General features: G+C 65.9%; 52 protein-coding genes (1 of these 52 running past the window's edge). 28 read left to right on the top strand and 24 right to left on the bottom strand.

Annotated elements, in window-relative coordinates; translation table 11 throughout:
- Window positions 1-493: the 3' portion of a M55 family metallopeptidase gene (locus tag ACEN9P_RS10710; protein ID WP_495621922.1), read on the top strand. The gene continues 326 nt to the left of window position 1, outside the view; only the last 493 of its 819 coding nucleotides appear in the window; the start codon falls outside the window, past its left edge; it ends in the stop codon at window positions 491-493.
- Here ACEN9P_RS10710 and ACEN9P_RS10715 read toward each other — a convergent pair.
- Entirely contained in the window at window positions 490-1,341 is an 852-nt protein-coding gene (locus ACEN9P_RS10715; RefSeq protein WP_495621923.1) for a M14 family zinc carboxypeptidase, read from the bottom strand. The genes ACEN9P_RS10710 and ACEN9P_RS10715 overlap by 4 nt on opposite strands.
- Before the next feature lie 173 nt (window positions 1,342-1,514).
- Here ACEN9P_RS10715 and ACEN9P_RS10720 point away from each other — a divergent pair, with 173 nt between their 5' ends.
- The 4 genes from ACEN9P_RS10720 to ACEN9P_RS10735 all read left to right on the top strand — a co-directional run bounded on the left by ACEN9P_RS10720 (window position 1,515) and on the right by ACEN9P_RS10735 (window position 5,114).
- Complete coding sequence (locus ACEN9P_RS10720) at window positions 1,515-1,958, top strand: flavin reductase family protein (RefSeq protein ID WP_495621924.1); 444 nt, start codon at window positions 1,515-1,517, stop codon at window positions 1,956-1,958.
- A 66-nt stretch (window positions 1,959-2,024) separates the two neighbouring features.
- Window positions 2,025-2,921 carry a DMT family transporter gene (locus ACEN9P_RS10725; RefSeq protein ID WP_495621925.1) on the top strand — a complete coding sequence of 299 codons (897 nt, stop codon included), beginning with the start codon at window positions 2,025-2,027 and terminating at the stop codon, window positions 2,919-2,921.
- 9 nt (window positions 2,922-2,930) lie between these two features.
- Window positions 2,931-4,124 carry a pyridoxal-phosphate-dependent aminotransferase family protein gene (locus ACEN9P_RS10730; RefSeq protein ID WP_495621926.1) on the top strand — a complete coding sequence of 398 codons (1,194 nt, stop codon included), beginning with the start codon at window positions 2,931-2,933 and terminating at the stop codon, window positions 4,122-4,124.
- Between the two features lie 285 nt (window positions 4,125-4,409).
- Window positions 4,410-5,114 (top strand): tetratricopeptide repeat protein, encoded by a 705-nt coding sequence (locus ACEN9P_RS10735; protein WP_495621927.1) that lies wholly within the window; start codon window positions 4,410-4,412, stop codon window positions 5,112-5,114.
- A gap of 81 nt (window positions 5,115-5,195) precedes the next feature.
- Here ACEN9P_RS10735 and ACEN9P_RS10740 read toward each other — a convergent pair whose 3' ends face one another.
- From ACEN9P_RS10740 to ACEN9P_RS10770, 7 genes are read right to left on the bottom strand one after another with little or no spacing between them, the layout of a single operon-like run.
- The gene (locus ACEN9P_RS10740) at window positions 5,196-6,005 is read right to left on the bottom strand and encodes an SDR family NAD(P)-dependent oxidoreductase (RefSeq protein WP_495621928.1); all 810 of its coding nucleotides are present in this window, start codon (window positions 6,003-6,005) and stop codon (window positions 5,196-5,198) included.
- A 50-nt stretch (window positions 6,006-6,055) separates the two neighbouring features.
- Complete coding sequence (locus tag ACEN9P_RS10745; protein WP_495621929.1) at window positions 6,056-6,799, bottom strand: SDR family NAD(P)-dependent oxidoreductase; 744 nt, start codon at window positions 6,797-6,799, stop codon at window positions 6,056-6,058.
- A gap of 41 nt (window positions 6,800-6,840) precedes the next feature.
- The gene (locus ACEN9P_RS10750) at window positions 6,841-7,770 is read right to left on the bottom strand and encodes a branched-chain amino acid ABC transporter permease (RefSeq protein ID WP_495621930.1); all 930 of its coding nucleotides are present in this window, start codon (window positions 7,768-7,770) and stop codon (window positions 6,841-6,843) included.
- A gap of 33 nt (window positions 7,771-7,803) precedes the next feature.
- On the bottom strand, window positions 7,804-9,156 hold the full coding sequence (locus ACEN9P_RS10755; protein ID WP_495621931.1) for an ABC transporter substrate-binding protein: 1,353 nt from the start codon (window positions 9,154-9,156) through the stop codon (window positions 7,804-7,806).
- Between the two features lie 31 nt (window positions 9,157-9,187).
- Window positions 9,188-10,090 carry an NAD(P)-dependent oxidoreductase gene (locus ACEN9P_RS10760; protein WP_495621932.1) on the bottom strand — a complete coding sequence of 301 codons (903 nt, stop codon included), beginning with the start codon at window positions 10,088-10,090 and terminating at the stop codon, window positions 9,188-9,190.
- Window positions 10,091-10,126: 36 nt separating this feature from the next.
- Window positions 10,127-12,070 carry a bifunctional 5-dehydro-2-deoxygluconokinase/5-dehydro-2-deoxyphosphogluconate aldolase gene (locus ACEN9P_RS10765; protein WP_495621933.1) on the bottom strand — a complete coding sequence of 648 codons (1,944 nt, stop codon included), beginning with the start codon at window positions 12,068-12,070 and terminating at the stop codon, window positions 10,127-10,129.
- Complete coding sequence (locus ACEN9P_RS10770; RefSeq protein ID WP_495621934.1) at window positions 12,067-12,948, bottom strand: MurR/RpiR family transcriptional regulator; 882 nt, start codon at window positions 12,946-12,948, stop codon at window positions 12,067-12,069. Before ACEN9P_RS10770 ends, ACEN9P_RS10765 begins: the two co-directional genes overlap by 4 nt.
- 179 nt (window positions 12,949-13,127) lie before the next feature.
- On the opposite strand from ACEN9P_RS10770, the gene ACEN9P_RS10775 reads away from it, so the two are divergent.
- The 4 genes from ACEN9P_RS10775 to ACEN9P_RS10790 are packed head-to-tail and all read left to right on the top strand — an operon-like array spanning window position 13,128 to window position 16,254.
- A complete protein-coding gene (locus tag ACEN9P_RS10775; RefSeq protein WP_495621935.1) occupies window positions 13,128-14,141 on the top strand; it encodes a branched-chain amino acid ABC transporter permease in 1,014 nt (337 codons plus the stop codon).
- The gene (locus ACEN9P_RS10780; RefSeq protein WP_413330093.1) at window positions 14,138-14,881 is read left to right on the top strand and encodes an ABC transporter ATP-binding protein; all 744 of its coding nucleotides are present in this window, start codon (window positions 14,138-14,140) and stop codon (window positions 14,879-14,881) included. Before ACEN9P_RS10775 ends, ACEN9P_RS10780 begins: the two co-directional genes overlap by 4 nt.
- On the top strand, window positions 14,878-15,624 hold the full coding sequence (locus ACEN9P_RS10785) for an ABC transporter ATP-binding protein (RefSeq protein WP_495621936.1): 747 nt from the start codon (window positions 14,878-14,880) through the stop codon (window positions 15,622-15,624). Before ACEN9P_RS10780 ends, ACEN9P_RS10785 begins: the two co-directional genes overlap by 4 nt.
- 6 nt (window positions 15,625-15,630) lie before the next feature.
- Window positions 15,631-16,254, top strand: a complete 624-nt coding sequence (locus ACEN9P_RS10790; RefSeq protein WP_495621937.1) for an ATP-binding cassette domain-containing protein — start codon at window positions 15,631-15,633, stop codon at window positions 16,252-16,254.
- Here the strand turns inward: ACEN9P_RS10790 and ACEN9P_RS10795 are convergent.
- On the bottom strand, window positions 16,251-18,053 hold the full coding sequence (locus tag ACEN9P_RS10795; protein WP_495621938.1) for a sigma 54-interacting transcriptional regulator: 1,803 nt from the start codon (window positions 18,051-18,053) through the stop codon (window positions 16,251-16,253). The genes ACEN9P_RS10790 and ACEN9P_RS10795 overlap by 4 nt on opposite strands.
- Window positions 18,054-18,311: 258 nt before the next feature.
- Between ACEN9P_RS10795 and ACEN9P_RS10800 the strand changes: the two genes are divergently transcribed.
- From ACEN9P_RS10800 to ACEN9P_RS10835, 8 genes are all read left to right on the top strand, one after another.
- Entirely contained in the window at window positions 18,312-19,766 is a 1,455-nt protein-coding gene (locus ACEN9P_RS10800) for a benzaldehyde dehydrogenase (protein WP_495621939.1), read from the top strand.
- A 79-nt stretch (window positions 19,767-19,845) separates the two neighbouring features.
- A complete protein-coding gene (locus ACEN9P_RS10805; RefSeq protein ID WP_495622165.1) occupies window positions 19,846-20,613 on the top strand; it encodes a coniferyl-alcohol dehydrogenase in 768 nt (255 codons plus the stop codon).
- A 79-nt stretch (window positions 20,614-20,692) separates the two neighbouring features.
- Window positions 20,693-22,369: a DUF1302 domain-containing protein gene (locus ACEN9P_RS10810; protein WP_495621940.1), complete on the top strand. Its 1,677-nt coding sequence runs from the start codon at window positions 20,693-20,695 to the stop codon at window positions 22,367-22,369.
- A gap of 38 nt (window positions 22,370-22,407) precedes the next feature.
- Entirely contained in the window at window positions 22,408-23,766 is a 1,359-nt protein-coding gene (locus ACEN9P_RS10815; protein WP_495621941.1) for a DUF1329 domain-containing protein, read from the top strand.
- On the top strand, window positions 23,766-24,824 hold the full coding sequence (locus ACEN9P_RS10820; protein ID WP_495621942.1) for a WD40/YVTN/BNR-like repeat-containing protein: 1,059 nt from the start codon (window positions 23,766-23,768) through the stop codon (window positions 24,822-24,824). Before ACEN9P_RS10815 ends, ACEN9P_RS10820 begins: the two co-directional genes overlap by 1 nt.
- Window positions 24,825-24,845: 21 nt before the next feature.
- Window positions 24,846-27,293, top strand: a complete 2,448-nt coding sequence (locus tag ACEN9P_RS10825; protein ID WP_495621943.1) for an efflux RND transporter permease subunit — start codon at window positions 24,846-24,848, stop codon at window positions 27,291-27,293.
- Entirely contained in the window at window positions 27,290-28,402 is a 1,113-nt protein-coding gene (locus ACEN9P_RS10830) for an ABC transporter substrate-binding protein (protein WP_495621944.1), read from the top strand. The genes ACEN9P_RS10825 and ACEN9P_RS10830 overlap by 4 nt, the downstream gene beginning before the upstream one ends.
- Before the next feature lie 109 nt (window positions 28,403-28,511).
- Window positions 28,512-29,471, top strand: coding sequence for an alpha/beta hydrolase (locus ACEN9P_RS10835; protein WP_495621945.1), 960 nt, complete (start codon window positions 28,512-28,514; stop codon window positions 29,469-29,471).
- A gap of 12 nt (window positions 29,472-29,483) precedes the next feature.
- On the opposite strand, the gene ACEN9P_RS10840 is transcribed toward ACEN9P_RS10835, so the two are convergent.
- Window positions 29,484-31,601 (bottom strand): acetoacetate--CoA ligase, encoded by a 2,118-nt coding sequence (locus ACEN9P_RS10840; RefSeq protein WP_495621946.1) that lies wholly within the window; start codon window positions 31,599-31,601, stop codon window positions 29,484-29,486.
- 105 nt (window positions 31,602-31,706) lie between these two features.
- Between ACEN9P_RS10840 and ACEN9P_RS10845 the strand changes: the two genes are divergently transcribed.
- The 5 genes from ACEN9P_RS10845 to ACEN9P_RS10865 all read left to right on the top strand — a co-directional run bounded on the left by ACEN9P_RS10845 (window position 31,707) and on the right by ACEN9P_RS10865 (window position 35,820).
- A complete protein-coding gene (locus tag ACEN9P_RS10845; RefSeq protein WP_495621947.1) occupies window positions 31,707-32,150 on the top strand; it encodes a ribonuclease HI family protein in 444 nt (147 codons plus the stop codon).
- 107 nt (window positions 32,151-32,257) lie between these two features.
- On the top strand, window positions 32,258-32,650 hold the full coding sequence (locus ACEN9P_RS10850; RefSeq protein ID WP_495621948.1) for a RidA family protein: 393 nt from the start codon (window positions 32,258-32,260) through the stop codon (window positions 32,648-32,650).
- 65 nt (window positions 32,651-32,715) lie between these two features.
- Complete coding sequence (locus ACEN9P_RS10855; protein ID WP_413330077.1) at window positions 32,716-33,336, top strand: TetR/AcrR family transcriptional regulator; 621 nt, start codon at window positions 32,716-32,718, stop codon at window positions 33,334-33,336.
- Between the two features lie 229 nt (window positions 33,337-33,565).
- The gene (locus ACEN9P_RS10860) at window positions 33,566-34,450 is read left to right on the top strand and encodes an alpha/beta hydrolase (protein ID WP_495621949.1); all 885 of its coding nucleotides are present in this window, start codon (window positions 33,566-33,568) and stop codon (window positions 34,448-34,450) included.
- 83 nt (window positions 34,451-34,533) lie between these two features.
- Window positions 34,534-35,820 carry a solute carrier family 23 protein gene (locus ACEN9P_RS10865; RefSeq protein ID WP_495622166.1) on the top strand — a complete coding sequence of 429 codons (1,287 nt, stop codon included), beginning with the start codon at window positions 34,534-34,536 and terminating at the stop codon, window positions 35,818-35,820.
- 70 nt (window positions 35,821-35,890) lie between these two features.
- On the opposite strand, the gene ACEN9P_RS10870 is transcribed toward ACEN9P_RS10865, so the two are convergent.
- The 3 genes from ACEN9P_RS10870 to ACEN9P_RS10880 all read right to left on the bottom strand — a co-directional run bounded on the left by ACEN9P_RS10870 (window position 35,891) and on the right by ACEN9P_RS10880 (window position 39,043).
- Entirely contained in the window at window positions 35,891-37,042 is a 1,152-nt protein-coding gene (locus tag ACEN9P_RS10870; RefSeq protein WP_477713966.1) for an ABC transporter substrate-binding protein, read from the bottom strand.
- Between the two features lie 204 nt (window positions 37,043-37,246).
- The gene (locus ACEN9P_RS10875; protein WP_477662628.1) at window positions 37,247-37,585 is read right to left on the bottom strand and encodes a hypothetical protein; all 339 of its coding nucleotides are present in this window, start codon (window positions 37,583-37,585) and stop codon (window positions 37,247-37,249) included.
- Window positions 37,586-37,750: 165 nt separating this feature from the next.
- On the bottom strand, window positions 37,751-39,043 hold the full coding sequence (locus tag ACEN9P_RS10880; protein ID WP_495621950.1) for an AsmA family protein: 1,293 nt from the start codon (window positions 39,041-39,043) through the stop codon (window positions 37,751-37,753).
- Window positions 39,044-39,165: 122 nt separating this feature from the next.
- Here ACEN9P_RS10880 and ACEN9P_RS10885 point away from each other — a divergent pair, with 122 nt between their 5' ends.
- The 4 genes from ACEN9P_RS10885 (at window position 39,166) to ACEN9P_RS10900 (ending at window position 42,424) form a co-directional block, all read left to right on the top strand.
- On the top strand, window positions 39,166-39,588 hold the full coding sequence (locus ACEN9P_RS10885) for a hotdog fold thioesterase (protein ID WP_477662630.1): 423 nt from the start codon (window positions 39,166-39,168) through the stop codon (window positions 39,586-39,588).
- A gap of 286 nt (window positions 39,589-39,874) precedes the next feature.
- On the top strand, window positions 39,875-40,987 hold the full coding sequence (locus ACEN9P_RS10890) for an ABC transporter substrate-binding protein (protein ID WP_495621951.1): 1,113 nt from the start codon (window positions 39,875-39,877) through the stop codon (window positions 40,985-40,987).
- 62 nt (window positions 40,988-41,049) lie between these two features.
- Window positions 41,050-41,367 (top strand): hypothetical protein, encoded by a 318-nt coding sequence (locus tag ACEN9P_RS10895; RefSeq protein ID WP_495621952.1) that lies wholly within the window; start codon window positions 41,050-41,052, stop codon window positions 41,365-41,367.
- 112 nt (window positions 41,368-41,479) lie between these two features.
- The gene (locus tag ACEN9P_RS10900; protein WP_074578479.1) at window positions 41,480-42,424 is read left to right on the top strand and encodes a CysB family HTH-type transcriptional regulator; all 945 of its coding nucleotides are present in this window, start codon (window positions 41,480-41,482) and stop codon (window positions 42,422-42,424) included.
- A gap of 102 nt (window positions 42,425-42,526) precedes the next feature.
- Here the strand turns inward: ACEN9P_RS10900 and ACEN9P_RS10905 are convergent, their stop codons facing one another.
- On the bottom strand, window positions 42,527-43,093 hold the full coding sequence (locus ACEN9P_RS10905) for a cob(I)yrinic acid a,c-diamide adenosyltransferase (RefSeq protein ID WP_495621953.1): 567 nt from the start codon (window positions 43,091-43,093) through the stop codon (window positions 42,527-42,529).
- A 207-nt stretch (window positions 43,094-43,300) separates the two neighbouring features.
- On the opposite strand from ACEN9P_RS10905, the gene ACEN9P_RS10910 reads away from it, so the two are divergent.
- Complete coding sequence (locus tag ACEN9P_RS10910) at window positions 43,301-43,696, top strand: EF-hand domain-containing protein (RefSeq protein ID WP_495621954.1); 396 nt, start codon at window positions 43,301-43,303, stop codon at window positions 43,694-43,696.
- Window positions 43,697-43,841: 145 nt separating this feature from the next.
- Complete coding sequence (locus ACEN9P_RS10915; RefSeq protein WP_495621955.1) at window positions 43,842-45,266, top strand: FAD-binding oxidoreductase; 1,425 nt, start codon at window positions 43,842-43,844, stop codon at window positions 45,264-45,266.
- Between the two features lie 12 nt (window positions 45,267-45,278).
- Here the strand turns inward: ACEN9P_RS10915 and ACEN9P_RS10920 are convergent, their stop codons facing one another.
- The 10 genes from ACEN9P_RS10920 to ACEN9P_RS10965 form a co-directional block, all read right to left on the bottom strand.
- On the bottom strand, window positions 45,279-47,159 hold the full coding sequence (locus ACEN9P_RS10920) for a sensor histidine kinase (RefSeq protein ID WP_495621956.1): 1,881 nt from the start codon (window positions 47,157-47,159) through the stop codon (window positions 45,279-45,281).
- 215 nt (window positions 47,160-47,374) lie between these two features.
- Complete coding sequence (locus ACEN9P_RS10925; protein ID WP_495621957.1) at window positions 47,375-48,313, bottom strand: ParB/RepB/Spo0J family partition protein; 939 nt, start codon at window positions 48,311-48,313, stop codon at window positions 47,375-47,377.
- 48 nt (window positions 48,314-48,361) lie between these two features.
- On the bottom strand, window positions 48,362-49,642 hold the full coding sequence (locus tag ACEN9P_RS10930; RefSeq protein ID WP_495621958.1) for a serine hydrolase domain-containing protein: 1,281 nt from the start codon (window positions 49,640-49,642) through the stop codon (window positions 48,362-48,364).
- A 50-nt stretch (window positions 49,643-49,692) separates the two neighbouring features.
- Window positions 49,693-50,259, bottom strand: coding sequence for an RBBP9/YdeN family alpha/beta hydrolase (locus tag ACEN9P_RS10935; RefSeq protein ID WP_495621959.1), 567 nt, complete (start codon window positions 50,257-50,259; stop codon window positions 49,693-49,695).
- 75 nt (window positions 50,260-50,334) lie between these two features.
- Window positions 50,335-51,105: a ParA family protein gene (locus ACEN9P_RS10940; protein WP_495621960.1), complete on the bottom strand. Its 771-nt coding sequence runs from the start codon at window positions 51,103-51,105 to the stop codon at window positions 50,335-50,337.
- A gap of 49 nt (window positions 51,106-51,154) precedes the next feature.
- Entirely contained in the window at window positions 51,155-51,781 is a 627-nt protein-coding gene (locus ACEN9P_RS10945; protein WP_495621961.1) for a LysE family transporter, read from the bottom strand.
- Window positions 51,782-51,956: 175 nt separating this feature from the next.
- Complete coding sequence (gene rsmG, locus ACEN9P_RS10950; RefSeq protein ID WP_495621962.1) at window positions 51,957-52,616, bottom strand: 16S rRNA (guanine(527)-N(7))-methyltransferase RsmG; 660 nt, start codon at window positions 52,614-52,616, stop codon at window positions 51,957-51,959.
- Window positions 52,616-54,601 carry a tRNA uridine-5-carboxymethylaminomethyl(34) synthesis enzyme MnmG gene (mnmG, locus tag ACEN9P_RS10955; protein ID WP_477662644.1) on the bottom strand — a complete coding sequence of 662 codons (1,986 nt, stop codon included), beginning with the start codon at window positions 54,599-54,601 and terminating at the stop codon, window positions 52,616-52,618. The genes rsmG and mnmG overlap by 1 nt, the downstream gene beginning before the upstream one ends.
- 35 nt (window positions 54,602-54,636) lie before the next feature.
- Window positions 54,637-55,131, bottom strand: coding sequence for a type II toxin-antitoxin system VapC family toxin (locus tag ACEN9P_RS10960; RefSeq protein WP_495621963.1), 495 nt, complete (start codon window positions 55,129-55,131; stop codon window positions 54,637-54,639).
- Window positions 55,125-55,370: a type II toxin-antitoxin system Phd/YefM family antitoxin gene (locus ACEN9P_RS10965; RefSeq protein WP_495621964.1), complete on the bottom strand. Its 246-nt coding sequence runs from the start codon at window positions 55,368-55,370 to the stop codon at window positions 55,125-55,127. Before ACEN9P_RS10965 ends, ACEN9P_RS10960 begins: the two co-directional genes overlap by 7 nt.
- Between the last annotated feature and the right edge of the window lie 94 nt (window positions 55,371-55,464).

Raw genomic sequence — 55,464 nt, forward strand, 5'->3', positions numbered from 1 at the left:
CCGGGGCATCCTGGCGCACACCATCAACAGCTTTGCCTTTGCGCGCGTGTATTTCAACGGCCTTGAACTGGGCGAAGCCGGCATTTACGGCGCGCTGGCCGGCGAGTACGGCGTGCCGGTGGTGATGGCCAGCGGCGACGACGTGTTCATCGAGGAGCACCGCCCGCTGTTTCCGCATGCCACCTTTGTGCAGACCAAGCGGGCCACCGGCCAGACCAGCGGCATCAGCCTGTCCCCGGCCCAGGCCTGCGCGGCCATACGCGTCGGCGTGGCCGCCGCGCTGGCGCAGCGCGGCCCGGCCCGCCCTTATGTGCTGGCGGGCCCCATCGCCGTGCGCATCCAGACCCAGTCGCCGGCGCTGGCCGACCTGTTTTGCCAGTGGCCGGCCCTGCGGCGCCTGGACGGGGACGAGGTCGGCTTTGAAGCGCCTACCGTGGAGGCCGCGGTGCGCATGGTCAACAGCCTGTCGGCCATGTCCAGCATGCTGCGCTAAGGCACACGCGGCGCGTGCTCCGCGCCCTGCCCTACTGCCCGTTCGCTCATCCAGCGCAGCAGGTCCAGCCACATCTGGCGCATTTCGGCATCGAGCGGCGTGCGTGTGGAATTGGGCAGTTCTATGGTCACCACCGGCACGCCCTTATGGATGCCGCCGTAGTTGCCCAGCGAACCCGGGAAAATGCCGACCTGGTCGAGGTAAAGCCGCCCCAGGCGCGAGGGCGGCACCGAAGGCCCGTCGAAGTCGAGCACGCCGTAAGGCGCATGGATGCTGACGATGAGCTGCGGCTTGAAGCTTTGCATCTGCTCATGCAGGAAACGCGACTCGGGCTCCGACAGCGGCTTGGGGCCGGGCCAGCGGCGCGGGTCCTTGCCCGTGCGCTTTTCCCAGTAGACCTTGGCGTCGCGCTCCCAGTTGGGCGTGGGGAAGTTGCGGTTCAGGTCCACGCCATGCGCGTTGACGCGGCGCGGCGGCGTGGACAGCACGCCATCGGGATTGAGCACCGGCACAAAACGCCAGTGGACCACCTGGGGCGCGTCCTGCGGCGGCTGCGCGGCCAGCTTGATCCAGTGCAGGGCCACCGCGCCCGAGGACAGCTCGTCGCCGTGGATGGCGCCCACCACCAGCACGCGCAGGCCGGCATTGTCGGGCTTGATGTCGCGCACCCAAATCGCCTGTCCGTTGACGGAGCGCGCGCCCGTGGGCTGCAGCTGCGCCGCCTCGCAAAGGTCCCGCTTGATGTTCGGCAGTTTAGCCGCGTAGTCGGCGCAAGGCGAATCAGCCCGGGCACCGTTCGCTATGAAATAGGTAGCAAGCAGGCAGAGGGCAAAGCGGTGAAACGGCATGCCCGCGAGTTTAACCGGCGCCGCCGCGGCCCCTGCCGCCCGCCCGCCTAAACCCTGACGCGAGTGGGCCGCGGCCGCATCAGTTAAATTAGCCGTCTATGCCGACCCCCGCCATACCTCGCCAAGCGAGCAGCCCCAGTTTTTCACAGCGGGAATTCCGGGCGTCTCTGGCCATGTTCGCCACCGGGGTCACCATCGTCACAGCGCGCACGCCGGCCGGCGTGCTGGTGGGCCTGACCGCCAACTCCTTCAATTCGGTGTCGCTGCAGCCGCCGCTGGTGCTCTGGAGCCTGGCGCGCGCGGCCGGCTCCATGGCCGCGCTGAGCGCCGGCTCGCACTACGCGATCAACATCCTCGCGGCCGACCAGAAAGAGCTGGCCGAGCGTTTCGCCAGCGGGCGCGCCGACCGCTGGGACGGCGTGGCCCACACCGAGGGCGCCAGCGGCGCGCCGCTGCTGGACGGCGCGGCCGCCCACTTTGAATGCTTTAACCGCAGCCGCTATGAAGAAGGCGACCACGTGATCTTCGTCGGCGAGGTCGAGCGCTGCGGCCACCGCGCGGGCGCCTCGCCGCTGCTGTTCCACGGCGGCAGGTTTTATACCGAGCATCCGCTGTAGATCACGAGAGGCGACGGCCGCGGCCGTCGCTTCCAGGTTCCCGCCAGTTTTCCCAGGTCCTTCACGATGACACGCAAGACCCATCTCGACACCCTCGCCATGTCCCTGCTGCTGGGCTGCTGCCTGTTCTGGGGCCTGCAACAGGTGCTGATCAAGGCCACCATCAGCGAGGTCCCGCCCATGTTCCAGGCCTCGCTGCGCCTGGTGGGCGCCACGGTCCTGCTGTGGCTGTGGTGCCTGTGGCGCAAGATCCCGCTGTTCAGCCGAGACGGCTCGCTCAAGGCCGGCCTGCTGGCCGGTGCCCTGTTCGGCGCGGAGTTCGCCTGCATTTATGTGGGCCTGCAATACACCAGCGCGTCCCGCCTCACGGTGTTTTTGTACACCTCGCCCTTCTGGGTCGCGGCGCTGGTGCCGCTGTGGGTCAAGTCCGAGAGGCTGCGCGGCCTGCAGTGGCTGGGCCTGCTGTGCGCATTTGCCGCCGTGGTGTTTGCGCTGCGCGAGGGTTTTACCGGCGACCATGCCTCAACCGCGCGCGGCGACCTGCTGGCGCTGGCCGCCGGCATGCTGTGGGGCCTGACCACGGTGGTGATACGCGCCACCCAACTGGTCAAAATCTCCGCCGAAAAACTGCTGTTCTACCAGCTGGCCGTCAGCGCCGCCGTGTTTCCCTTGCTGTCGCTTTACCTGGGCGAACAATGGTCCTGGCAGTTCAGCCCGTTCGCCATCACCTCGCTGCTGCTGCAGACGGTGATAGGTGCGTTCGCCAGCTACCTGGCCTGGATGTGGATGCTGGGGCGTTACCCGGCCACCAAGATTTCGGTGTTTGTGTTTTTCACGCCGCTGTTCGCGCTGCTGTTCGGCGCGCTGTGGCTCAAGGAAAGCGTGACCACCGGCCTGCTGGTGGCGCTGGCCACCGTGGCGGCCGGGATTGTGCTGGTCAACCGCAAGCCGGCAGGCGCATAATTTTTCGGCATGACAACCCACCCACGCATCCCCGGCCATCGATTCCTCCATTCACCGGGCCCGACGCGGGTGCCCGACGAGGTCATGGACGCCATGCGAAGGCAGCCCATGGACATGGGCGACCCGCGGCTGGAGCGTGTGATCCAGGCCTGCGAAACCGGGCTCAAGGCGCTGCTGCAAACCGACAAGGCCGACGTCTTTATGTATACCTGCAACGGCCACGGTGCCTGGGAAGCCGTGATCGCCAACCTGCTCGCGCCGGGGCGGCAGGTGCTGGTCGCCGGCACCGGGCATTTTTCCGAATCCTGGGCCGTGCAGGCCGAGGCCATGGGTGCCAAAGTGCTGCGCACTCCCTGGCGGGAGGGTTACCCGATTGATGTGCCCGCGATTGAAACCGCCCTGCGCGCAGACACCGCGCATGCCATCGTCGCCGTGTTTGTGGTGCATACCGACACCGCCAGCGGCATGACCAGCGAGCTCGCCAAAGTCCGGCAGGCGCTGGACGCCGCGGGCCATCCGGCGCTGCTGGTGGTGGATGTGGTGGCCTCGCTGGGCGCGGCGCCCTTTGCCATGGATGCGCTGGGCGCCAACGTCGTGCTGGGCGCCTCGCAAAAAGGATTGATGGTGCCGCCCGGCCTGGCCTTTGTCGCCGCCGATGCCGCCGCGATGAAGGTGGCCGCGGCCAACCCGACACCCCGGTTTTACTGGGACTGGGCGCGGCGGCAAAGCCCGCTGAGCTACCGCAAGTTCTGCGGCACGCCGCCGCAAACCCTGCTCTTCGGCCTGGAGGCCGCACTGGGGCTGATTTTTCACGAAGGCCTTGAAGAGGTCATTGCCCGCCACCGGCTGATCGCCGGCGCCGTGCATGCCGCCGTCCAGGCCTGGAGCGAAGGCGGCGCGCTGGGTTTTTTTGTGCGCGAACCGGCGGCGCGCTCGGTCTCCGTTACCACGGTTGCGGTGGCTGAGGGCATGGATCCCGAGGCCATGCGCACGGTCGCGCGCGAGCAGTTTCAGGTCGCGATTGCGGGCGGCCTGGGCCCGCTGGCGGGACGCACGTTTCGCATAGGCCACCTGGGTGACATGAACCCGGCCATGATCCTGGGCTGCCTGGCCGGCGTGGAAGCCGCCATGAAGGTGCAAGGCATTCCCTTCGGCAGCGGCGGCGTGCAGCATGCCGTCGCGGCGCTGGCGGGCCAACGCTGAGCCTTGGAACAGGGTCTCCAATTGTTGTGCCGGAAAACCCCAGGATGAAGCAACTTTTCTTTGGCGATAAAGCCGGCTTCGCAATTGCGCATCGAAAAGCCGCATCCGAAGATGCACCAAGCTATGGCCACTGCGCTTCGGCCGAGGGAAAGCGTTTGCAGAGGGTATGAAAAATTGAAACGCGAAACTGAAAAATGCGTACGATTTCTTGGTGGCAGCACCGGTAGATATTCGCTTTGGTCGGGTCTCTTCTGTATGGCCATTTCTATGTGGAGCTCCGTTGCCATGAGTCAAACCGCTACGGACGCGCCTACCTGCGATGCACTTTCTATTCGCTGGGACGAGAGCCCTGGGCTGGGTAGCCGTCTTGGGCGCGCCAAGGCATTGGAAGACCAAGGCAAATCCTGTATTGGCAAAGGTTTTTACGACCCAAGACTTGCCATTCTTTACATGGATGCCGGAGATCTCGCCAGTGCAGACCGCATAGCAAAGCAAGGCATACAGAAGGGCAGTCCTTACCAAGCCAATTTGCACCAGGTATTGGCGGAGACTACCTTGCGCAGAGGCAATGTAGATGCGGCTTACAAGATGGCGGAAGACATAGCGAAGAAGAATCCGGCGTATGTACCGATACTAGGATTTTTGGGTGAGATAGATTCCAAAAATCAGAACTGGGCTATGGCTCTGGCGCGATCGCAAAAGTGGAACTCTATTGACCATAGTGCACTGTCCTTGCTGGCAATGGCCGCGGCATTTCATCAGCTTGATCGCCATGAAGAATGCGTGGCTACGGTTTACAAAGCACTTGGCATTGATCCCGCCCGTATTGCAAAAATAGGCGGTATTAAAGAAGCCGTTTTCTCGTTGGGCATTTTGAAACGCAACGAAGAAGCGGCGGAATTGCTCAAGCGCCATATGCAGGCCAATCCAAATTGGGCGCTGGATCCGTCGATGGCGAATGCGGCAAAGGCACTCGGATTGGCGAAGTAAGGCTGCAACTTGTCCGAACCCGCGTGAATGGGAAAATTGGGCGCGGCGCTATCAATCTTTTTTACACCAGCTTGTTCGGGATTACTGCGAAGCGGTGATACCGCCGTCGAGATACAGCACCTGTCCGGTAACGAAGCGCGACGCGGGCGCCGCAAAAAACACCGCCGCACCCGCCACGTCCTGCGGGTCGGCCACGCGGCCCAGCGGAATGCGCGCCAGCACCTGTTGATGCGTCTCGGGATTTTCCAGCCAGTGGCGCGCCATCTCGGTCTGCACCACCGTGGGCGCAATGCCGTTGACGGTGATGCCGTGCGGCGCGAGTTCGCTCGCATGCTGGCGTATCAGCATGACCAGGCCGCCCTTGCTGCTGCTGTAGGCCGAATAACCGCGGCCGCGCAGCCCCAGTTGCGCGCGCACCGACAGCAGATGCACCTGCGCGCCGCCCTTGCCGCCTGCTATCTGTTGTTTGGCCGCGGCCTGCGCGAGAAACATCGCGGCCTTGAGGTTGACCTGCAGCACCTCGTCAAACGCTTCTTCGGTCACCTCGAGCAAGGCCTGCTCGCGCTGCATGCCGACACAGTTCACCAGGATGTCCAGGCCGCCCCACTGCTGGGCCACGGTGTCGACAGACGCCTGCATCTGCGGCACCGAATGCGCGTCCATGGCCAGGCCGACGGCTTCGTGTCCCGCCGCCCGCAGCGCCGAGGCCACGGCTTGCGCCTTGGCCTCATCGCGGCCCGACACCGCGACACGCGCGCCGGCGATGGCCAGGCCCCAGGCAATGGCCTCGCCTATGCCGCCGTAACCGCCGGGCACATAGGCGGTCTTGCCGCGCAGGTCAAACAGGCCTGCCAGCGCGGTGCTGAAATCAATCCGGGGTGTGATGCTCATGGATGGCGAAATTGTGGGCGCAAAGCGGGCGAGCGGCGAAAGGGTTTTCCTCAATCCATCAGCAGGCCACCATTGAGGTCAATGATCTCGCCCGTGATAAAGCCCGACAGCGGCGAGGCCAGGAAGCGCACCACATGGGCAAACTCCTCGGGTTCACAAAAGCGGCCGACCGGGATGTCTTTCAGCAGCTTCTGGCGCTGCTCTTCATTGAGCTGCTCGGTGATCATGGGCGTCTTGACGTAAGCCGGCGCGACGGCATTGGCCGTGACGCCAAAAGGCGCAAGTTCGCGCGCCAGTGAAAAGGTCAGCGAACTCATGGCGCCCTTGGACACCGAATAGGCCGTGCCGGCCGTCAGGCCGCCGGTCTTGGCCGCCAGCGAACTGGTGTTGATGATGCGGCCGAAGCGCCGTGCCTTCATGGCCGGCACTACCTGCTGCGCGAGGTAAAAAGCGCCGTCCAGGTTGGCCCCCAGCACGCGCCGCCATTCACCGGCCTCGGTGGCTTCCACCTTGTTGTTGGAGAGGATGCCGGCGTTGTTGACCAGGATGTCGACCGGCCCGAATGCCTTGACGATGAGTGCATGGCCGTCGCTGACGGCAGCCGCATCGCTGATGTCGAACGAGAACGACAAGGCACGCGAGCCCAGTTCATAGGCCAGCGCACGGTTGCGCTCGTGGTTCACATCGACCATCGCGACCTTGCAGCCGTCTTCGAGCAAGGCCTTGACGACGGCAAGGCCCATGGTGCCGGCCGCGCCTGTGACCAGCGCGACTTTGTCTTGAAGCGGTTTCATTCAAATGGCTTTCTGCGGCAGATATTGGCGGGGGGGGGGAATCAGGCATCGAGAACGCTTTTTTTGCCGAACAAACCGCGCGAACGGAAAGTCACGATGGCGATAAACAGCAAATACATGGACATCAGCGACCACTCCGAGGCATAGGAGCCGGTAAGCCCCACCACCATGCCGACCATGAGCCCGGCAATCACCGCTCCCCACAGCGAACCGACACCGCCCAGCACAATGATCAGAAAGGCCGGCACCACGGCATCGACGCCCACATGCGGACGTATACCCCAGATGGGCGCCATGACCACACCGGCAATGGCTGCCAGCGCCACGCCCAGGCCGAAGACAAACAGGCGCAGGCGTGAAAGGTTGATGCCCAGGGCGCGCACCATTTCGCTGTCGTGCGCGCCGGCCTTGATGATGGCGCCGTAGGGCGTCTTCTGTAAAAACACCCAGAGCAGCACAATCATCAGGATGGCAAAGCCGCTGGCAAAGAAGCGGTACTTTGAATACACGAGGTCCCCCATCAGGAAGGCACCGGAGATGGCCTCGGGCAACATCAGCTGCTTTTCCGACGAACCCCAGACCACGCGTATGCCTTCTTCAATCACCAGCGCGGCGCCGAAGGTCAGCAGCAGGCCGTACAGTGGGTCGCGGCCGTAGGTACGCCGCATGCACAGCTCCAGCAGCATGCCGAAGATGCCGACAAAAATCGGCGCGAAGACCAGCGCCACGCCGTAGCGAGTGCCCAACGGCAGGCCCATATACCAGGCCTGCAGGCTAGGGAACATGCCCAGCTGCGGCGCGACCAGGAACAGCGCGAAGTACATGCCCAGCGCGAACAGCGAGCCATGCGCGAGGTTGATGGTCTCCATCACCCCCACGATGAGCATAAAGCCCAGCGCGATGAGCGCGAACAGCAGGCCCAGCGAGATGCCGTTGACGAGGTGCGGAACAAGCTGAAGCAGGAAATCCATGTCGGCCTTGAATAAAGGTTGGCAGCGGGGCGCTCAGGCTTCGTAGCTGGGCGTCGCGTCGTAGCTCTCGAGCTTGCAGGCGCCCGCGGCGTCCTTGTCCATCACGTCCTTGGGGTCGGCCTGCGTGAGGATCTTGAAAATGTCGTCCTTCTCGGCGGGCTGGTCGTTGTAGCTGGCCATGTAAATCGTCTGCTGGCACTGGTGGGTGACCGGGTCCATCCACGCGTCGTAATGCTGCAGGCGGTCGGCCGCGCTCATCTTGCGGCCTTCAAGCTTCTTGATGACCGCGATGTTGTTCGTGGTGCCAGCTTCTTCGATGCAGCGCAGCAGCTCGCGCGTAGCCATATAACTGTTGTGGAACACATTGCCCGGCACGCGGATGGCCATGCCCGGGAACTGCTTCTGGTAGGCCGCGACGAACTCCTTCACGCCGGGCAGGTGCAATCGCCAGTACCAGGTGGTGCCGAAGACGCCGAAAATGGCCTCGGGGCCCAGGCCGTAGACGTCGGGCCAGTCCTGCTGGTTGTTGATCCAGGCCATGGTCTGGTTCATCTTGAGCTGCACCACCTGCTGGCGCAGCGCCTTGATGTCGTCGCCGCCCACGGCCGTGGCCACCACATTGGGCTTGAGCTGCTGCAGCTTGAGCAGGTAGGACGAAAAATCGCGGGTGTTCTGCGGCACCAGCAGCTCTTCCACGATCTTGCCGCCGTTGGCCTCCACGATGGCGCGCGTCGCCTTGGAGGTGGTGTGGCCCCACACATAGTCGTTGGTCAGCAGCACCCAGTTGCGCCCGCTGGCCTTGATGGCGTTCTTGACGATGGCATTCGAAAAGTTGGTGCCGTTGCCGTCCCAGACAAACTTGGTGCGGTGGCAGTCCTTGCCGGCCTCGGTGGGGCTGCTGGAGTTAGTGTTGAAAAACACCGTGCCGTACTTCTGCGCCACCTGCGAGATCGCGTTGGACACACCCGAGTGCACCGCACCTATCAGGAAGGCCGCCTCGTTGCGCGTGATCATGCGTTCGGCCACGCGCGAGCCGGTGGCCGGCGTGGTTTCGGTGTCGATGTGGATAGCCTCTATGCGCCGGCCCAGCACGCCACCCTTGTCGTTGAACTCCTTGATGGCCATCATCGCGCCCAGGCGCTCCTCGCCGCCCGAGGCCGCGTACAGGCCCGAGGCGTCCATGGTCAGGCCTATGGTCAGCGGCTTCTTTTGCCCGGTCTGCGCCCAGGCGTGGTTGTGCTTCCAGGGGCCCATAAAGGGCGCCGCGCCGTACAGGCCCGCGCCCACCAGCGCCAGGCTGGAGTGCTTGAGCAGCGCGCGGCGCGAAGTGGCCGTGGCTTCGGGTTGGGGTTCGGGGGCTGCGTCCTTGTTGTTGATCTCGCTCATGGTTTTGTCTCCTGCTGGTTGAGGGATGGGCTTAACGGGGAACGATCTTGACGTCGTTGAGTTTTTCCTGCGCTTCAAAAAGAGAGGCGATCAGCTTGTCGCCGAAACCGGCGTTGCTGGCCTGGATCAGGCTCTGGTGCGCGGCCTCGCCCATCAGGCTGCTGACGGGCAGCATCTCGGCCAGGTGGGTGTAGTAGCGCAGGTCCTTCTGCGCATTGGCGATGCCGAACTTGAAGCCGGTGACGTCGCCTTCTTTCAAGGTTTTGGTCGCCATCATCTGGAAGATGCCGCAGTTCACGCCGCCGGCCGAGATCACGTCGTAGAGGCGGTTCAGGTCCAGCCCGCTTTTGGCCGCGACCGCGAAGGCCTCGGCGATCGAAGCCGCAAAGCTCATGGCCATCATGTTGTTGACCAGCTTGAGCACATGGCCGTGGCCGGGCGGGCCGACGTGGAAGATGTTTTCGCAAAAGGCCTTGAGTACCGGCTCCAGCGCCCTGAAGTCCTCAGGTTCAGCGCCCACCATGGTGTTGAGCCGGCCCTCCTCGGCTTCCTTGGGCGTACGGGCCAGCGGCGCATCGACCAGCTTGATGCCCTTGGCTGCGAGGTCCTTGCGTATGCGCGTGCTGGAGGCCGGCTCGGCCGTGGAGGTGTCGACCACGATCAGGCCCTGGCGGCCGCCGTCCAGCAGGCCGTCCTTGCCGTAGACGAGGTCCTCGACCTGGGGCGAACCGGTGACACAGATAAACACGATGTCGCTGGCCTGCGCGCATTCGGCGTTGGTTTTGGCTTCCTTCGCACCGGCGGCGATCAGGTCGGCCAGCTTGTCGCGGTTGCGGTTGACCTTGAACGTCAGGCCAAAGTCCTTGGCCAGCAGGTTTTTGGCCATGCCGTGGCCCATCATGCCTATGCCGATAAATCCGATTCGGGGTGCCATGTCTTGTCTCCGTCCTGTTCGTGGTGTTGCTTGTGTTCAGTTCACGGGCTCGGCCGTACTGGCAGCGGTACCGGCCCGTTTGCCTGTGCGCGCCTGGTCCCAGAGCGCGATCAACCGCGCGTAACGCTCGGCAATGTCCTGGACCACCGCCGCGTCATCCATGGCGCCGGCAAGCCAGCCGTTCGCGGCATCGGCAAAAATCGAGCGCCCGACCGCAAAGCCGCGGCAAATCGCATGTGGCGCCGCAATGCGAAAACTCTGGTCCAGCTTTTCCTCGCTGGCTTCCAGGCCCAGCACCAGCACGCCGCGGCAATGCGGGTCGTGCTGTGCCACCACGGCCGCGATCTTTTCCCAGCCGGCTGCGGTCGCGGCGGGCGGCAGCTTCCACCAGTCGGGAAAAATGCCGGCCTGGTAGATCTGCGCCAGCGCCTGCGGCACGGTGTCGTCATCGCAGGGCATGTCCTTGGGCGGAATGACCTCGATCAGGAATTCGTGAAAGCTGTCCACGCTGGCGCGCTGCAGGTCGGCCAGACTGGCCAGCTGGCTTTCGCGCAAAGGCGCAGGGTCTTGCGGGTGGTAGCTCACCAGGCATTTGGCGACATGCTCGCCGGGCCAGGTCCGCATGGCCGCGCCCAGGCCGGCGCCGGCTTCAAACTGCAGCGGGCGCGAGCCCGGCAGTTCGACGGGCCGTGCCACCCACCAGCCCTTACCCGTGACAGAAGGCAGCACGTCTTCGCCAAAACGACCGTCGACGATCACGCCCACCCCGACGCGCTTGCCGGCGCCTCGCCGCGCGCCTTCAGCGATCAGGGATTTGAAATGCGGAATGCGCGCCATGCCCGCGCCGTGGCGAGCGGCCAGCTCCTCCAGCTGCATGCGGTGGTCGAAAGCCAGGATGACCAGTTCTTCCCAACGCCGCGTGCGCGTGCTAGTGCGGTGCAGGTGTTCAAGCCGCGCGTCTTCGCGCAGGCGGCGCGTAGTCGAACCGTGCGCCAGGAAAAACTGCAGCTCTTCCCAGCTCGCCATGGCAGGCGCGCAGCCGTGGCGTGAGACCACCAGCGCGCCGCAGGCATTGGCATAGGCGCAGCAGCGCGCCAGCGGCTCGCCCGGTATCCAGCCGCGCAGAAAACCCGACATAAAGGCATCACCCGCGCCCAGCACGTTGTAGACGTCGACCGGAAAGCCGGGCCCCTGCAGACCCTTTTCGAGCGAATCGGGAATCGCGCCGTCGAACACCACGCAGCCCATGGGGCCGCGCTTGACGACCAGCGTGCCGGCCGTCAATTCGCGCAGGCGGCGCAGGGCGGCCAGCGTGTCGGTGCTGCCGCCGGCGATATGGATTTCTTCCTCGGTGCCGACCACCAGGTCGCAATGACCGATGACGGTCTGCAGGTGGGCGCTGACCTCGCCCGAAGGCACAAAACGCTGCTCGCCCATGCCGGGGCTGGTCAGGCCCCAGAGCACCGGGCGGTAGTCGATGTCCAGCACCACACGCGTGCCTGCTGCCTTGGCCAGCGCCATGGCGCGGGTGCAGCTTTCGTAAGTGAGCGGCTGCGACAGATGCGTGCCGGAGATCAGCAGCGCCTTGGCCGAGGCGATAAAGGCCGCGTCGAAGTCCTCGGGGCTGATCGCCATGTCGGCGCAGTTGTCGCGGTAAAACACCAGCGGGAAGGTGTCGCGGTCCTGGATGCCCAGGAACACCAGCGCCGTCAGGCGTTTGGGGTCGGTGGCCACATGGCTAACGTCCACGCCCTCGGCCGCCAGGGTTTCACGCACAAAGCGGCCGTTGTGCTCATCGCCCACACGCGTCAGCATGGCGGGCTTGAGGCCCAGGCGCGCCACACCGACTGCGGTGTTGGCCGGCGAGCCGCCCAGGTATTTGCTGAAGCTCTGCATGTCTTCAAGGCGGCCGCCGATCTGCTCGCCGTACAGGTCGACGGCGGCGCGGCCCACGCAGATCAGGTCCAGCGGGCGGTTCATGCGCTGCCCTTGCGCGCCGGCCTGGCCTTGCCCTTGGGTTTCGTTTTGGCCGGGCCCTGCTCGGCCAGCTGGTGGCCGGTGCTGACCACCAGCGCCTGCGCCAGGCACAGCGGCGCGACCAGCGAGCGAAAGGGTTTGGACGAGTCGTCGGCCAGTTCCAGGCAGACCTGGGCATGCGCCTTGAGCGGCGAGAGCGGGCCGTCGGTGATGGCGATCACCGAGGCGCCCAGCCTGGACGCCTCCGCCGCGGCGGCGATCACCTCGGGCGAATAGTTGCGAAAGCTCGCGGCGATGAGCACGTCGCCGGGCGCGATGGAGCGCAGGCTTTCGCGCAGCATGCCGCCGGTACCGTCGAGCAAATGGGTGCGCAGCTCGAGCTGGCTCAGCGCATAGGCGAGGTAGCCCGCCACCGGGAAGGCGCGGCGCTGCGCCAGCACATGGATGCGCGGCGCCGAGGCCATGAGTTTGACGGCGGCCTTCAGGTCAGCCTGGGCAATGCTTTCTTCGAGGTGGCCCAGCTCGGCCACCGACTCGCCCACCAGCTGGTGCAGCACGCCGGCCGGCGCGCGCTCGCCGTTGAGCTGCTTGCGGCGCAGCTGGTCTATGCGTTCGCGGTAGCTGTCCGAGCGCTCCAGCAGGTGGCCGCGAAACACCTGCTGCATTTCGGAAAAGCCGCCGTAACCCAGCGCATTGGCAAAGCGGATCATGGCCGAGGGCTGGACCTCGGTGGCCTCGGCCACCGTGGCCACCGTACCCAGGGCCAGCTCATTGGGCTGCTCGAGCGCGAAGCGCGCGATGCGCTGCAGCTGCTTGGACATGTCCGGATAAGTCCGGCCAATCAGCGCCTTGAGTTCTTCGTAGTTCGTTGCAGAGTCCATGGGTTCTTGCCGCCTGGGAAATGCGATGGGCCGGGCCGGCTCGCATCGCGTCAATTTAGAATAAATGTTCTTGCTTATTTAAATAATAGAATTTATATTCTGTTTTGTCCAGCGTCTTTTTTTCGAACGCTTTTTCCTTTTTTCGTCCCCGCAGAAAAACCCAGAGAGACAAGGCCCCCATGCAACTCGCTTCCGGCCGCGCGCCGCTGATTCCCCTGCCGATGCTCGCCACGCTGCTGGTGCTGCTGTCCACGCCGCTGTGGGTGGGCCGCGTCGGGCTCTACCAATACCTGGCCCTGGAAATCATGATCTGGGTGCTGTTCGCGCTGGGCTACAACCTGCTGCTGGGCTTCACGGGCCTGCCCTCTTTCGGCCACGGCGCGTTTTTCGGCGCGGGCGCCTATGCCTTCGGCCTGCTGCAGCTCAGGGTCTGGCCCAACCTGTGGTTTGACCTGGCCGGGGCTGTGCTGGTCACGGCCGCGCTGGGCGCGCTGGTGGCGCTGTTCATCTCGCACCGGCGCGGCATTTATTACGCGCTGCTCACCATCGCCTTCGGCCAGGTGTTCTGGTTCATCGCCAACAAATGGCACACCGTCACCGGCGGCGAGGACGGGCTGCTCAACATCAAGCGCCTGCCGGCCGATTTCGGTGTGGTGTCTTTCAACCTTTCGGGCAACAACGCCCTTTTCTTTTTTTGCCTGGCGCTGTTCGCGCTGGTGCTGCTGGGCCTGTGGCGGCTCATCCATTCGCCGCTGGGCCGCATCTTCAGCGCCATCAAGCAGAACGAGACGCGCGCGGCCTTTGTGGGCTACAACGTCTGGCTCTACAAATGGCTGGCCTTCACCTTGTCCACCGCGGTCGCGGGCCTGGCCGGCGCGCTGTTCGCCATGGCCCAGCAGTCGGCCTACCCCAACGTCATGAGCCTGCACAACTCGGGTTTTGTGGTGATGATGGTGCTGATAGGCGGCGGCCTGGTGAGCTTCTGGGGCCCTGTCATAGGCGCCACCTTCTTTATCCTGGCGCGCGACCTGCTGGGCGCCTACACCGAGACCTGGCTGCTCTGGTACGGCCTGGTCTTTATGGCCATGGTGCTGTTCAAGCCCGAAGGCATTGCCGGCGCATGGCAGGCCTGGAAGGCCAGGCCGCGGCGCGCGATCGCCGCCAAGACCGCACCGGCCGGAGGTGCGCTGTGAAGCTCTTTGAGGCCAGCGGCCTGTCCAAACGTTTCGGCGCCCAGGTGGTGCTGCAAGACATCACGCTGAGCTTCGAAGAGGGCCAGCTGAACGGCATCATGGGGCCCAACGGCGCGGGCAAGACCACCTGCTTCAATGTGCTGACGGGCCGCTATAAGCCCGACCGCGGCCGCGTGACCTTTGCAGGCGAGGACATCACGGGCCTCTCGCCGCGCGAGATCGCGCGCAAGGGTGTGTCGCGCTCTTTCCAGATCATGAATTTGTTCGACAGCTATACCGCGCTGGACAACGTGCTGGTGGCCACGCCGCATGTGCGCCGGCAGGGCTTTAACCCCTGGCGCGACCTGGGCGCCGACGACACGGCGCAGCAGCTGGCTGCCGCCATCCTCGAGCGCGTGGGCCTCAAGGGCAAGGAGCGCACGCCGGCCAGCAGCCTGTCTTACGGCGAGCGCCGCGCGCTGGAGATCGGCGTCGCGCTGGCGGCCGAACCGCGCATGCTGTTCCTGGACGAGCCCACCGCCGGCCTGGGCGCCGAAGGCACGGCGCGGCTGATGGAGCTCGTGAAAGAACTCAAGCGCCAGCTGACCATTGTGATCATCGAACACGACATGAACTTCCTCTTCAAGCTCGCCGACCAGATCTCGGTCATCCACTGGGGCCAGGTCATCAGCCAGGGCACACCCGAGCAGTTGCGTGAGAACGAGTGGGTGCGCCGCTCCAACCTGGGAGCGCTGGCATGAGCGCGGTCCTCCAAGCCACCATCAATCCCGTTGCGCAGCAGCAGGACATGCTGGCCGTGGAGCGCATAGACACTTTTTACGGCGAGACGCAGGTGCTGTTCGACGTGTCGCTCAAAGTCGGCGCCGGCGAAGTGGTGGCGCTGCTGGGGCCCAACGGCGCGGGCAAGACCACGCTGCTGCGCTCGGTGCTGGGCCTGACGCCGCCGCGCAAAGGCGGCATCCGCTTCGACAAGCGCGACATCACGCGCATGCCCACGCATGAGATCGCCAAGGCCGGCATGGGCTGGGTGCCCGACGACCGCCGCATCTTTCCGACCCTCACGGTGGCGCGCAACCTGGCCATTGCGCGCAAGGCCACGCGCTTTCGGCCCTGGCACGAAAAAGAGTGTTTTGAAATCTTCAGCGCGCTCGAATACCTGATGCACCGCGAATGCGAAAACCTCTCGGGCGGCGAGATGCAGATGGTGGCGATCTCGCGCGCGCTGCTGGGCTCGCCCGGCCTGGTACTGTTCGACGAGCCCAGCCAGGGCCTGGCGCCCAAGGTGGTGCAGGACGTGATGAAGACCATCAGCCGGCTCAAGGCCGAAGGCATCGCGGTGCTGGTGGTCGAGCAGAACGTGCAAAGCGCGCTGCAGGTGGCCGACCGCGCCTATGTGATGAACCAGGGCGTGATCGTCCACGAAGGCCCCGCGGCCGACCTGCGCAACGATGCCGCCTTGTGCCGGCAGTTTTTGGGAGTTTGAGCCAGCATGAGCCACCCACTGTTACGCGTAGAGAGCCTCGCCAAGCAATACCAGCGCGGCGTGTTCCGCAAAACCACGACTTTTTCATTGAACGCCGATTTTGAATTTGACAAGCCTTGTGTGGTCGGTGTCATGGGCCCCAACGGCTCGGGCAAGACCACGCTGTTCGAACTCATCACCGGCAGCAACCTGCCCAGCGCGGGCCGCGTGCTCGTGAACGGCCAGGACATCCACCAGGTGCGCACGCACGAGCGCGACCGGCTGGCGATTCACTACCACCAGTCCTACCAGGTGCGCTCGTTTCAAAAGACCAGACCCGACTTTATGCTGGCGCATGCACACAGCGATTCGCCGCTGGTGCATCTATTCGACGAACCGCAGTTCAACACGCAGGACGGCTATATCGGCTTTATGCTGGACTTCTTCGCCAGGCTCAAGGCCAACGGCCGGCTGGTGTTTTTATGCCTGCACCCCAACGAGCCCTATCACGTGGACATCCTGCGGCAGTGCTGCGAGCGTTTCATCTTTGTGCAAAAGGGTGCTGTCAGCGAAGCGCCCGACTTCGATACCCTGGCGCGCGATGAAAAGGTGCGGGCCTACCTGGGGGCACTGGCCCCGGCAGCAACTTAGATCAGGCTGTGTTTCCTGGCCCGGTAGGCCAGCTTGGCGCGTGTGGTGTTAAGCCGCCGCGCCGCCGCCGAGAGGTTGCCCTGGCAGGCGGAGATCGCGCGCTCCAGCGTGTCGCGCTCGGTTTGCTCCAGCGATTGCTGCGCAACCGCGGCGCCCGTCAGCACGGGATGGGCGCAGGCCGGTGTGCCCTCGAGGTTCAGGGTGCCCGAACTGCCCTGCAGCCGCAAGGTCATGACCTCGGCGCTCAGGGTCTCGCCGCCGGTGAACAGGTGGTGCACGTCGATCAGGCCATCGGCATCGGCCATGATCACGGCGCGCTCTATCAGGTTCTGCAGTTCGCGGATGTTGCCGGGAAAGCCGTAGTTCAGCAGGGTGCGCACCGAGGCCTGGGTGAAGCCGCCGGTGTTGCAGCCGTGCTTGCGTCGGTAGTGGTTCAGGAAATGGTTCATCAGCAGCGGAATGTCGTCGCGCCGCTCGCGCAGCGGCGGCAGGTGGATGGGAAACACATTGAGCCGGAAGAACAGGTCCTCGCGAAAGCGCCCCTCGCGCACGGCCTGGCGCAAGTCCTCGTTGGTGGCGGCCACCACACGCACATCCACCGCGATGCCGCGCGTGCCGCCCACGCGCTCGACTTCGCCCTCCTGCAAGGCGCGCAGCAGCTTGCCCTGGGCCACAAAACTCAGCATGCCGATTTCGTCGAGGAACAGGGTGCCGCCGCTGGCGCGCTCAAAGCGGCCCGGCCGCGAATGGCTGGCCCCGGTGTAGGCGCCGCGCTCCACGCCGAAGAGCTCGGACTCGATCAGCGTCTCCGGGATGGCCGCGCAGTTCACCGCGATAAATGGCTGGTCCTTGCGCGGGCTGATCCTGTGCAGCATGCTGGCGAATTTTTCCTTGCCCACACCGGACTCGCCCGTGAACAGCACGGTGGCGGAGGTGCGCGCCACGCGGCTCAACTGGTGGCAGGCCGCGTTAAAGGCCGATGAGGCACCCACCATGGCGTCGCCGGCCGGCGCCTCGCTGGGCGCCAGGTCGGCCGGGGCTGTTTCGCTGCGCGCATAGGCCGCGGTGTCGACAAACTCCCTGGCGTTCAGGTAGCGCATGTCTTCCTCGATGTTGTCCCATTTGTCGGCGGACTTGCCGACCACGCGGCACTGCGCATGGCCCATGGAGCGGCACATGGTTTCGCGGAACACGATCAGGCGGCCGAACAGCGTGCTGACATAACCGGTGGCGTAACCCACCTGCATCCAGCAGGCCGGCGAGCCGCCTATGCCGTAGGCGGCGATGTGCTCGTCGTCCTCGCTGGAGTTGTGCCAGATGAATTCGCCCTCATAGCCGCTGGTGTCGGGGTCGTAGGTCACGCTGACCAGTTCCACCTTCACCACACCCTCGAGCGCATGCAGGCGTGTGCCGGCCATGGCGGCCGCCGGCGGGTCGGCATCGGGCCAGTGCTTGCGCACCAGCTGGGCATCGCGGGCGCCGCTGACATAACCGGCGCGGGTGAACAGGCCGCGCGCCTTCTCGATGCCCATGCTGTCGACCATCTCGCGGCGCATGGCGCCCAGCGCCTCGGTGTGCAGCAGCACCATGCGCTGGTCCTGCAGCCAGATGCGGCCGTCGCCCGGCGAGAAGAACAGGCATTCGCTGATGTCGGCAATCGTCGGATGGGTGTCGCCGCCTATGTGGGTGCTGGCAAAACCGCCCAGGGCCTTGGCCACCGAGGCGCTGTCAAAGCTGCCCAGCGCGACACCGGTGGCCCGGGCCACCTCGGCCAGGGAAATGCGATCAGAGACACCCATGGCAGTTTCCTTGGATTGATCAAATGGTGAAAAAGTAGTTTTACTTTATAACTATTTGATCAAAAAACCCTCAGGGCTTTCCATGTGCTGCGCCGCAGCAACCGGACCTAGGGTATGTCCCGGTTTTCCCAGTGAAAAACCGCTTGCTGCAACGCCGCAAGCGGGCCACGGCACGCGCCGCTGGTACATGCATTGCGATACAGCAGCACGACGCGCCGATGTGGCGAGCTGATCAAACAACCGTGAGGACAAAAGCAAATGGGTGTATCCGACGCGAAGGCATTTCTGGATTTTTCCGCGCTGGCGAGCGCACCGCTGGGCGGCGGCAAGCGCGACGTGGTCGAGCCCGCGACCGGCAAGGTGATGTGCACCGTGGGCATCGCCAACGCGGCGGATGTGGCCGCGGCCACGCAGGCGGCGGCCGGCGCGCAAAAGCCCTGGGCCGCCCTGCCCCCGCGCGAGAAGGCCGAGGTCTTTCGCCGCGCCGGCGCGCTGTTCCAGCAGCACTTCGACGAACTCGCGCTGTACGCCACACGCGAAACCGGCGGCATCCTGCCCAAGGGCCAGCATGAGATTCGCGAGGCCATCACCATCTGCCACCTGGCTGCGGCCATGCCGCTGCAGCCCCAGGGCCATGTGTTGCCCAGCGTGCCGGGGCGCACCAGCATCGCCCGCCGCATGCCGCACGGCGTCGTGGGCGTGATCTCGCCCTTCAACTTTCCGCTGATCCTGACGCTGCGCGCCGTGGCGCCGGCGCTGGCCGCGGGCAATGCCGTGGTGATCAAGCCCGACACCCGCACGCCGGTGACCGGCGGCCTGATGATCGCGCGCATTTTTGCCGAGGCCGGCCTGCCCAAGGATTTGCTGCATGTGTTGCCCGGCGACGCCGAAGCCGGCGAGGCTTTGGTGACCGACCCGCTGGTTCCCATGATCGCTTTCACCGGATCGCCCGCCGTGGGCAGGCGCATAGGCGAACTCGCGGGCAAGCACCTTAAAAAGGTGTCGCTGGAGCTGGGCGGAGCGAACTCGCTGATCATCTTGGACGATGCCGACCTGGATATCGCCGCGAGCAACGCCGCCTGGGCCGCCTACCTGCACCAGGGCCAGATCTGCATGGCCGCCAACCGCATCCTGGTGCATGAAAGCATCGCCGCCCCGCTGCTGCAGCGCCTGGTCGCCAAGGCCACGCACCTGCCGGTCGGCGACGGCGCCACCGGCCAAGTCGCGCTCGGGCCGCTGATCGACGCGCGCCAGCGCGACCGCGTGCATGCCATCGTGCAGGACAGCATCAAGGCCGGCGCGAAGCTCGAAGCCGGCGGCACCCATGACGGCCTGTTCTACAAACCGACGGTGCTGTCCGGCGTCAGGCCCGGCATGCGCGTCTTTGACGAAGAAACCTTTGGCCCGGTGGCCAACATCATCAGCTTCGGCAGCGACGAGGAAGCGGTGGCGCTGGCCAACAACAACACCGGCAGCCTGGCCTGCGCCGTGATTTCGCGCTCCGTGGGCCGCGCCATGGCGGTGGGGCAGCAGCTCAAGGCCGGCATGGTCCACATCAACGACCAGACCGTCAACGACGACTGCGTCAACCCCTTCGGCGGCCCCGGCATCGCGGGCAACGGCACCAGCGTGGGTGGCCCGGCCGACTGGGAGGAATACACGCAGTGGCAGTGGATGACCATCAAGGACACCGCGCCCATGTTCCCGTTCTGAACCGGACCTTCAGCCCACGACTTCACCACTTCAAGGAGAGCTTCATGAATCCGCATACCCCGGAGGCCTTATGAGCCTGATGAGCCTGCAAGGCAAGACCATCGTCATCACCGGCACCTCGTCGGGCATAGGCGCCGAGACCGCCAGGCTGGCGCGCTTCCACGGCGCGCGTGTCATAGGCATGGACCGCAACGACCCCAGCCTGACGCTGGACGGTTTTATCAAGGCCGACCTCGGCACGGCGCAAGCCATAGATGCCGCCGTGGCCCAGCTGCCGGCCCAGGTCGATGCGCTGTGCAACATCGCCGGCGTGCCGGGCACGGCCGAGGGCGAGCTGGTGGCCCGCGTGAACTACCTGGGCCTCAGGCACCTGACGGAAAAAGTGCTGGCGCGCATGCCGCGCGGCGGCAGCATCGTCAACGTGGCCTCCATCCTGGGCGCCGAATGGCCGCAGCGCCTGGCCCTGCACAAGGAACTCGCGGCGGCCAAAGGCTTTGAAGCCGGCGCCGCATGGCTGCGCGCCCACCCGGTGCCGCAAACGACCTGCTACCAGTACTTCAAGGAAGCGCTGATCGTCTGGAACGCCGTGCAGTCGCAGGAGTGGTTCCTGGGCAAAGGCGTGCGCATGAACTGCGTGGCGCCCGGCCCGGTGTTCACGCCCATCCTGGGCGACTTCGTGGCCATGCTGGGCCAGGAGCGCGTCCAGGCCGACGCCCACCGCATGCTGCGCCCCGGCTTTGCCGACGAGATCGCGCCCGTGGTGGCCTGGCTGTGCGGCGATGCCGCGCGCTGGGTCAGCGGCGCCAACCTCCCCGTCGACGGCGGCCTGGCCTCCACCTATATCTGACGGCATCCGACACGCACACCGCGGGTGCGAGGGCATCCGCTTCACCGCCACAACGACACACCACGAGGAGACAAAAACCATGACCCAGTTATTCACCCCCTTCCGGCTCAGCACGCTGGCGCTAAGTTGCCTGGCCTGCACGCTGCCGGCCCATGCCTTTGAGCTGGACTCCGGCGACCCGGACACCAAGATCCGGCTGGACTTCACGCCCAAGTACAGCCTGGCCTGGCGGCTCAAGGATCCGTCGGCGCTGCTGACCTCGCCGGCCGCCCGCGGCGACGGCGGCGTGACCAACGAGAACGACGGCGACCTCAACTTCAAGAAGGGCCTGATCTCCAACCGCGCCGACCTGCTGACCGAGTTCGACTACAGCCGCAGCAACTGGGGCCTGCGCATCAGCCATTCGGCCTGGTACGACTCGCAATACCTGCGCGCCAATGCCAACGACGGCACGGCCGGCGTCAGCAACTTCGCGGGCCAGCCCGCCAACCAGTTTGTGCCCGCGACCCGGGACCAGCACGGCCGCGGCGACGAATTCCTTGATGCCTTTGTCTGGGGCAAGGGCTCCATCGGCAGCATGCCGGCCTCGATACGCGTGGGCAAACACGCGCTGCAGTACGGCGAGAGCGTGTTCTTCGGCCAGAACGGCATCGCCAACGCGCAAGGCCCGGTGGACATCGCCAAGATCGTCTCGGTGCCGAACTGGCAGTTCAAGGAAGTGCTGCTGCCGGTGGAGCAGATATCCGGCACGCTGCAGGTGGCCGAAGGCCTGACACTGGGCGGCTACTACCAGCTCAAGTGGCGGCCCAGCAAGATCCCCGGCGTCGGCAGCTATTTCTCCAACCAGGACTACATAGGCGGCGGCCGCGTCTACCTGGGCGGGCCGGTGCTGCCCACCGACACCAGCCGCGACCAGAAGCCGGGTGACAGCGGCCAGTTCGGCGCGCAGCTGCGCTGGGCCCCGGCCGGCAGCAACTATGAGTTCGGCCTGTACGCGGCGCGCTACAACGACAAGACCCCGGCCGTGCCGGTGTTCGACCTGATCAACGGCAATGTGCACAACGTCTATGCCAAGGGCATCAAGACCATAGGTGCCAGCGTCACCTCGTCCATAGGCCAGCTCAACTGGGCACTCGAAGGCTCGCTGCGCAGCAACGCCCCGCTGGCCAGCGACCCGGCCGTGCTGGGCGGCGCGCCCTTCATGCCGCCGGCCAACTGCGACGGCTCGGCCGCCAACCCCTGCTATGCCACCGGCAGGACGGCGCACATCAACCTCTCGGGCATTTATGTGCTCAACAAGTCCAGCCTGTGGGACGGCGGTGCCCTGGTGGCGGAGCTGGCCTGGAACCGGCTGCTGAGCGTGAGCAAAAACCCCAGCGCCGTCGGCTTCGGCGGGCTGGACCCGAATGCCACGCGCGACGCAGCGGCCTTCCGCATGATTTTTGAGCCGCAGTACTTCCAGGTGCTGCCCGGCCTGGACCTGTCCATCCCGCTGGGCCTGGGCTACAACTTCGGCGGCCGCTCCTCGGCCGTCATCAACTTCGCCGGCGGCGCCAGCAAGGCGGGCGACGTGAGCATAGGCATCAAGGGCAAATACCAGAACGTCTGGAACTTCGCGCTGAACTACACGGCCTTCTTCGGCAAGGAAAACACCTTGACCGTGACCGACCCGAGCACGCCCACCCGCATGCTGTCCTACGGCCAAAGCCTGAAAGACCGCAACTACGTTTCCTTCACCGCTTCCCGCACTTTCTGAGTTTCCGACTTTTCGATAACACCACCGAGACAACCATCATGATGCAGACCGCAAAACACTCATTGCTCATGGCAGCCCTGCTGGCCGGCGCCATGTCCGCCCAGGCCGGCGTCACCGCCGAAGAAGCCTCCAAACTCAAATCCACCCTGACGCCCATGGGCGCCGAAAAAGCCGGCAACAAGGACGGCAGCATCCCGCCCTGGGAAGGGGGCCTGACCAAGGCCACGCCAGGCTACAAGAACGGCGACGCGCGGCCCGACCTTTACCCCAGCGAAAAACCCCTCCTGTCGATCAACGCCAAGAACATGGCGCAGCATGCCGACAAGCTGACCGACGGCGTGCAGGCGCTGATGAAGAAGTACCCCGACTTCCGCATTGACGTCTACCCCACGCACCGCACGGCGGCGGCGCCGCAGTCGGTGTACGACAACACCTTCAAGAACGCCACCCGGGCCAAGACGATTGAAGGCGGCTACGGCATGGAAGGCGCTTTCGGCGGCATACCGTTTCCCATTCCCAAGGACGGTTATGAAGCCATGTGGAACCAGCGCACGGCCTGGCGCGGCGGCAACTTCTCCATGCCCATGCGCGTGTGGGTGGTGACTTCCGACGGCAAACGCACCATGGCCTCTGGCGGCACGCAGACCATACGCCAGGCCTTTTACGACAAGGACGGCAGTGCCGAAAAGTTCGACGGCTACTACCAGTACGGCAAGCTGGTGGTCAACGCGCCGGGCTCCAAGGCGGGCGAGGCCATCCTGGCACTCGACGGCGTCTCGGAAGCCGCGCCGCGCGGCCTGTGGCAGTACCTGGTGGGCCAGCGCCGCGTGCGCAAGGCGCCTTCGGTGGCCTACGACACGCCCGACTCGGTGACCTCCGGCATAGGCCTGTTCGACGAGGCCTTCACGCTGTTCGGCCCTATCGACAAACACGAGCTCAAGCTGGTGGGCAAAAAAGAAATCTACATCCCCTACAACAACAACCGCGCCGCCTCCGCGAAGATCGAGGACCTGGTGACGCCCAACACGCTGAACCCCGCGCAGGTGCGCTGGGAGTTGCACCGCGTCTGGGAAGTCGAGGCCACGCTGGCGGCCGGCAAGCGCCACGTGGTGCCCAAACGCAAGTACTACATCGACGAGGACTCCTGGCAGATCGCGCTGTTCGACGGCTGGGACGCCAAGGGCCAGCTCTGGCGCACCAACTATGCGCTGATGCTGACGGCGCCGGACATCCCGGCGGTGAGCAACGTCGTGCTGTGGGGCGGCTATGACATGCAGACCGGCGCCTACTACCTGAACATGGCCTCCAACGAGCTGCCCAAGCAGTACGAGGTGCAGCCGCCGATTCCGCGCTCCTTCTTCAGCGCCGAGTCGCTCTCCAGCGAAGGCGCGCGCTGATGGCCGGAGTCACGCGCCGGCAGGCTGCCCTGGCGGGCTTGCTGGGCGGCGCAGCCATGCTTCCCGCATGGGCGGCCAGCGTGCCGGCCGTGCTGTCGCAGGCCGCACTGCTCACGCCCAAGGCATTGGGCGCGGCCACGTTGGCCGTGGCGCGGGCCGGCGACCGGTTGGTGGCTGTCGGCGAGCGCGGCACGGTGCTGCTGTCGGACGACCACGGCGCGAGCTGGCGCCAGGCGCAGGTGCCGGTGCAGGCCAGCCTGACGGCCGTGTGTTTTGCCGATGCGCGCACCGGCTGGGCCGCCGGCCACCTGGGCGTCATCCTGCGCAGCGACGACGCCGGCGCCACTTGGCACAAACAGCTTGACGGCGTGCAGGCGGCGGAACTCGTGAAGCAGGCCGCACAGCGCACGGGCGACGACGCCGCCATGGCGCAGGCCCAGCGCCTGGTGGAAGAAGGCGCGGACAAACCGTTTTTTGACCTGGAATTCATGGACGCGCAGCGCGGCTTTGCCGTGGGCGCCTACAACCTGATGTTCGCCACCACGGACGGCGGCAAGAGCTGGACGGCGCTGGGGCCGCGGCTGCCGAATCCGAAGAGCCTGCACCTCTATGGCGTGCGCGCGCGCGGCCGCACGCTGGTGGTTGCCGGCGAGCAGGGCCTGCTGCTGCGCTCCAGCGACGGCGGCGCGAGTTTCAGCGCGCTGGCCTCGCCCTACAAGGGCAGTTTTTTCGGCCTGCTGCAGACACGCGCCGGCGCGCTGGTGGCCTACGGCCTGCGCGGCACGGCCTGGCGCTCCGGCGATGAAGGGCAGCACTGGGACAAGCTGGACACCGGTGTGCCCATGGCCGTCGGTGCCGGCCTGGCTTTGCCTGACGGCGGTTTTGTGCTGCTGAGCCAGGCCGGTGATGCCTTGCTGGGCGCCGAGAACGGGCCCGCCCTGAAGCGCATCCCGGCGCGCGAAGCCGTGCCGGTCTCCGGCGCCGCGCTGGCCGCCGATGGCGCCCTGGTGCTGGCCAGCCTGCGCGGCATGCGGCGCGTGCAACTGCCTGCCAACTGAAAAAAGAGCTCTCTCAAAGTCATGCACGCCGATTCCTCCTCCGCTTCCTCTCCTGATCTCCAGCCCACCCAACCCGTCGTTGCACGGCTGGAGGATTTCGACACGCGCTCGGGCACCCTGCTCGAGCGCGTCTTTTTTAATCACCGGCCCTGGGTCATGGCCGTCTGCGTGCTGCTCACCCTGCTGCTGGGCTGGCAGGCGACCAAGCTGCGGCTCAACGCGAGTTTTGAAAAAACCATTCCCACCGGCCACCCCTACATCGTCAACTACCTGGCCCACAAGGCCGACCTGGGCGGCCAGGCCAATGCGCTGCGGCTGGTGGTGGAGGCCAGACAAGGCACCATCTTCGACAAGGCCTACCTCGATGCGCTGCAGAAGGTCAATGACGAGATCTTTTTGCTGCCCGGCGTGGACCGGCCCTTCATGAAGTCGCTTTGGACCTCCAACACGCGCTGGGTGGCCGTGACCGAGGAAGGCCTGGACGGCGGGCCGGTGATCCCCGACGCCTATGACGGCTCACCCGCGAGCCTGGCCGGGCTGCGCGCCAACGTCGAGCGCTCGGGCGAGATAGGCCAGCTGGTGGCGGGCGACTTCAAGTCCAGCATCGTGTTTGTGCCCCTGCTGGACCGCAACCCCGAGACCGGCCAGGCGCTGGACTACGGCGAGCTGTCGCGCCAGATCGAGGCCTTGCGCGCCAAGTACGGCAGCGACACGCTGCAGATCCGCGTGACCGGTTTCGCCAAGGTGGTGGGCGACCTGATCGAGGGCCTGCACCAGGTGCTGCTGTTTTTCCTGCTGGCCCTGGCCATCACCACCGTGGTGCTCTACGGCTACACCCGCTGCAAGCGCAGCACCGCGCTGGTGGTGGCCTGCTCGCTGGTGGCGGTGGTCTGGCAGTTCGGCCTGCTGGCCTTGCTGGGCTACGAACTCGATCCCTATTCGGTGCTGGTGCCCTTTCTGGTGTTCGCCATCGGCATGAGCCACGGCGCGCAGAAGATGAACGGCATCATGCAGGACATAGGCCGCGGCACGCACCGCGTGGTGGCCGCGCGCTACACCTTCCGGCGCCTCTTCGTGGCCGGCCTGACCGCCCTGCTCTGCGATGCCGTGGGCTTCGCGGTGCTGGTCATCATCCAGATCAAGGTCATCCAGGACCTGGCGCTGATCGCCAGCATAGGCGTGGCGGTGCTGATCTTCAGCAACCTGGTGCTACTGCCCATACTGCTTTCTTATGCGGGCGTGGCGCCGGCCGCCGCGGCGCGCAGCCTGCGCCAGGAAACCGAGCAGCAGGGACAGCAAGGCCGGCGTTCATGGCTGTGGGCCTTGCTCGACCATTTCACGCAAAAGCGCTGGGCCACGGCGGCCGTGGCAGTCGCGGCCCTGATGGCCGCGGGCGGCTATGCCGCCAGCCTGCACCTGAAGATAGGCGACCTGGATGCCGGCGCCTCCGAGCTGCGGCCGGGCTCGCGCTACAACCAGGACAACGCCTACCAGATCGCCCACTACGCGGCCAGCGCCGACATCCTGACGGTGATGGTGACCACACCCGCGGACAAATGCACGGCCTATGAAACCCTGGCCAAGGTCGATGCCCTGGCCTGGCGGTTGGAACAACTGCCCGGCGTGGAATCCACCAACTCCATGGCCGCGCTCTCCAAGCTGGCCATGGTGGGTTACAACGAAGGCAACTTCAAATGGTTTGAGCTGCTGCCCAACGAAGGCGCGCTGGGCGGCGTGCAGACGCGCGCGCCGCGCGAGCTCTTCAACCAGAGCTGCTCCTTCCTGGCCCTCTATGTGTACCTGAAGGACCACAAGGCCGAAACGCTGGCGCAAGTGGTGGACGGCGTGGAACGCTTCGCGGCCGTCAACAACACACCAGAGGTCAGCTTCAAGCTCGCGGCGGGCAGCGCCGGCATCGCGGCCGCCACCAACATCGTGGTGGGCAAGGCCATGCGCGAGATGCTGCTGTGGGTGTATGCGGCCGTGGTGGTGCTGTGCTGGATCACTTTCCGCTCCTGGCGCGCGGTGGTGGTGGCGGTGCTGCCGCTGGTGCTGACCTCCATCCTGTGCGAGGCGCTGATGGTAGGCCTGGGCATGGGGGTCAAGGTCGCCACCTTGCCGGTCATCGCGCTGGGTGTGGGCATAGGCGTGGACTACGCGCTTTATGTGCTCAGCATCACGCTGGCCCGCATGCGCGAAGGCGCCAGCCTGTCCGACGCCTACCACCATGCGCTGCAGTTCACCGGCCGCGTGGTGCTGCTCACCGGCATCACGCTGGCGCTGGCCGTGGGCACCTGGGCTTTTTCGCCGATCAAGTTCCAGGCCGACATGGGCATCCTGCTGGCCTTTATGTTTGTGTGGAACATGGTGGGGGCGCTGGTGCTGCTGCCGGCGCTGGCCTACTTCCTGCTGCGGCCGGCCCCGGCCTTCGCCAGGCCCAAGCCGGCCGGCGCGGGTGTGCCGGCATGAGCCGGCGCACACTGCTGGCCGCGGCGATGCTGCTCAGCGCCTGCATGGCAAGCCGGGCCGCGCCCGAGCCCATCGTCATCGGGCAATCGCTGCCGCTGACCGGTGCGGGCTTTCCGGTCGCCAACCGCGTGCTGGCCGGTGCCCGCGCCCACGTGGAACGTGTCAATGCGTCGGGCGGCATTCTCGGGCGTCCCGTGGAGCTGGTGACGCTGGACGACGGCGGCGACAGCCGGCGTGTGGCCGCCAACCTGCGAACCCTGGTGCGCCAGCACAAGGCGGCGCTCATCGTGAACTGCCTGGGCGAGCGGGCCTGCCTGGAGGCCACCCAAGCCACGCGCGAGCTGCGTGTGCCGCTGGTCGGCCCGATGTCGGGCGCGCTGGCCCTTCGCGCCCCCGAGGTTCGCCATGTGTTCAGCCTGCGGCCGGATGATGCCAGGGAGGCCGAGGCACTGGCGCGCCAGCTTGCATCGATTGGCGTTTCAAAGGTGGTGCTGCTGGCCGATGACTCCGAGCCGGCGCGCACCGAGGCCTTGACGGCGGCCTTGCAGGGCAAGGGCCGGCAGCTCACACGCATCACGACCGACACGCGCCTGGAGACCATCGACAAGGCCTTCCAGGACATCGCGAAAGCCGCGCCGCAGGCCCTGGTGCTGAACCTGGGCAACGAGGTGCTCGATGCGCTGGGCCGGCTGCCGGCCTCGGCCTACGACAGCGCACCGTCCACCGTCGCCACCTTGTCGACGGCGGGGCTCACGCAGCTCACGCGGCTGTTTCGCAACCGGCTCGTGGGCTACACCAGCGTGGTGCCGAATCCCGAGGTGGCCCGCCTGCCCATCGTGCGCGAACTCGAGCGCGATGCCGACGCCTTTATAGGCCCCGAGGCGCTGACCTTCGAGGGCCTGGAGTCCTACCTGAACCTGCGCGTCTGCACCGAGGCCTTGCGCCGTGCTGGCCCGCGCGCCGACGGCCAGCGACTGGGCGAGGCGATGGAGAGCCTGGGCGCGCTGGACCTGGGCGGCGTCAGGCTGCTGTTTGGAAAGGAACGGCACCACGCCTCGGAGCATGTCGAGATCGGCATGCGGGCACGCGATGGAAAGCTACTCAGATAACCCCCCGAAGCGCCTGTGGCGCCTCCCCCCAGGGGGCGCCACCTGCGGCCCGGCAAAGCTGGTTCCGCGCTGGCCCTTGTACTGCAACTTTGAACTGCGAAGGACTGTAATGACCGCACCTGCCATCCCCACCGTACTCGAGACGGCTCCCATGGACCCCGGCCTGGCCGGCTTTCTGGCCCAGGCCGCTGCGCAGGGCAACCCGCCGCTGGAAAGCCTGCCCCCCGCCATCGCGCGGCAGGTGTACCGCGAACTGGCCGACACCTTGGGCCTGCCGGCTCCGGCCATAGGCAAGGTGAACGACAGCAGCATCCCCGGGCCGGGCGGCCCGCTGCGCCTGCGTGTGTACAGCCCCGACACCACCGGCCCCTGGCCCGTGCTGCTGTACGCGCATGGCGGCGGTTTTGTGATCGGCGACCTGGAGACCCACGACAAGGTCTGCCGCACGCTGTGCTACCACGCCGGCATGCTGGTGGTGGCGGTGGACTACCGGCTGGCGCCCGAGCACCCCTTCCCCGCCGCGCCTGACGACGTCGAGGCCGCCCTGCGCTGGGTGCTCGCGAACGCTGCTGCGCTGGGCGGCGATGCCAGCCGCATCGCCATGGTCGGCGACAGCGCCGGTGCGCAGCTGGCACTGGTGGCGGCGCGCCGCGTGAAGGCCGAGGCCGTGCGCGCCCTGGGCCTGATCTACCCGGTGGCACAGCATCCCGACCAGCCCAGTGCGTCCTACGAAGAGAACGAAGGCAAGTTCCTCAGCATGGGCGTGATGCAATGGTTTATGGCCAGCTACCTGGGCGAGCAGGTGGATGCGCAAAAGCACCCTGACTTTGCCTTGCTCGATTCAGGCGGCCTGGCCGGCCTTCCCGCCACCTGGGTGGCGACCATGGGCCACGACCCGCTGCGCGACGAAGGCCACGCCCTCGCGCGGCGCGTGGCCGCTGCGGGCGTGGAGGTGGCACACCGGCACTACCCCGAGGCCATTCATGCCTGCATCCATTTCACGGCGGTATCGCCCGTCGGCTTGCGGGTCATGGTGGACCTGGCGCAGTGGTTGCGCGCGCGGGTGTGATACCTCCCCGGCTCAAGCCCGCGAATCGCTGCTTGCGGCACGCCGGCGCGCGAAGTCCACATACCAGTCCAGGCAGCCGGGGTTGGCCATGGCGTCGCGGTTCACGACTTTCTCCAGCGGCTGGCCCAACAGCAGCTTCTTGATCGGCAGCTCCTGCTTTTTGCCGGAGAGGGTGCGCGGAATTTCCGGCACGGCAAGGATCTCGTTGGGCACAAAGCGCGGCGACAGCGCGGTCTTGACGGCCTGGCTGAGTTTGGCCTTCATCGCCTCGTCAAGTTCGTGCCCGGGGCGCAGCACGACAAATAGCGGCATATAACTTTCGCGGCCCAGGTATTCGAGGTCGACCACCATGGAGTCCAGCACCTCGGGCAGGGCTTCGATGGCGCTGTAGAGCTCGCTGGTGCCCATGCGCAGGCCGTGGCGGTTGATGGTGGCGTCGCTGCGGCCGTAAATGATGCAGCTACCCGAGCGCGTGACCTTGAGCCAGTCGCCGTGGCGCCAGACGCCGGGGTAGGTGTCGAAGTAGCTCGCGAGGTAGCGCTGATTGTCCTTGTCGCCGACGAAATACAGCGGCATGGAAGGCAGTGGCTGGGTGCAGACCAGTTCGCCGACTTCATCGACCACGGACTCGCCCTTGTCGTTCCAGGCCTCGACGGCGCAGCCCAGGATGCGGCATTGCATTTCGCCGGGAACCACGGGCAGTTCGCGGTTGCCGCCTATGAATGCACCGGCGAAGTCTGTGCCCCCCGAAATATTGCACCACCATATTGGAGCCCCCACGCTTTTCACTTCGTGTGCCTCCGGCGTTTCGCTGCCCCTTTCTGTTGAGGATGGGGCTGTGCTTGCTTGGGGCGGCCCGGCGCGGCGCACGTCCGGGTTTCCAATCTTCGCGAATTGCGCCGTGCCCCAGCGCTGCGTGTCCTCGCTAAGGGGCGAGCCCGTCGTTCCCAGGGTGCGCAGCCGGCCCAGGTCCCCACATTGCGCAATGTCTATGCCCGCCTTCATGCAGTTGGCAAAAAAGGCCGCGCCCGCGCCAAAAAAAGTCGCGCCCGTGTTGGCGACAAAACGCCACAGCGTGGTCCAGTCGGGCTTGTCCTTGTTGGTGCCGGCCGGGTTGCCGTCGTAAATGCAGCAAGTGGTGCCGTTGAGCAGGCTGGCGGCCTGCACATTCCACATGATCCAGCCGGTAGAGCTGTACCAGTGAAAGCGTTCCGGCTTCGCCGGGTCGGCATGGCTGGGCGCCAGGTCGTTGTGCAGACGCAGCAGCGCCAGCCCCACCAGCGCCACGCCGCCGTGGCCGTGGACGATGGGCTTGGGCAGGCCGGTGGTGCCGCTGGAATAGACGATCCACAGCGGATGCTCAAAGGGCAGCCAGAGCGGTTCAAAGGCCGCGGTTTGTTCATCGTTGCGCGCGACGGCCTGCGCGAAGCTTGCACGGCCGGTCGGCAAGCCCGAAGACGGCAGGATCTCGTGGATCAGCACATGCGTGACGCTGGGCAGGGCAGCCACCAATTCGGCCACCGCCTCACCGCGCGCCATGTCGCGCCCGCCATAGTGCACGCCGTTGCAGGCGATCAGCACCTTGGGCGCTATCTGGCGAAAGCGGTCCAGCACGGCGGGCGTGCCCATGTCGGGCGCGCAGACGCTCCAGACGGCGCCCAGGCTGACCGTCGCGAGAAAAGCCACCATGGTCTCGGGCGTGTTGGGCAGGTAAGCGGCCACGCGGTCGCCGGGTTGGACCCCTTGTGCCTTGAGGTGTAGGGCCAGCGAGGCCGACTGCCGGCGCAACTCGGCCCAGCCCAGTTGGCGCGCCGGCTCGCCCCTGGCCAGGCTGTCCTCGCCATGGCTCAGGATGGCGGGCACACCGGCCGCCTCGGCGGCGGCCGCATGGCGGAACACCTGCCGTGCGTAATTGCCCTGCGCGCCGGGAAACCATTCGGCGCCCGGCATGGCGCGCCGGCCCAGCACGGCCGTGTGCGCGGTGGGCGACTGGACCTCAAAGTAGTCCCAGATGCTTTGCCAGAAGGCGTCGATGTCCGTCACCGACCAGCGCCACAGCGCCTCATAGCTGTCGAAAGACAGGCCGCGTGTGGCCTGCAGCCAGTTCTGGTAATGGCGTATTTGAAGCATGGACGCAACCATAAACCAAGTCGGGCGAACGCGGCCAGCCGCGAAGGGGCCGTGGCGTATATATTGGCTGGCGGCCATGTACCGCCCCACGCCAGAAAGTATTGATTGACCGACCCAGCCTGGACGATTCACTGCGACGGCAGCGCCGTGCCCAATCCCGGCCGCATGGGCCTGGGCGCGGTGCTGACCGCGCCCGACGGCATCCGCCACCCGCTGTCCGCCCTGGCGGAGGGCCGGGGCTGCAATAACGAGGCGGAGTTGCGCGCGCTGATGGCGGCGCTGCAGGAAGCCAGGCAGCGCGGGGCGACCACGCTGCTGATCCACTGCGACAACAGCGTGGTCGTGGAACAACTCGCGGGAACCGCCGTGGAACCTTTTTTACGACTGGCCCCGCTGTTTGACGAGGTACGTGCCATGCTGCGGTCTTTCGCATCGACGCGGCTGGTATGGATACCGCGCCACCGCAACCGGGAAGCCGATGCCCTGGCCAGGGCGGCTGTCGGACTGATGCCCAAGAGCCCGACCCCGGCGAGCAAGCGCCGGCGATAGCGGTGGCCTGGCGGCACCGCATCCATGCTTCGTCCTGGCGCGAAGCACGGCCACGCAGTTGCCGGTTAAAACAGCAGAAATCCCTGCATACCCACCGGAACACCGCCATGGCCAAAGAAGTTATTCGTGTCGAGCCCCTTTCCAGCTACCTGGAACGATGGAAGGCGCCCACCTCGGTCGTCACGCGCCATAACGGCACCGTCTACGTATCGGGCCTGCCCCCTTTTGACCCGGCCACGGGCGAAGTCATCCACGCCTCTCTTGAACGCCAGACCGAGCTGGTGCTGGAACAGATGAAGCTGTGCCTGGAAACGGCGGGCTCCTCGCTGGACCAAGTGCTCAAATGCAATGTCTATTGCACCTCGGTCGAGAAGTTCGCGGCGGTCAATACCATCTATTCCCGTTACTTTCCCAAAGACCCGCCGGCCCGGATTTTTGTCTGTGTGCCTGCCTGGCCAGGGCACTTTGACATTGAGATCGACTGCACTGCAGCCTGCTAGAAGGCCAAAACCCGGGTTGCGGGCATGGGATTGTACTTTCGCACAATCGTGCTAATATCCGCGCCATGGACGCCAAAACCCAGAAAAGCGAAATGACCCGCGCCGCCATCATTGGCGCGGGCATAGACCTGGCCGCCGCGGAAGGCCTGGAGGCCATCACGCTGCAGGCCGTGGCCGACCGCATCGGGATTTCCAAGAGCGGCGTGTTCTCGCGCATAGGTTCGCGCGAGGCCTTGCAAAAAGCCGTGATCGAGGAGTTCGGCCGGCGCTTTATCGCCGATGTGTTTGTGCCCGCCATGCAGCAGCCCAAGGGCCTGCCGCGCCTGGACGCCATCGTGCAGCGCTGGATAGTCCGCATGCGCGACGTGGAAATCCAGTCGGGCTGTATTTACACCGCGGGCGCCTTCGAGCTGGATGACCGCGAAGGCGAGCTGCGCGACACGCTGCTGGGTGAAATCACCCGCTGGCGCGCTGCCCTGCGCCGCACCGTGATGCAGGCGGTGGAGGCCGGCCACCTGCAGGCCGACACCGACCCCGAGCAGCTGGTGGCCGAGATTTACGCCCTGTCCATGGGCTTGTTGCACGATGCCCGTTTCCTGCGCGACAACCGCGCGGCCGACCGGGCCCAGGCATCCTGGAAGCGCCTGCTGCGAAGCTACCAGACCGAGGCGAGCAACCCACAATAAAGACTAGGAAAAAGCGCGGAAACAGGCGGCAACGCCATTTCCGCATGTGTCAGTAAATTCTAATTTCGCACGACTGTGCGGAGAAGTGAGGAAATCATGTTGATCCTGATTATTGGTTTAGGCGTATTCCTCGGCGTTCGCGCCGTGAAGGCGGCCCTGGCTTCGCTGCGTGGTTTGCCGCGCAGCAACGAAGACTGGATCTGGTACTGAAACCGCGGAGCACGACGCCATGACACGCACCTCCCTGCAGGCCACCACGGCCTTTTACAACGCCAGCCCCCTGACACGCATCTTCCGCTGGGGCCTGGGCGCTTCGCAGCAGCTGTGGCCGGCGCTGGCCGTGCGCGCGGCCTACCGGCTGTTTGGCACGCCGCTGCCGCCCAAGTGGATCAGCCGACGCCGTGGCTGGAGCCCCGACTGGCACATCGAGCAATGGCCCTTCGAGGATGCCGGCCTCACGCTGTATTCGCGTCCCATCGCACCGCACGGCCCGGTGGTGCTGCTGGTGCACGGCTGGGGCGGCCATGCCGGGCAAATGCTGGCGCTGGCCGAGCGGCTCAGCGCGCAGGGCCTGCGCCCCGTGATCGTCGAGATGCCGGCGCACGGCCGCAGCAGCGGCTCGGTCAGCAACCTGCCGCAATTCGCGCGTGTACTCGAATACGTGGCGGCGCGGCTGCAGCAGCAAGGCCACACGCTGCGCGCGGTGGTCGCACATTCGCTGGCCGCCAATGCCGGTGCCTACGCGGCCAGCCGCGGGCTGGCGGCCGGCCGCCTGGTGCTGCTGGCGCCGCCGGCCTCGCCGCTGGAATACACACGGCTGTTCGCTCATGTGTTCGGCCTGGCCGAATCGACGCGGGCAGCGATGCAAAGGCGCATAGAAGCACGCGAAGGTATCCTGATGCCGCAGTTCGAGCCCGCCGCGGTCGGCCCGCGCATCAGCCTGCCCACGCTGGTGGTGCATGACCGCCACGACAGCATCAACCGCTTCGCCGACGGCGTGGCCTACAGCGAAGCCATTGCCGGTGCTCGCCTCATGGCGACCGAGGGCCTGGGCCACCGCAAGATCCTCAAGGACGAGGAAGTGCTGCGCGAAGTGGCCGCCTTCCTCGCCTGAGCGGCGCCTGCGCGACGCACCCGCCCTTGTGCGGCACGCGCATTCCCCCTAGCATTGCCTCACTTTTATATTGAGGAGACATGATGGGAATGCTGGACTGGACGGAGAAAAGCAGCGCGGTACTGCAGCAAGGCGGGGTCATAGGCCCCGATGAACGCCTGCCCTGGCCACAGACCGCGGTCATGGGCGTGCAGCACGTGATCGCGATGTTCGGCGCCACGGTGCTGGCGCCCATCCTGATGGGCTTTGATCCCAACATCGCCATCCTGATGAGCGGCATAGGCACGCTGATCTTTTTCCTCGTCACCGGCGGCAAGGTGCCCAGCTACCTGGGCTCAAGCTTTGCCTTTATCGGCGTGGTGATTGCGGCCACGGCCTATGCCGGCAAGGGGCCCAACGCCAACCTGGGCGTGGCGCTGGGCGGCATCATCGCCTGCGGCGCGCTCTACACACTGATAGGCGTGGTGGTGCAGGCCATAGGCACGGGCTGGATAGAGCGTTTCATGCCGCCGGTGGTCACGGGCGCGGTGGTGGCGGTGATAGGCCTGAACCTGGCCGGCATCCCGGTCAAGAACATGGCGGCCGGCAATTTCGACGCGTGGATGCAGCTGGTGACTTTTGTCAGCGTGGCCCTGGTGGCGGTGATGACGCGCGGCATGGTGCAGCGCCTGCTGATCCTGGTCGGGCTGATCGTGGCCAGCGTGATTTATGCGGTGCTCACCAACGGCCTGGGCCTGGGCAAGCCGATAGACATTTCGGGCATCGCCAATGCGGCCTGGATAGGCCTGCCGGGCTTTACCACGCCGGTGTTCAACGCCAGCGCCATGCTGCTGATCGCGCCGGTGGCCATCATCCTGGTAGCCGAAAACCTGGGCCACATCAAGGCGGTGACAGCCATGACCGGCAAGAACCTGGACGTCTACATGGGCCGGGCCTTTATCGGCGACGGCGTGGCCACCATGGTCTCGGGCGTCGCGGGCGGCACGGGCGTGACGACTTACGCGGAGAACATCGGCGTGATGGCCGCGACCAAGATCTACTCGACGGCCGTCTTTGTGGTGGCGGCACTGATCGCCGTGCTGCTGGGCTTCAGCCCCAAGTTCGGCGCGCTGATCCAGGCCATCCCGCTGCCGGTGATGGGCGGCGTGAGCATCGTGGTGTTCGGCCTGATCGCCGTGGCAGGCGCCAAGATCTGGGTCGACAACAAGGTCGACTTCTCGGACAACAAGAACCTGATCGTCGCGGCCATCACCCTGGTGCTGGGCACCGGCGACTTCACGCTGCGTTTCGGCCAGTTCGCGCTGGGCGGCATAGGCACGGCCACCTTCGGCGCCATCCTGCTGTACGCGCTGCTCAACCGCAAACACTGAGTCGGCCCCCACAAAAAAGCCCCGGCGGGTGCATCACCCGCCGGGGCTTTTTAACTTGCGGCCTGGCCGTTTAACCGATAAAGCGGCCGCCGGCGCCCAGCACGCCGAGCTCCACAAACTTCGAGCCCGCAAACGGCGGCGCGGCGTAGTCGACGCTGAAACCGCCGAGGTCGAACTTCTGCAGGCCGGCCAGCGCGTTGCGCAGCTTGGCGCGCGTCAGCTCGCGGCCGGCGCGCTCCAGGCCCTCGGCCATGACGAGGGTATTGATGTAGCTCTCAAAGCTGACGGGCGAGAACTCCTGCTGGCCGATGGCGCGCATGGCGGCCTGGTAGTCGCGCACCACCTGCAGCTTGGCGCGGTACGGGTCGGGGAAGACCATGGTCAGCGCCAGGCCGGAACCGGCCGCGCCCAGTGCCTTGATGCCGTCGCCCGACAGCGTGACGCTCAGGCCCGCGATCGGCAGCATGGGCGACGCCTTCTTGAGCGCGCTGATCAGGCCGACGGACACCGAGCCCGCGGTGCCCAGCAGCACGGCGCCGGGTTTGCCCGCGACGACCTGGTTCACGACCTCGGTGAGGTTTTTGCCGTCCACGGCGAGCGCCGCCTGCGTCGCGGCCTTGACGCCCTGCGCCTGCAGCGCGCGGCCGACGTCGACCAGCACTTCCTTGCCGTAGTCGTTGTCCAGGTAGACGACGGCCAGGTCCTTGATGCCCATGCTCACGATACGCTGCACCAGGCGCTGGGTTTCGTCGGTATAGCTGGCGCGAACATGGAACACGTTGCGCATGCCGGGCTTGCGCAGCGAGGAAGCGCCCGAACGCGGGCCGACGTAAGGCAGGTTGGATTCTTCAATCAGCGGCACGATGGCCGTGTTGTTGGGCGTGCCGACGCAGGACATCAGCGCAAAAATGCTGCCGTCGCCGATCATCTTCTTGACGTTGTCGGCGCTGCGCTGCGGCACGTAGGCATCGTCCATCATCTGGAACTGCAGCACCCGGCCGTTCACGCCGCCCTTGGCGTTGATCTGGCCCATGGCGGCGTCCACGCCTTGTTTGAGTTCTGCGCCGACACCGGCCAGCGGGCCGCTGGTCGCACCCGTGCAGCCTATGGTGACGGCCTTGGCGGTCAGGCCGTCCTGGGCATAGGCATTGCGGATAAAAGCAGGGGCGGCGGCAAGGGCAGCCATTTGAGGGGCAAGCGAAAGGAAGCGGCGGCGAAACATCGCGAAGAATCTCCAAGGGGGCGGCCGTGAAGCCGGAAGAACAAGGCCGTGCGGCCTTGGGGGTGAACAACTGGCCACCGCCCGGCGCAAAAGCGCGAGCCGGCAGCGTGAGCACCGGAGTGTAATGGATTCTAGGTAATAACCCTGATAAACCGTTCAACAACGGGGGCGATCAGGGACAGGCCGCGTGGGCCGCCGCCTTACTTATTTGGCCTGAGCTTGCCCTGTCGCCTTGGCCAGGGCGGCCTTGGTGGCCCTGAGTTCGCGCTCCAGGTCGGCGCGCTCGTCGATTTGCTGCTCCAGCACCTCGTTGACCTGGGCCAGGTCTTCGGCGGACTCCTGGATGCGGGTTTCCAGGGCATCGGTTTTTTCCAGCGCCTGGGCGACATCGCCGCTTTGCACATGCGGCGGGATTTCCTGTTTGAGCACCGTGTTGATCACCAGCAGTTCGGCGGCCGACTGTTCCACGGTGTCTTTCACGGACTCGTTCTGGTCAAGCGCGCGTTCCAGGGGCGTGGGTACGGCGGAGAGCGGCTGAGGCATGTCAGGGGCCTTGGTGGGAGGGGCAAGATCGTTGCCGGTGGTGAGCCCATGCAAAAGCAAGGACTTACAAACGGCGCGCGGGATTCGCGGACGATTTTACGCGCTTGCCGCCTGCGGGGGCTGGCAAAGGCTTTGGGCGAGGCGGGGTATCCGCTCCGCGGCTTCTCAGCGGGCTTTGGTGGCAGGTTTGGCCGGTGGCGCGGACGCGGGCGACGCCGGCCCGGGGCTGAAAATTTTTCCCAGCGTGGCCCCTATGCGCGCGCCTATGGCCGTGCCCACGCCCGGCAGCACGGCCGTGCCGACCACCGCGCCCGCGATGGCGCTGTTGGGCACCGAGAATTTGACGTTGTCGAGCGGGCCGCTGACGCTGAGCGGGACGCCGACAATGCCGTCCACCAGGTCGACGGCGAACTCGGCCTCGATCTGGCGGTTGGCGACCTTGGCCTGGCCCGAGGCGCTCAATGAGCCCGAGGTCGCCTTGAGATCTGTATAGGTGACCACCATGCCCTGCGGTGTGTTCTGCGTCTCGAGCTGGCCGGTGACGGAGTCCAGCGGCGTCTGGCCGGCGTGCTCCCTGCCGGCGCTGCGCACGGCCTTGTCCAGGTCAAAGCGCAGCAGGGTGGACTTGCCGATGCTGAAGGGCGTGCGCGTGTGCAGCGAGCGCGCGAGCTCGCCCATCGTGTCGCCGTTGGCCGAGAGCGTGGTCTCGCCCGAGGCCTTGCCCGCGATGACGGAGCGGCGGTTGAACGCCGCCATCATGGTCTCGACTTCCACGCCCTGCGGCTGCAATGTGCCCTCCAGGTGCATGCGGCCATTGGCACGAAAGTCCAGCCTGACTTCGCCGTTGGCCGTGCCCCCGCCCACATGGATGCGCGCGGCCCAGCGATCCTCCTGGCCCTGGCGCGCCAGGCTCAGGTCGGTGGCGGGCTTGAAACCGGGCCGGCGCAGCTCGGCCTTGCGCGGGCGCCAGCCGGGATCGAAATCAACTTCGCCCTCGTAGACCACCGCGATGCCGCGCCGCGAAACCCAGGTCAGGTCGCGAAACACGAACCGCGCGAGCGGCAGCTCTTCGGCCGCCGTCTCTTCCTTCTCGCGCCCGCTGCCCAGGCCGTGCAGCGAGAGCTGGGGCACCACGGCGCCTTCCAGGTCGGCCCGGTCTATCTTGACGCGGCGCTGCGCCAGCGCGAATACGTCGGGATAGGCGGTGAGTTTTTTAATCAGTATGGGCTGGGCTTGCTCGGTCGCGACATCTTCGATGACCACGGCGGGCGAAGGCAGCAGCCGCCAGTGCAGCGCGCCCACGCGCACCTTGGTGCCCAGCCGGGCCTCCAGTTCGATGGAAGCGCGGCGCGCCAGCTCTTCGTCGGACGGCAGCCAGCGCAGCAGCGCAAGCCAGGCGGCACCCAGCAGCACGGCCGTAATGCCCAGGCCCATCAGCCACTTGTTCGCGCGTGTCATCAAATCATGTCCCTCATGCAGGCCAGCTTAGGCCTTGGCGCCGCTGTTGCCGAGGCGACAAGTGGCCCACCTGCTGTAGGCCGCAAGCTTATAGTCCTGATAGCCGAGAAAGCCCCATCACCATGCGTATCTGGAAACAACCCATCTCCGTCGCACTGCTCACCGCCGCCAACGCCGACAGCGCGGTGACGCACCTGGGCATAGAGTTCCTGGAGGTCGGCGACGACTTCATACGCGCGCGGGTGCCGGTGGACCGCCGCACGGTGCAACCCTATGGCCTGTTGCACGGCGGCGTGTCGGTGGTGCTGGCCGAAACCCTGGGTTCCTGCGGCGCGGCCTTCGCGGCACCGGCGGGCCATCGCGCCGTGGGGCTGGACATCAATGCCAACCACCTCAAGGGCACGACCAGCGGCTGGGTCACGGGCACCACGCGCCCGGTGCACATAGGCCGCAGCACCCAGGTCTGGCAGATAGACCTGCACAACGACGCGGGCGAGCTGACCTGCGTCTCACGCATCACCATGGCGATGCTGCAGCCGGGCTGAAGCGGCCGGCTTACGAATAGCAACGAATTGCCCGCGCCGGGCAAGCGCCCCGGCGCTTGCCAATGGCTGCCCTTCATGGCCGGCGGACGGGCAGGCGCCTGCGGCTTTCGCGGCAGCTTGCTCACCCACGCGGAGTGAGGCGGCAAGCCGCTTCCAGCCGCATTCACCCAGACCAGCGCCAGCATTGGCGCCATATTTTTTTCGTCTGGAAAAGCCGTTTCTATCGTATTTGATCTTATGAGTATTCGTCCCTATCGTTCGGCGACATAAGGCGCAAAGGTAACAAATGGACACGAAAACACTTCTAAGATGCGCGGCGGCGCTGCTGGCGGCCGCCCTGTGCGGCACGGGACACGCACAAATCCTGATCGGCCAGACGGCCGGGTTCACCGGCCCCGTGGCCGCGGGCGTCAAGGAGACAACCGACGGGGCCCGCCTGTGGCTGGATGCGGTGAACGCCAAGGGCGGTATCGCGGGCCAGCAACTGGAGCTGGTGTCCATGGACGACAAGTTCGACCCCAAGCTCGCCGCCGAGAACGCGCAAAAGCTGGCCGAGCGCGGCGCCGTCGCCCTGTTCCTCACGCGCGGCACGCCGCCCACCGAAGCCGTGCTGCCCGTGCTGCAGGCCAACCGCATGCCGCTGGTGGGGCCCTCCACCGGCGCGATGGTCTTCCACCAGCCGGTGCAGCGCTATGTCTTCAATGTGCGCGCGACCTACCAGCGCGAGGCCCAGAAAGCCATTGAGCACCTGAATACGCTGGGGATCACGCGCATCGCCCTGGTCCATGCGGACGACTCCTTCGGCCGTGACGGCCTGGAAGGGGCCAACAAGGGCTTTGCCCAGGCCAAGTTGAAACCCACGCATGTCCTGAAAGCCGACCGCAGCAAGCCCGACTACAGCCAGCTCGTGCCGCCCATCCTGGCCAGCGATGCGCAGGCCGTGCTGTGGATAGGCTCGGCCAATGCCGTGGCTGAGGGGGTGAAGGCCCTTCGCGCCGCCAAATCGTCGGTGCGCGTGGTCACCCTGTCGAACAACGCATCACAGGGCTTCGTCAAGGCGCTGGGGGAGTATTCACGCGGCGTCATCGTCACGCAGGTCTACCCGTCCGAGCGCTCCTACGCCTACACCATGGTGCAGGAAGCCACCGAGCTCGCCAAGGCCAAAAAAATCATGCTGTCGCCCGCCATCCTCGAAGGTTATGCCGCCGCCAAGGTGCTGGTGGAAGGCCTGCGGCGCGCCGGCAAAAACCCCACGCGCGAGACGCTGCAAGCAGCGCTGGAAGGCATGAAGCGCTACGACCTGGGCGGGCTGGAGGTGAGTTTCGGCCCCGACGACCACACGGGCCTGGACTTTGCCGACCTCTCCATCGTGGACCTTGAAGGCCGCTTCGTGCGCTGATGGCGGGCCTTCCGTTTTGATGACCTCCGCCGCACCGGATCCATCCACAAGGAGAAACCGCCATGGCCTGGAAAAAGTCGCTGCACGGCTGGCTGCACGAAAGCGTCGCCGCGGCAGGCAAACCGCAGCACCTGGAGGCGCTGCGGCTTCAGCTCCACGAAGCGCTGCAGTGCTGCGAGGGGCCCATGTGCGAACGCATGCGCTGGCGCATAGACGCCGCATGCACCGCGCAGCACCTGTGGCTGTTGCGGGGGGAAATATTCCAGCTTGTCTCGCGCCAGTTCTGCCAGGAAGAGGCCGCGCGGCGCATCAACGCCCTGCTGCCCGCCTTCTCCGGCCGGTTGCCGGAGCGCATGCTGGCGAGGGTCCGGGGCTCTTAGGATGTTTTGGTGATTTAGAACGAACTAATCAGTAGTTCCTCAAATAAGGGCGCCTGCCCACAATCCGGTGTTTGCCCTTCTTCAACACCGTGCGCCCCGCGCCTTCGCCACCATGAATTTCCAGCAGCTGCGTTCCATGCGCGAGGCCGTGCGATGCAATTTCAACCTGACCGATGTGGCCAATGCCCTGCACACCTCGCAGCCGGGCGTCAGCCGGCAGATCCGCGAACTCGAGGAAGAGCTGGGCATTGAACTCTTCGTGCGTGCCGGCAAACGCCTGACGGGGCTGACCGAGCCGGGCGCCCATGTGCTGCCCATCATCGAACGCCTGCTGCTGGAGAGCAGCAACCTGAAAAAAGCCGGCCAGGAATTCATGGCCCAGCAAAGCGGCCTGCTGTCGATTGCCGCCACGCATTCCCAGGCGCGCTATGCGCTGCCGCATGCGGTGCAGGAGTTCCGCAGCCAGTTCCCCAACGTGAAACTGCACCTGCACCAGGGCTCGCCCAAGCAGGTGGCCGACATGCTGGTGTCGGGCGAGGTCGACGTGGGCATCGCCACCGAGGCGCTCAACGACTACCCCGAACTCGTCGCCCTGCCCTGCTACCGCTGGACGCATTCGGTCATCGTGCCGCCCGGCCACCCGCTGCTGGACGGCCCGCTTACGCTGGAGAGCCTGGCGCGCTTTGCGCTGATCACCTACGACACCGGCTTCACCGGCCGCTCGCACATCGACGGCGCTTTCACCCAGCGCGGCCTGGCGCCCAACATCGTGCTGACGGCCATGGACGCCGACGTGATCAAGACCTATGTGGAACTGGGCATGGGCGTGGGCATCGTCGCGTCCATCGCCTACGAAGCCGAGCGCGACACCGCCCTGCGCGCGCTGGACGCGGGCGCGCTGTTTGGCATCAACCTGACCAAACTCGCGGTGCGCCGCGGCAGTTACCTGCGCGGTTACGTCTATGCCTTTATCGAGTCCTTCGCGCCTACGCTGACGCGCGCCGTGGTCGAGAAAACCTTGAGCGAAGAGCCGGGCGCGGCGAGCTACGACATCTAGCGCCCGCTCGTCTGTTCGGGCTGAGCATCGAAGCCTCCTCCTCTGTTCAGTGCCTGACGGGCGGCATCTCAAGGATGCGGCACGCGGGCGTCAATAGCCGCGCTATTCGCTTGCCGCGCGCGCCATGCGCTCGCTCTTCCAATACACATCGTCGCCGCCATTCATGCGGTTGAGCACGCGCGACAGCACAAACAGCAGGTCGCTCAGGCGGTTGAGGTACTGGCGCGGCGCATCCTTCAAGGGCTCGGCCGCGCCCAGCGCCACCACGGCGCGTTCGGCGCGGCGCGCCACGGTGCGGCACACATGGGCCAGCGAGGCGGCGCGCGAGCCGGCCGGCAGAATGAACTCGGCCAGGCGCGGCAGCTTCGCGTTGTGTTCGGCCAGCGCCTCATCGAGCAGCGCCACGGCCTCGGGCTTGAGCAGCTCAAAGCCCGGGATGGACAGCTCGCCGCCCAGGTTGAAGAGCTGGTGCTGCACCTCCACCAGCAGCTCGCGCACGCCGGGCGGCAGCTCTTCGCACAGCAGCACGCCGATGTGCGAATTCAGCTCGTCGACGTCGCCCATGGCATGGACGCGCAGGCTGTCCTTGGACACGCGCGTGTTGTCGCCCAGGCCGGTGGTGCCGTTGTCGCCGGTGCGGGTTGCGATCTGTGAAAGTCTGTTGGCCATGGTGCGAAGGCGCGGTGAGCGCGATGAGGAAAAGTCAATGAAGCAAAGGGACTAATAAGAGACCCAAGCGGCAAGCGTTACGCGAGGCAAAAAAATGTGTCGTCCTAGGACATCATGTCAGTGAGGCAACACCCTGAAAAACTGCTGGCCGCGAGGCGCCGGCTGGGTTGCAATGGCGGCTTGTTCACTCTTTGAAAGACTCCTCGCATGACCCTGCACACGACGGCAACGTCCCCCGTAAAACATTCAAAACATTCTATTCCCGGCTTTGAGTTGCGCAGCGTGCTGCTGGTGGCCGCATTGGCCGCGGGCGCTGCCGGCGCCGCGCGGGCCCAGACCGCCCCGCCTTCACCGGCCAGCCCCGGCAGCCCGCCGTCCCAGGTGGCGCCCTCGGCCAACCAGGGCGCCGTGCCGCAAAACCGCACCACCCCCAAGGACGTCGAGGCGGCTTTCAACCGCGCTGATGCCAACAAGGACGGCAAACTGGACCGCCAGGAGGCCGAGCACCTGCCGGCCGTGGCACAGCGTTTCGAGCAGATCGACACCAACCACGACTCCTTTATCTCGCTGGCCGAGCTCACCAAGGCCGCCATGGGCTCCTGATCCCTCGCGGGGTGACCATCGCCCCGCTTTCATGCCACTCTCCCGCGGCCACGGCCGCGGGTCTCCGGGCCGCCCTGGCGGAAAATGGCGAAATAGCGGAAAGGGCACACACGTCGTAAACTGTGCCACCGACCCGGAGACCCCCATGAACGCCCCCCTTCCCCAGCACCTGCTTCCCGAAATCCACCAGCGCGAAACGCCGGCGGCGCTGATAGACGCGCTCAAGGCCCGCTTTGCCGAGCGCTGCTCCACCGCCCTGGTGGTGCGCGAGCAGCACGGCCGTGATGAATCCTCCTTCGCCGCGCCGCCGCCCTCGGCCGTGGTGTTCGCCGAAAGCACGCAGGACGTGGCCGATGCGGTCAAACTGGCCGGCCAGTACAACGTGCCCGTGATCCCCTTCGGCGTGGGCACTTCGCTGGAAGGCCATCTGCTGGCCGTGCAGGGCGGCATCAGCATCGACGTGAGCCGCATGAACAAGGTCTTGTCCATCAACGCCGAAGACCTGACCGTCACCGTGCAGCCGGGCGTGACGCGCAAGCAGCTTAACGAAGAAGTCAAAAGCACCGGCCTCTTCTTCCCCATAGACCCGGGCGCCGACGCGACCCTGGGCGGCATGAGCGCCACGCGCGCCAGCGGAACGAATGCCGTGCGCTACGGCACCATGCGCGAGAACGTGCTGGCGCTGGAAGTCGTCACCGCCGACGGCAGCGTCATACGCACCGGCACGCGCGCCAAAAAATCCTCGGCCGGCTACGACCTGACCCGCCTCATGGTGGGCAGCGAAGGCACGCTGGGCGTGATCACCGAAGTCACCGTGAGGCTTTACCCGCTGCCCGAAGCCATTTCGGCCGCAGTCTGCTCCTTCCCGAGCATTGAGGCCGCCGTGCGCACCACGATTGAAGTGATACAGCTGGGCGTGCCGATCGCGCGCGTGGAGCTGATAGACCACAACACGGTGCGCATGGTGAACACGCACTCCAAGCTCACGCTGCGCGAGGAGCCCATGCTGCTGATGGAGTTCCACGGCACGCCCAGCAGCGTGAAGGAACAGGCCGAGCTGGTGCAGGAACTCGCCAGCGGCCACGGCGGCAATGCCTTTGAATGGGCCAGCACGCCGGAGGAGCGCACGCGCCTCTGGACGGCGCGGCACAACGCCTATTTCGCGGCCATCCAGTCGCGGCCCGGCTGCCGCGCGATTTCGACCGACACCTGCGTGCCGATCTCGCGCCTGGCCGATTGCCTGCTGGAGTCGGTGGCCGAGGTCGACGCCAGCGGTATCCCCTACTTCCTGGTGGGCCACGTTGGCGACGGCAACTTCCACTTCGGCTACCTGATTGACCCGACCATCCCCAAGGAGCGTGAAGTGGCCGAGGCGCTGAACCACAAGCTGGTGGCACGTGCGCTGGCGCTGGAAGGCACTTGCACCGGCGAGCACGGCGTGGGCCTGCACAAGATGGACTTCCTGGTGACCGAAACCGGCGACGGCGCAGTCGACATGATGCGCACCATCAAGCGCGCACTGGACCCGAAGAACATCATGAACCCGGGCAAGATTTTTTCGCTGTCCTGAAGCCGCATCGCCTCAGGCCCCGGCCTGAGAGCCGGGATCGCCGAGCGTGAAGAAAAACGTGGCGCCCCGGCCGGGCTCCGAATGCGCCCACACCCTCCCCCGGTGCCGCGCCACCACGGCGTGGACAATCGCCAGGCCCGTGCCCAGGCCGGGGAATTCGTCCGCCGCGTGCAGCCGCTGGAAGGGCATGAAGAGCTTGTCGGCATAAGCCATGTCAAAGCCCACGCCGTTGTCCCGGATCCACCACATCGGCGCGCCGGATTCATCCCGGCCGCAGCCGACTTCTATCTCCGAAACGTCGCGGGTGGCGCTGAACTTCCAGGCATTGCCGACCACATGCCAGACCACCACCGCCAGCAGGCTGCGGTCGGCGTGCGCGGGCCGCGTGGGCCCGGCAAACAGCCTCAGCCGCCGGCCCGGCTCCTGCTCGCGCAGCTGCTCGACCATGGCCTTCACCAGCCCGCTGACATCCACCGTCTGTATCCACAGGCTTCTGCTGGAGACACGTTCCAGTTCCAGCAAGGCGTCGGCGCAGGCGTCCACCTGCCGGGTGGCGCGCAGGATGCGCTGCATGAGCTTGCGGCCTTGCGCGTCCTTGGTTTCAAGCAGCCGGCGGTCCAGCAGTTCGCCGAAGCTGCCCAGGGAGATCAGGGGCTGCCGGAGGTCATGGGCCAGCAGGCTCATGAAGGTGTTCAGGCGCTCGTTGGTGGCGTTGAGCTCGGCGGCGCGCTCGTGCACACGCTGCTCCAAGTGTTTGTTGAGCGCGGAAATCTCCGCGCGCGCCAGGATGTTGCGGCTCATCTCCCGCCTGACCGATGCCATCAGCACGACAAACACCGCCACCGCCAGGCCTATGGTCACGAGGAGCGACACCAGCATGGTGGTGCGGCCCTTTTCCAGGGGGCCGGCCTGCTCGCCCCGCAGCGACTGTTGTGCGGTTTCAAGCTCGCGCCCCAGCCGGGAGAGCTCCGCGAACAACACCACGCTGGCGAAGGAGTCGCCCGCATCGCCGTAGCCGGCCGGCAGCGGCGCGCCCGGTGAGGCCGACAGCGCGTCGGCCGTCACACGCTGCGCGCGCGCCAGCGAGGCTTTGAGCGCCGCGACACGCTGCTGCTGGCCGGCCGCCATCTGGTCCGCGTGCCCGGTGAAGGCCACCACCGAGCGGTAGGTGTAGCTGGCCGACGCGACCAGGACCACCAGCGTGCCGGCCATGGCGAGCACCACCTTGACCTCCAGCGGGGAGAGTTCGGTTTCCATGCTGCTGAGCGAGGTGTCACGGGCGTGCGCGGCGGCCACGGCAAGCCCCAGGGCGGTGAAGGCCAGCGCGGTGTTGACCGCCACGGGCGGCAACCAGACGTCGGTGACCAGCTCGCTGGCATGCCAGAGGTAGCCCAGCAGGCTGACCGCGCCTATGCTGGCGACCTGGCCGCCGCACACATAGGCCAGCCAGCCCGCGTAGCGGCAGCGCACAAAGCCCAGCCCTATGCCCAGCATGAAGAATGTCCAGGCGCTGAAGGGCGACATGCGGCCGGGGGCCAGGTTGTAGGCATTGGCCCCGTCGCGAAACAGCAGCTCATCGATCCCCAGGTCCGCCGCGAACAGGTATTCAAACAGCGTGGCCGCGCCTATGGCGCTGACGGCGGCGGCCAGGGCGTAGCCCCAGTAACGCATTCTTTTTTCATGGCGGCGCAAACCCACGAGCAGGGCCGCGGCGCACAGGCACAGGCCAACGGCCGTGTTGGGTTTCATCTGGACGGCGCCCGGTATCAGGCTTTTCAGGATGTCCAATTGCAGCACCCAGCCCAGCAGCGCCACGACACCCATGGCCATGGCCAAGCCCGCGGCAACCAGAACGGTATGCCTTCTGATGTGGCTCAGATTAAAGGTGCGCATGGCGGACCCCATTGCTTCTTCGCCGGCGCGGCCAACTCCGGAGGGATGTCCGAAAACCTGGCCGCGCCCTTGACCCCCAAAGACTAGCACTTTATTACTCAGTGATGTAGAGCAATTAACACTATTTGGGTATGTCTTTGGCGTCGAAGCGGAAAAGAAAAAGCCCCCTCTGGAGGGGGCCGCGGCACAGCGTGAAAAGGCCTTGCCCGGGCCGGCTATTTGTTGCCGCGCAGCCGCTCGATGAGCCCGTTGAGTTCGTCCATGGAGGCGAACTGTATGGCCACCTCGCCCATGTCCTCGCGCCTGCCGTTGCGCTTGACCTGTTTCTTGACGCGCACTTCCACGTCGGCCATCAGCAGGTCGGCCAGTTCCTCTTCCACGCGGCGGGTGTCGCGCGATTTTTCCTTGGCGGCTTTTTGCGGCTTGAGCGAGAACTCGGCGCTCAGTTTCTTGACCAGGCTCTCGGCCTCGCGCACCGACATCTTCTTGGCCGAGATCTGGTTGGCCGCGGTGATCTGCGCGGCGCGGTCCAGGCCCAGCAGCGCGCGCGCATGGCCCATGTCCAGGTCGCCGGCCATCAGCATGGTCTGCACCGGGTCGGCCAGGTTGAGCAAACGCAGCAGGTTGGAGGCGGCGCTGCGCGAGCGGCCCACGGCCTGCGCGGCGAGCTCGTGCGTGAGGCCGAATTCCTTGACCAGGCGCTGCAGGCCGTGCGCCTCTTCAAGCGGGTTGAGGTCTTCGCGCTGGATGTTTTCAATCAGCGACATGGCGGCGGCCGACTCGTCGGGCACGTCGCGCACCAGCACCGGCACGCTGTCCAGGCCGGCCAGCCTGGCCGCGCGGAAGCGCCGCTCGCCGGCGATGATTTCATACTTGCCGTCGTTGGCGCCGGAGGTCAGGCGCCGCACCAGGATGGGCTGCATGATGCCCTGGACCTTGATGGATTCGGCCAGCTCGTAGAGCGCGCCCTCGTCCATGCGGGTGCGCGGCTGGTACTGGCCGGCGACCATGTCCTCCAGCCGCAGCGAGGCCGGCAGGCCCGGGCTGTTCGCCGTGCTGCTGGCGTTCTCGGCGTCGGTGGCGCTCTCGCTGACCTTGGGGCCCAGCAATGCTTCCAGCCCGCGGCCCAGGCCTTTGGGTTTTTTGGTGACCATGGTTTTCTATTCCTTCAATCCGTCAATGTTGTGATGTATGGCGCAGTGTTATTGGGGCGTGAGGCTGCCGCCGAGGGACTGCAGCACGCCGCGCCACAGGGCGTCGCGCTCTTCGTAAGGTTGCGCATCCTGCTTGCCGCTGGCCTGCTCCCAGGCCGAGGTCAGCACCAGCACGATGCCGGTAGAGGGCTGCACATAGACCGTCTGGCCGTGGATGCCCTGCATGGCAAAGGTGCGGGCCCTCATCGGCAAGAGCCAGAACTGGTAGCCGTAGCCAAAGTAGGGCGTGGCCGTGCGCGGCTTGAAGGCCGACGGCTGGCGCGTCGCGTCGGTGGCGTCCAGCAAATAGTCCAGCGGCAGGACCTGCAGCGCGCCGGGCTTGCCGGTGGTTTTGTCAATCGCGCGGCCGTCATTGGCCAGCAGCTGGCCCAGGCGCGCCCAGTCGCGCAGGCTGGCGTTGAAGGCCCCATGGGCTTGCTCCTGCCCGTCGACCGAGACACGCCAGAAGGCGTCGTGCTCGGCGCCCATGGGTTTCCAGATCCACTCGGTGGTGAGCTCGGACATGTTCTTGCCGGTGGCGGCCGCCACCACGCGGCCCAGCACATCGGTCTCTGCGCTGGCATAGACAAACTTCTCGCCGGGCGGCGAATGCCGGTCGGTGATGGACTTGAGCACGTCCACCGGCTTGCCCGCACCGGGCGCACCGGCGCCGGCGCGCGAGAGGCGCGCGATGTCGTCCTTGCCGTCGTAGCGCTCGGTGAAGGTGAGGCCCGAGCTCATGCGCAGCAGCTGGCGAATCGTGGTGGCGCCGTAAGGGCTGCCGGCAAGCTCCTTGACGTATTTCTCGGCCGGGTCGTCGAGCGAGGCGATGAGCCCCAGCGAGAGCGCCTTGCCGACCAGCAGCGAGGTGACGCTCTTGGCCATGGAGAAGGACAGGAAGCGCGCGTCGTCCTTGCGGCCGTAGCGGTAGTGTTCGGCGACGATCTCGCCGTTTTTCAGTACCAGCAGGCCGGTGGCGCGCTGGCGGTCCAGGTAGTCGGCCAGCGTGTAGTTGGTGTTCTTGTAGCGGTAGTTGATGGACGCGGGGCTGGCCGCGCGCAGCAAGGGGCTGGCCTCAGCCGGGCGCGCCACCGCGCGGACCTGCACGCCGGCCACCTTGTCCATGGCCGACCAGGAGCCGATGCGGTAAGGATTGCTGTACCAGGTGCTGGCGTTGCCCAGCGGGTAGCCCTGCGATTTGCCAAGCAGCTCTTCGTCGGGCTCGGCATGCAGCGCGGTGCAGGCGAGCGAGGCGGCCAGGGCGGCCACAGCCAGTGCGGTGGACGCCAAGTGAGAACGAGAGCGGGCGAACAAGCGGGGCAAGGGCATGGGTTCTCTTGTCATGAATGGCTGTGTGGGAGAGAAGCAGGCAATGCTTGAAGGCGCTGCAATTTTTCAAAGGCCTCGGGCCAGTCGCCCAGGCCGCTGTCGGCATTGAGGTGGCCGCGCGGCCCGGCTTCAACAAGCTCGGCGCCCCAGGCCGCGGCGAACCGGCGGGCACGCTCGGGCGCGCAAAACGGGTCGTCGCCGCTGCAGAACACCACGGCGGGAAAAGGCAGCTTGCGCAGCGGCACGGGCGCCCAGCCCGGCAGCATCTGGCACACGTCCTCGCGCTCCACGTCGGGCGGCGCGACCAGCAGCGCGGCCTTGACGCGGTGGGTGTTGTGCGAATGCGAGGCCCAGGCGGCGGTGAGCATGCAGCCCAGGCTGTGCGCGACCAGCACGGCCGGCTCGTCGCAAGCCAGCAGCACCTCTTCAAGCCGCGCGCTCCAGTCGCCGCGCAGCGGCCGCATCCAGTCGTGCTGCTCGACCCGGGTATAGCCGTGCGCCTTCTCCCAGCGGCTTTGCCAGTGGCCGGGGCCGCTGTTTTGCCAGCCGGGGAGTATCAGGACATTGCGGGGGTTCATCGCTTGGTGGATCAGTTTGCTATAAATTCAGTAGCAACAGGAGGCCTGTTTACAGGCACTTCTGATGCGCCCGATTTACATCGCCTTGATGCGGTCGACCATCTCTTCGGCGAAGGTGATGAAAGCCTGCGCGCCCCTGGAGGAAGGATCGAACACCACGCCGGGCAGGCCGTAGCTGGGCGCTTCGGCCAGGCGCACATTGCGCGGGATCACGGTGTTGAAAACCTTGTCGGCGAAATGCTCCTTGAGCTGGTCGCTGACCTGCTGCTGCAGGGTGATGCGCGGGTCGAACATCACGCGCAGCAGGCCGATGATCTGCAAATCCTTGTTGAGGTTGGCGTGCACCTGCTTGATGGTGTTGACCAGGTCGGTCAGGCCTTCGAGCGCGAAGTACTCGCACTGCATGGGCACGATCACGCCGTGCGCGCAGCACAGGCCGTTGAGCGTCAGCATGCTGAGGGACGGCGGGCAGTCGATGAGCACGAAGTCGTACTGGCTGTCGACTTCGGCCAGCGCGAGCTTGAGGCGCTTTTCGCGGCGCTCGACATCGACCAGCTCAACCTCGGCGCCGGCCAGTTCGCGGTTCGCGCCCAGCACGTCGTAGCCGCATTTGTCGCTGCGCACCCGCGCCTCGGCCACCGAGGAGGATTCGAGCAGCACGTCGTACACCGTCATCTCGAGCTGGCGTTTGTCCACACCCGAACCCATGGTGGCATTGCCCTGCGGATCCAGGTCGATCATCAACACCCGCTGGCCGACTTTTGCCAGCCCCGCCGCCAGATTCACCGTGGTGGTGGTCTTGCCCACCCCGCCCTTTTGGTTGGCAACGCAGAATATTTTGGCCATGTGTGTTTTTAGTTTTTGTTCGGAAGAGGACGCGAAATGCGATGGCGGCTTATTTGGAGACCGCGAGCTTGAGGCCGAAGCCGATCAGGAAGATACCGGCCAGCTTGTTCAGCACCGCCGTGATTTTCGGGTTGGCGCGTATGCGCTCGGCCAGGTGGTAGGTGATCATCACCGAGCACAGGCCGTAGAGAAAGGTCAGGCCGGCAATCGTGGCCGCCATCACGGCAAAGGTCTTCAGGCCCTGGTGCTGGGCCGGGTCCACGAACAGCGGGAAGAAGGCCATGTAAAACACAATCGCCTTGGGGTTAAGCAAGGTTATCAGGGTGGCCTGCTGGAAGTAGTGGCGCGGCTTGATGTTCAGCAAGGGTGCATCGCCGGGTTTGGCCACCAGCATCTTGATGCCCAGCCAGGCCAGGTAAATGGCACCGGCCCACTGGACGATGTGAAAAGCCGTGGGATAAGCCGCCATGATGGCCGACACGCCGGCCACCGCCGCCCAGAGCAAGACCTGGTCGCCGGCGATCACGCCAAGGGTCGCGCCCAGGCCGCCCGCGATGCCGCCCTTGCTGGTCGAGGTGATCAGCGCGAGGTTGCCCGGGCCGGGAATCAGCAAAAACACAATGATGGCGACGACAAAAGCACCGTAGTCGGCGATGCCGACGAATGAGCCCAACATGGAGGTTCTCCAGAAAGTAGAGAAAAGAGAGAGAAACCGAGTTTACGACAGGGGTGTGCCGCCCCAATGCCAAATCAGCCGATCAGGGCGGATTCGGTGTTCGGGACGGTTTCTTTTTGTGCCCGAACAACGGACCGGGCGGGATCGCCCTCCCCCAACAACCGCCCAGCCGGGTTCAGGGAGCGGTCTTTTTCCGCATCCAGACAATGCAGCGCTCGGCATCCAGCCTAGGCACCTGCAGCTGTTCCACGTGAAACACCTCGGTGCCGACCGGCAAGGCCGCGATTTCCTCGGCCGGGTGTTTGCCTTTGAGGGCCATCCAGACACCTTTGGGCGCCAGGGCATTGACCGACCAATTGCTGAAATCAGCCAGCGAGGCAAAGGCCCGGGAGCAGATCACCTCAAATGGCGTGGCAATGGTTTCGACCCGGGCATGCAATCCCGAGAGATTGGGCAGCTTGAGCGCCAGCGCCGCCTGCTTGATAAAGGCGGCTTTTTTGGCGACCGTGTCCACGCAGGTCACGGCCACTTCCGGGCAGCAGATCGCAATCACCACTCCGGGCAGGCCGGCGCCGGAGCCCACGTCCAGCAATCTGGCGCCCTGCCCCAGCCCGGCTTTTTGCAGGTGGCGGCGCAGCGGAAGCACCGCGGCCAGGCTGTCCAGCAGGTGGTGGGTCAACATTTCCGCCGGGTCACGCACCGCCGTCAGGTTGTAGACCTTGGTCCATTTGCCAATCAGGTCCTGGTAATCCAGCAACTGGCCGACCTGGGTGTCGCCCAAATCCAGCTGCAGCGCCTTCAGGCCAGCGCGCAAATCCTGTTCACCGGCCCGCATCAGGCTTTGGCTTTTTCGTTGGCGGCGTCGGCTGCCTGCAGCGGAACCGTGTTTTTCCACAGATTCTTTTTCAGGTGCACCAGCAGCAGGGAGACGGTGGCCGGCGTGATGCCCGAGATGCGCGAGGCCATTCCCAGGGTTTCCGGCCTGTGCTTGGCCAGGGTCTGGCGCGCCTCAAAACTCAGGGCCGAAACCTGCAGGTAGTCCAGGTCGGCCGGCAGTTTGAGGTTTTCATAGTGAGCGGCGCGCTCGACCTCGGTCTTTTGCAGGTCTATGTAGCCGGCGTACTTGGCGGTGATTTCGATCTGCTCGATCACGCTTTTGGCCAGGTCATCGCTGGCCGCGGCTTCGGCCGCCAGTTCGGGGTTGGCGTACTTGCCCTCCTCCAGCGACATCAGCCCGGCATAGTTCACGTCGGGGCGGCGCAGCAGGTCCAGCAGGTTGTACTCCCGCTCAATCGACTTGCCCAGCACGCGCTCGGCCTCGGCCGCCGGCAGGTTGTTGGGGTTGACCCAGATCGCCCTGAGCCGGGCTGTTTCACGTGAAACCGTGTCGCGCTTGCGGTTGAAGGCGTCCCAGCGGGCGTCGTCGACCAGGCCCAGCTCCCGGCCTTTTTCGGTCAGGCGCATGTCGGCGTTGTCCTCGCGCAGCATCAGGCGGAACTCCGCCCGGCTGGTGAACATGCGGTAAGGCTCGGTCACGCCCTTGGTGATCAGGTCGTCGACCAGCACGCCCAAATAGGCTTCGTCACGCTTGGGCAGCCAGGCCTCTTTACCTTGGCATTGCAGCGCGGCGTTGATGCCGGCGAACAGGCCCTGGGCCGCCGCCTCTTCATAACCGGTGGTGCCATTGATCTGGCCGGCGAAGAACAGGCCGCCGATGGCCCGGGTTTCAAAGCTGGATTTGAGCGCTCGCGGATCGAAGTAGTCGTACTCGATGGCATAGCCGGGCCGCAGGATGTGGGCGTTTTCCATGCCGGCCATGGAGCGCACCAGGTCGTACTGGATGTCAAAAGGCAGGCTGGTCGAGATGCCGTTGGGGTAGATCTCGTGGGTGGTCAGGCCCTCAGGCTCCAGGAAAATCTGGTGGCTGTCCTTGTCGGCGAAGCGGTTGATCTTGTCTTCCACGCTGGGGCAGTAGCGCGGGCCGACGCCGTCTATCTTGCCGGTGAACATGGGGCTGCGGTCAAAACCGGAGCGGATGATCTCGTGGGTGCGCTCGTTGGTATGGGTGATCCAGCACGGCACCTGGCGCGGATGGGCGATGTGGCCGCCCATAAAACTGAACACCGGCACCGGCCCTTCGATGCCGCCGGGCATACCGTCCCCGGGCTGCTCTATGCATTTGCTGAAGTCAATCGTGCGGCCGTCTATGCGCGGGGGCGTGCCGGTCTTGAGCCGGCCCTGCGGCAGCTTGAGCTCCTTGAGCCGGCTGGACAGCGACACCGCCGGCGGGTCGCCCGCCCGGCCCGCCGAGTAATTGTTCAGGCCCACATGGATCTTGCCGTCCAGAAAAGTCCCGGCCGTCAGCACCACGGTGCGCGAGCGGAACTTGATGCCCACCTGGGTGACGGCGCCGACCACCCGGTCGCCCTCCACCATCAGGTCGTCGACCGCCTGCTGGAACAGCCAGAGATTGGGCTGGTTCTCCAGCCTGCGGCGAATCGCCGCCTTGTACAGAATGCGGTCGGCCTGGGCCCGGGTGGCGCGCACGGCCGGGCCCTTGGAGCTGTTCAGGATGCGGAACTGGATGCCGCCTTCGTCGGTGGCCAGCGCCATCGCACCGCCCAGGGCGTCCACTTCCTTGACCAGGTGGCCCTTGCCTATGCCGCCTATCGAAGGGTTGCAGCTCATCTGGCCCAGGGTCTCGATGTTGTGCGAGAGCAGCAGGGTCTTGCAGCCCATGCGGGCCGAAGCCAGGGCGGCCTCGGTGCCGGCATGGCCGCCGCCGACCACGATCACGTCAAATTCTTGGGGGTAAAACATATCCAACCTTCAGGCCTCTCGACCACTACTGACTATTAACTCTCGATCAATTCGGTGGCCAGGCCCATGCCGCGCGCCACCTGCGCCTGGCGCCTGTCCGCCGTGACGAACAGGTCCACCCGGCTGGCCAGCGCGCTGCCCACATGCAAGGCGTCCATGCCGCGCAAAGGGCCGCGCTCCATCGCGGCAAAGGCAAAGCGCTCGACATGCGCGTCCAACGGCACCAGCGTCATGTCGGCCACGTCGCGCTGCGCCGCCGCCCAGGCCCGGTCAAATTCAGGGGCCGGCAGGCTGCCGTCACGCCGGCGCCTGAGCAGCGCCGAGGCTACCTCGGTCTTGCAGTGCGCGGCCACCAGCAACTCACTGGCCGCCTCGAACAACATCAGCACCCGGTCACGCCCGGCTTCGCTGGCGTAGCGTTTGGTCAGCGCCGAGGCGTCGAACATCAGCCGCGCTTCGCCGTCGCGCGCCACCACCCGGGTGGCGGAAACAGCCTGCGGCGCATAAGCGGCTTGCGCCCTCTTCACCATGGCGATTCATTCCGTTCGTCCAGCACCGCCTGCGACAGCGACACGCCGGGCGGCAGGACCACGGGTTCAAACGGCTTTTTCCAGCTCGGAACCTTGGTGGCGTCTTCTTCGGCCTTCAAGGGCACAAGTTCAGCCACCGGCTTGCCGTGCCGGAGTATTCGGACGGTTTCACCCTGCTCCACCAGGTCGATCATGGCGGAGGCATTGGCGCGAAACTCGCTGAGTGGAATGGTATGCATTTTGTACAAAATTCAGTGTTTTGTACATTTTAGCGGGTTTGTGCTTGCAAGGCGCTTCGCACGCAGTTTTTCACCCTGCGGCCTGTGGTGAAAT

The organism is Polaromonas sp. Polasp52, from assembly GCF_059491565.1.

Excerpts from the sequence above, each read along its gene's own strand:
- ACEN9P_RS10715 (WP_495621923.1), bottom strand. The coding sequence starts at position 1,341 with ATGCCGTTTCACCGCTTTGCCCTCTGCCTGCTTGCTACCTATTTCATA.
- ACEN9P_RS10720 (WP_495621924.1), top strand. The coding sequence starts at position 1,515 with ATGTTCGCCACCGGGGTCACCATCGTCACAGCGCGCACGCCGGCCGGC.
- ACEN9P_RS10725 (WP_495621925.1), top strand. The coding sequence starts at position 2,025 with ATGACACGCAAGACCCATCTCGACACCCTCGCCATGTCCCTGCTGCTG.
- ACEN9P_RS10730 (WP_495621926.1), top strand. The coding sequence starts at position 2,931 with ATGACAACCCACCCACGCATCCCCGGCCATCGATTCCTCCATTCACCG.
- ACEN9P_RS10735 (WP_495621927.1), top strand. The coding sequence starts at position 4,410 with ATGAGTCAAACCGCTACGGACGCGCCTACCTGCGATGCACTTTCTATT.
- ACEN9P_RS10740 (WP_495621928.1), bottom strand. The coding sequence starts at position 6,005 with ATGAGCATCACACCCCGGATTGATTTCAGCACCGCGCTGGCAGGCCTG.
- ACEN9P_RS10745 (WP_495621929.1), bottom strand. The coding sequence starts at position 6,799 with ATGAAACCGCTTCAAGACAAAGTCGCGCTGGTCACAGGCGCGGCCGGC.
- ACEN9P_RS10750 (WP_495621930.1), bottom strand. The coding sequence starts at position 7,770 with ATGGATTTCCTGCTTCAGCTTGTTCCGCACCTCGTCAACGGCATCTCG.
- ACEN9P_RS10755 (WP_495621931.1), bottom strand. The coding sequence starts at position 9,156 with ATGAGCGAGATCAACAACAAGGACGCAGCCCCCGAACCCCAACCCGAA.
- ACEN9P_RS10760 (WP_495621932.1), bottom strand. The coding sequence starts at position 10,090 with ATGGCACCCCGAATCGGATTTATCGGCATAGGCATGATGGGCCACGGC.
- ACEN9P_RS10765 (WP_495621933.1), bottom strand. The coding sequence starts at position 12,070 with ATGAACCGCCCGCTGGACCTGATCTGCGTGGGCCGCGCCGCCGTCGAC.
- ACEN9P_RS10770 (WP_495621934.1), bottom strand. The coding sequence starts at position 12,948 with ATGGACTCTGCAACGAACTACGAAGAACTCAAGGCGCTGATTGGCCGG.
- ACEN9P_RS10775 (WP_495621935.1), top strand. The coding sequence starts at position 13,128 with ATGCAACTCGCTTCCGGCCGCGCGCCGCTGATTCCCCTGCCGATGCTC.
- ACEN9P_RS10785 (WP_495621936.1), top strand. The coding sequence starts at position 14,878 with ATGAGCGCGGTCCTCCAAGCCACCATCAATCCCGTTGCGCAGCAGCAG.
- ACEN9P_RS10790 (WP_495621937.1), top strand. The coding sequence starts at position 15,631 with ATGAGCCACCCACTGTTACGCGTAGAGAGCCTCGCCAAGCAATACCAG.
- ACEN9P_RS10795 (WP_495621938.1), bottom strand. The coding sequence starts at position 18,053 with ATGGGTGTCTCTGATCGCATTTCCCTGGCCGAGGTGGCCCGGGCCACC.
- ACEN9P_RS10800 (WP_495621939.1), top strand. The coding sequence starts at position 18,312 with ATGGGTGTATCCGACGCGAAGGCATTTCTGGATTTTTCCGCGCTGGCG.
- ACEN9P_RS10805 (WP_495622165.1), top strand. The coding sequence starts at position 19,846 with ATGAGCCTGCAAGGCAAGACCATCGTCATCACCGGCACCTCGTCGGGC.
- ACEN9P_RS10810 (WP_495621940.1), top strand. The coding sequence starts at position 20,693 with ATGACCCAGTTATTCACCCCCTTCCGGCTCAGCACGCTGGCGCTAAGT.
- ACEN9P_RS10815 (WP_495621941.1), top strand. The coding sequence starts at position 22,408 with ATGATGCAGACCGCAAAACACTCATTGCTCATGGCAGCCCTGCTGGCC.
- ACEN9P_RS10820 (WP_495621942.1), top strand. The coding sequence starts at position 23,766 with ATGGCCGGAGTCACGCGCCGGCAGGCTGCCCTGGCGGGCTTGCTGGGC.
- ACEN9P_RS10825 (WP_495621943.1), top strand. The coding sequence starts at position 24,846 with ATGCACGCCGATTCCTCCTCCGCTTCCTCTCCTGATCTCCAGCCCACC.
- ACEN9P_RS10830 (WP_495621944.1), top strand. The coding sequence starts at position 27,290 with ATGAGCCGGCGCACACTGCTGGCCGCGGCGATGCTGCTCAGCGCCTGC.
- ACEN9P_RS10835 (WP_495621945.1), top strand. The coding sequence starts at position 28,512 with ATGACCGCACCTGCCATCCCCACCGTACTCGAGACGGCTCCCATGGAC.
- ACEN9P_RS10840 (WP_495621946.1), bottom strand. The coding sequence starts at position 31,601 with ATGCTTCAAATACGCCATTACCAGAACTGGCTGCAGGCCACACGCGGC.
- ACEN9P_RS10850 (WP_495621948.1), top strand. The coding sequence starts at position 32,258 with ATGGCCAAAGAAGTTATTCGTGTCGAGCCCCTTTCCAGCTACCTGGAA.
- ACEN9P_RS10855 (WP_413330077.1), top strand. The coding sequence starts at position 32,716 with ATGGACGCCAAAACCCAGAAAAGCGAAATGACCCGCGCCGCCATCATT.
- ACEN9P_RS10860 (WP_495621949.1), top strand. The coding sequence starts at position 33,566 with ATGACACGCACCTCCCTGCAGGCCACCACGGCCTTTTACAACGCCAGC.
- ACEN9P_RS10865 (WP_495622166.1), top strand. The coding sequence starts at position 34,534 with ATGGGAATGCTGGACTGGACGGAGAAAAGCAGCGCGGTACTGCAGCAA.
- ACEN9P_RS10870 (WP_477713966.1), bottom strand. The coding sequence starts at position 37,042 with ATGTTTCGCCGCCGCTTCCTTTCGCTTGCCCCTCAAATGGCTGCCCTT.
- ACEN9P_RS10875 (WP_477662628.1), bottom strand. The coding sequence starts at position 37,585 with ATGCCTCAGCCGCTCTCCGCCGTACCCACGCCCCTGGAACGCGCGCTT.
- ACEN9P_RS10880 (WP_495621950.1), bottom strand. The coding sequence starts at position 39,043 with ATGACACGCGCGAACAAGTGGCTGATGGGCCTGGGCATTACGGCCGTG.
- ACEN9P_RS10885 (WP_477662630.1), top strand. The coding sequence starts at position 39,166 with ATGCGTATCTGGAAACAACCCATCTCCGTCGCACTGCTCACCGCCGCC.
- ACEN9P_RS10890 (WP_495621951.1), top strand. The coding sequence starts at position 39,875 with ATGGACACGAAAACACTTCTAAGATGCGCGGCGGCGCTGCTGGCGGCC.
- ACEN9P_RS10895 (WP_495621952.1), top strand. The coding sequence starts at position 41,050 with ATGGCCTGGAAAAAGTCGCTGCACGGCTGGCTGCACGAAAGCGTCGCC.
- ACEN9P_RS10900 (WP_074578479.1), top strand. The coding sequence starts at position 41,480 with ATGAATTTCCAGCAGCTGCGTTCCATGCGCGAGGCCGTGCGATGCAAT.
- ACEN9P_RS10905 (WP_495621953.1), bottom strand. The coding sequence starts at position 43,093 with ATGGCCAACAGACTTTCACAGATCGCAACCCGCACCGGCGACAACGGC.
- ACEN9P_RS10910 (WP_495621954.1), top strand. The coding sequence starts at position 43,301 with ATGACCCTGCACACGACGGCAACGTCCCCCGTAAAACATTCAAAACAT.
- ACEN9P_RS10915 (WP_495621955.1), top strand. The coding sequence starts at position 43,842 with ATGAACGCCCCCCTTCCCCAGCACCTGCTTCCCGAAATCCACCAGCGC.
- ACEN9P_RS10920 (WP_495621956.1), bottom strand. The coding sequence starts at position 47,159 with ATGCGCACCTTTAATCTGAGCCACATCAGAAGGCATACCGTTCTGGTT.
- ACEN9P_RS10925 (WP_495621957.1), bottom strand. The coding sequence starts at position 48,313 with ATGGTCACCAAAAAACCCAAAGGCCTGGGCCGCGGGCTGGAAGCATTG.
- ACEN9P_RS10935 (WP_495621959.1), bottom strand. The coding sequence starts at position 50,259 with ATGAACCCCCGCAATGTCCTGATACTCCCCGGCTGGCAAAACAGCGGC.
- ACEN9P_RS10940 (WP_495621960.1), bottom strand. The coding sequence starts at position 51,105 with ATGGCCAAAATATTCTGCGTTGCCAACCAAAAGGGCGGGGTGGGCAAG.
- ACEN9P_RS10945 (WP_495621961.1), bottom strand. The coding sequence starts at position 51,781 with ATGTTGGGCTCATTCGTCGGCATCGCCGACTACGGTGCTTTTGTCGTC.
- rsmG (WP_495621962.1), bottom strand. The coding sequence starts at position 52,616 with ATGCGGGCCGGTGAACAGGATTTGCGCGCTGGCCTGAAGGCGCTGCAG.
- mnmG (WP_477662644.1), bottom strand. The coding sequence starts at position 54,601 with ATGTTTTACCCCCAAGAATTTGACGTGATCGTGGTCGGCGGCGGCCAT.
- ACEN9P_RS10960 (WP_495621963.1), bottom strand. The coding sequence starts at position 55,131 with ATGGTGAAGAGGGCGCAAGCCGCTTATGCGCCGCAGGCTGTTTCCGCC.
- ACEN9P_RS10965 (WP_495621964.1), bottom strand. The coding sequence starts at position 55,370 with ATGCATACCATTCCACTCAGCGAGTTTCGCGCCAATGCCTCCGCCATG.